We start from the raw sequence: 56,288 nt of genomic DNA, 5'->3' as shown, positions 1-56,288 counted from the left end.
TCAGTCACTGGATGAACACCTGGAAGCACGCTGCCAATTGCACCGCCGACCGTGCTAATACCGGTGTTGATAATATCGGTTTTCAGGCTTTCAACGCCTTGCAGTACATCAATACCAGACTGGATTACGCCTGTAACAGGATTGTTGCCTAGGTCACCGCCCGTAATGCCACCGATGATGCCTGTGATTGCACCTAAAGGACCGCCATCACCGCCACCGATACCACCCGTGATGCCACCAAGCAGGCCACCGACATCAGTCAGGTCACCAACTGCATGTTGAACCAGACCAGAAGCGGTTGAACCATTCGTAATCAGTGTGCCCACCACACCTGTAAGCGAATCAGCAGCGCCACCAATATCAGCACCTGCCAGATCAGAAATAGCTTCAAGTGTGCCTTTACGGTATCGCGAGAAGTTTCAAAGGTGAGGGTACCAGATTGGTCAGGTCAGTCACTGGATGAACACCGGAAGTACGCTCCAATTGCACCGCCGACCGTGCTAATACCGGTGTTGATAATATCTGTTTTCAGGCTTTCGACACCTTGTAGTACATCAATACCAGTTTGAATTACGCCTGTAACAGGATTGTTGCCTAGGTCACCGCCCGTAATGCCACCGATGATGCCTGTAATTGCGCCCAGAGGTCCGCCTTCACCACCACCGATACCACCGGTAATGCCACCGATGATGCCTGTGATAGAACCTAACGGATCGCCTTCACCGCCGCCAATGCCACCTGTAATACCACCAATGATGCCTGTGATTGAGCCTAAAGGACCGCCTTCACCACCGCCAATGATTCCACCGGCATTGGTCAAATCACCCGCAATATGTTGAACCAGCCCAGAAGCAGTAGAACCGTTGTTGATCAGTGTACCCACTACACCTGTAAGCGAACCGGCGGCTCCACCAATATCAGCACCGGCTAAATCAGAAATGGCTTCAAGCGTACCGTTTACAGTATCGCGAGAGGTTTCAAAAGTAAGTGTTCCTAAATCTGCAAGATCGCCAATCGGATGCTCGGATTGATGAACTGCCCCAATAATCGTACCTGCAACTGTATCAATACCGGTATTGATCACTTCTGTTTTTAAGCTCTCAAGGCCTTGTAGTACATCAATACCAGACTGAATCACACCTGTGACCGGATTATGACCAAGGTCACCGCCAGTAATGCCACCAATGATATTCGTGACCGCGCCAAGCGGGCCGCCTTCTGTACCCCCCGTAATACCACCGATAATGCCTGTTACAGCGCCTAATGGATTGCCACCAGCGCCCCCTGTGATACCGCCAACAATATTTGTAACGGCGCCTAATGGACCACCATCGGTTCCACCTGTAATGCCACCGATGATATTTGTTACCGCGCCTAGCGGATTGCCAGTAGCACCGCCTGTAACTCCTCCAATAATATGTGTGACCGAATCAAGTGGACTACCGCTTGTTCCGCCTGTCACACCACCAAGAATATTTGTCACTGCCCCGAGAGGATTGTTGGCTGCTCCGCCCGTAATACTGCTAACCGTATTGGTGAGTGTATTGGTTGAAACGATATTGGTAATGGTAGAGAGAGACAGGGGAGCGAGGAGTGAACCGCCAACATGTGATGTTGAGTTATTACTATCGACGAGACTCGAAGTAATGCTTTTAATGGGTGATAGAAGACTTTTAAAAAGCATAATGATACCTATATTCTTAAAGTTGTGTTGTTCTAAGTAATTATTAGCGTGCTATGATTATTTTGTGATTAAAGTCACATTAATCGCTTTTAGTGTTATATGTGGCAATTCTTTTGTCAATCTGTAACGTGATTGAACCGGATTGTTAAATTTGAGTTTAAGTTGCTGAATTATATTTATTTTATTCAGAAAAACATTCTATTAAATCTACATGTGTATTTTATTTAAAAATAGCTTGCTAATGTTTTTTTAGTTTATTTAATCTGTTTTATCAGGTAATTAAAGCCCTGTTTGAGCTTAAAAATGGTATCCAAATAAGTAATTTTTAAAATTTGTTACTGCTTTGCAAAAAAATATTTCTAATTTTTTTTAGTTAATAAATATCAATATGTTAAATTTTTTCTTAATTCATTTTTTTTAAATTAGCATAAATCTGAAATCATAGTATTCAGTATATTTTGGGAGTGTTATTAAATAAAACTTATTAATCACAGATGTGTCAGATGGGGATAGGTTAAGTGATTTAATGAAATTAGGGAGAGAATCGGAAAGTATTAAGGTGATTGTGGGTGTATTTTGTTCAAAAGACATTAGTATGCTGAATCTATAGCCAGTTGATCACTCATGCTTGAAAAAGGCCTTATCTTTTACCAAAAAGTGCGTATAATGCCCTCCATCAAATATGCGCTCATAGCTCAGCTGGATAGAGCACTTGGCTACGAACTAAGGGGTCGGGAGTTCGAATCTCTCTGAGCGCACCAATTTGAAAAAAGAAACCGCTTAAATGCGGTTTTTTTGTGTCTTAAGTTTTTGCCTTGAGTTTCTGTACAAATACCGCATTCCCACCAACCGCAGGTAGCACGTCATGATAAGGCAGGCTTCGCATTGCCCTGAGTAAAAAAGGTGCCTTTTCATCGATTTTCATACTTGTTGTCATTTTAAATAAGGTCCCTTGATCTTGAGCAGCAAGGCGCATTTCCCCTTTGATAAAGCGTAAGTCTCCGCCATTGGCATAAAAATGATTCTCAGTCGTGTTGGGATAGTTAAAATGCAGTTTAAAAGCAAAGGGAATATTGATCACGCCCAAACCCACATTGACCTGTAGATCTGCATCCTGGGCCTGATTCTGAACAGGTGGCGTGACCACTTTTTTGATCTGGCGGGGGAACAGTTCCTGATAGGCATTAGGACTCAACCATTTTTGTAAGGGTTGAGGGGATTGCGTATAAAAACGATAGGTTGTGGTAAAGCGCATGGCTTCACGTCCATGGGTATAGAGTACACTGGTGGGCGCATGTAAAAAGCTCACCGGCTGCTGGGCATTCTGGCTCAGTTGCGCGATTTTTAGCAATTGTGCGCGATTCAGTTGCGGGCTGGGAATTTGTCCGGCATTCAGGGCGATTATATTTTGCTGATTAAAACGGTTTCTGAGCGCCTCCATTACAAAGGCATTGGTACCGCTGGGAATGCCCAGCTTGACTTCAGGAATGGCATTCAGAATTTTCTTAAAAATAAATCCCTTGGGTTGGTTCAGATCTCCCCATTGGGTTAAGGTGATTAAGGTGTGGTGTTCATCTAGGGCAAACCATTCAAATTTACCTACGCCATAAGGAATAGGTGCATCAATCACCAGACTGGAAATACTATTGGGTTGAATCTGATGCTGTAAGGTGACATCTTCATTGAAGTTCAGCACGGGAATAGGTGTCGGGATCGAGACCCGATATTTCATCTGTACAATATTGCCTGAGTGTTCCAGGGCTTTGGCGGATTTCAAGGTCGGGAATAAACCGACATATTGATTAAAATCAGTTAAGGTTTTGGCCACCTGCTGGGCGTTGACGGGTACAATCATCGCAGCCGAACTGAAACTCACGCTGGGTTGAGGATTGGTTTTTAAGGTGGGGAGTGCCGTTTTTGTGACAGGATGTCCATAGATAAAAATCGTGTTTTGGGTATAACCTGCCAGTATTTTGGGGTTGTTTTGAAATGGCTGTAAGGCACTGGGGATATTGTCATTCCAAGACAACAGTTGAGCAAAACAACTTTGTGTTGTGCCTAGAAAAATACAAGAGATAAGTAGTCCATTCAAATAACGCATCACATTCCTTTGGTTTTTATTCGTGATTTGGCGGGCAGGAATGAACACCCTGTGATTGAGTGTATTCATGCCCATTATTAATAAGATTTTTTAGCGTTAAAAAATAGTCGTATTGTGTAAAACTTCGCCAGAAACTTGATTGGATTGGTTGAGCATATAAATATATATGCAGGCGATTTAACAACAAAAGTCGATATTTTGCAGTACTTTAAAATCAAAGCGTCGGGATAAATTGATATAAAAAAAGAATCATCAAGTCAGCTTAAATCGCAGATTGAAATTTTGTATCAAAACGCCAGAAAGGTGATTTACCTGTGAAGCATTTATGTTCTAATAGGTCAGTTTTTTTCAAATGTTAGAAATCAAAATGTCTGAACAACGTCCAACGGTCTCTGTGCGCTATTATCTGAATCTGGAAGAATCACAAGATGGTTTTGCTCTGGTCACTTTTGGTAAAAAGACCTTTAGCCGTTTTCTAACACCCGTGATTAGTATCGCGATTATCCTGTGGGGGATTTATTTAGGCTTCTCTGGAGTCGGACGCTATTATGTGGCGTTGGGTGCGTTCTTTCTGCTGATGCAGGGCGTAATGCGCTACTGGTTATTGCCGATGTTATTCAAGCGCCAGTTTGTCCGTTACCAGTTCGGTAAAAGTGAACAGGGGGTTGATTTATATCAGGATCATTTTGAACTGTACGCAACAGGCAAAATCCAGAGAACTCAGTATACCGAGGTGCAATCTTTTGCAATTGGCAAACTGACCTATATGCTGGAACTGAAAAATCATACCGTGATTATTGTACCGAAACGTGCATTTGCAAATACTTCAGATCAAACCAAATTTGAAAATAGCTTTAAAAAGTAAATTTATCAGCGGTTCAAAGAACAAGGAACATTCATGAGTACACGTCCTTCAAAAATTGTGTGTGTCGGCCGAAATTATGCAGAACATGCCAAAGAGTTAGGCAACCCTATTCCTGATCGTGCGATCTTATTCATCAAGCCACCAAGCAGTCTGAGTCCTTTATCACAGGGAATCAGCTGGAATCAGGCTTTAGGGGAGTGTCATTATGAATGTGAAATCTGTTTAAAAATCACCCATCCTCTATCTCAAGAAACGGATCCGGCCAAAGCTTTGGAAGCCGTTGGTGCATTGACCTTGGGGCTGGACTTAACCTTGCGTGATTTGCAAGGGGATTTAAAAGCCAAAGGCGAGCCATGGGAACGAGCCAAAGCCTTTGACGGTGCCTGTCTTCTGGCAGACTGGATCGAAGCGGATGAAATTGGCGACTTGCAGGAGCTGGAACTCATTTTCACTATTAATGGGGTGGAGCGTCAGCATGGATTTAGCAAAGACATGATTCGGGACATTGGCGCGCTACTGGTTGAGATCAATCAATGTTTTAGCCTGGAAGCAGGAGATGTCATTATGACCGGTACACCAGCAGGTGTCGGCGCTTTACGTGCCAATGATCAGTTGACCATGAAACTGATTACCCAGTCTGGTGAATATGACTGGGATAGCTTTGTAAAAGCAGAATAAAAACAGCAAGATAAAAAAAGCGCTGCTCGATAAATAGCAGCGCTTTTTTATTGAAAGACCTGATTATTTATGCACTATCCAAGCAAGGCTTAACTGCCTTGATAGAGCTTGCGGAACTGGTCAGGGGTGAAATGCATCCAGCGTTTAAACATATAAATAAAAGCGGATGAGCTGGCATAACCCAAATCCAGCGCAATACTTTCAATGGTCTTGCCCTGATTGAGCATCGACATGGCTTTCATGACTTTTAATCGCTGCCGCCATTCATGCAATGACATGCCCAATTCTTTCTGGCTATAGCGGGCCAGCGTGCGTTCGGTCATGTTGATCATGTGTGCGAGCTGTTCAAGGGTGCTGTTGTCGGCAGGAAATTCATGTAAATGGCTCAGAACCTTAGCCAGTGCCGGATGTTGCGTGGTGGGCAAATAGCTGCCGACCAGTTCAGCATGGGTCAGTGCGTCCAGTAAAACCTGAAGTAGGCGGATATATTCGGGATCGTGTTCTGAAAATGTCGTGTGACGAAGATGTTCCAGCAGCGCGGAAACCAGCGGTGCGGATAGTAAAATCCCGGCCTGTTGTGGCATTCGTTGACATAATGATTCATGAATATAAAGCGTACAATAGGTCACATCATTCCGGTTAATCCCGCTATGTTGCAGATGCGGCGGCAACCAGATGCCATAAGGCGGCGGGGTAAGGTAATTGATCTGCTCAATATTGACTTCAAGCACCCCGTCAAAGGCATAAATAAACTCTCCCCAAGCATGCGCATGTTTAGGATAAAAAGTCTCTGCAGGCGCATCCCGAACCCGTAACCATAAAGGTGCCGGAATATCATTGTAGGTTGGAATGGCCTGAAAATCCTGAATCCGTTGTGCTGACTTTTTCATAAGATGAGAATTGCCCGAAAACACGCATATCTTGTCAGATTTTCACTATATCATGAAAATCTGACAGCCTTATATTGGTGCTCAAATAATAGAATCGGGAGCGTGCGATGGATGAGCGCAAAGCATTAGATGCAACTGCATCGGGCCTGATGGTCGTACTGTGTATGATCTGGGGCTTACAACAAGTCATTTTAAAAATGGCAGCTCCCGATATTTCGCCCTTAATGCAGATTGCATTGCGGTCAGGTTTGGCTGCAATTTTGTTATTACCGTTGCTGTATCTGGATAAAGCCAGTCAGTTATTCAATCGCCAGAATCTCAAGGCAGGGGCACTGGTCGCTTTTTTATTTTCTTTGGAGTTCTTTTTGCTGGCGCAGGCATTGCAATGGACATCAGCATCTCATGCGGTGGTGCTGTTGTATACCGCTCCCATTTTTGTGGCTTTGGGGCTGCACTGGAAGCTGCCTTCCGAGCGTTTAAGTGTGTTGCAGTGGAGCGGTATCGCCCTTGCATTTTTAGGGATTGTGGTCACTTTTATGAGAGCAAATCAGGGTGCTACCCAGCTAGAGCAGCAAATGTTATGGGGTGACTTACTGGCTTTGGCAGGGGGGATTGCCTGGGCGGCAACCACGATTACCGTACGTTTATCTTCGCTGGCACAGGCCGCCGTTACCCAAACCCTGTTTTATCAACTGGCAGGCAGTTTTGTATTGCTGTTCGGCTTGGCGTTTTTTCTCGGACAAGCCACCATTCATTTTACCCCGCTGGTGATCGGCAGCCTGGCCTTTCATACCCTGATTGTATCCTTTGCCAGTTTTCTGGCCTGGTTCTGGTTATTACGCAATTATCTGGCCTCGCGACTGGGCGTATTTTCCTTCCTTACGCCGTTATTTGGTATGGTCTTTGGTATCTGCTTACTGGGCGAAAAAATTGAACTGAATTTTGTGATGGGCTCAGCCTTGGTATTACTTGGCATTGTGGTGGTCAGTCTGCAAGGCTGGATCAGAAAATAAAAAAGGCCTCAATTGAGGCCTTTTGACTATTTCTGTTCAAAGATGGTGGACAGCGGAATGGATAGCTTGGCAGCTAAATAATCATTACTTTCAATCAGGGACGGGCCGAGTCGCTCCATCCATTCATCGTCCTGATGAATATTTTCAACATCGGGACGTAACGGTAATGGATAAGGCAGGGCGGTAAAGAAACTCCAGAAATCGACCTGCGCTAAATTACGCACCAGTACATATTCGTCTTTATCGGTACGCATAATCAGGTTCTGCTGTTCCAGTTGCAGGATATAAGCCGGTAGTCGACCTAATTCGCCACGACCGATAATATTTAACAGCTCTTTCTCACTGACACTTTGTCCAATCTGTTGCTTCTTATAAAACAGTTCCAGAATGTCGAGTAACATCAGGATCGGATGGCGTTTCTGTTCTTTGCCAGAGTGGAAGGCGGTGAGGGCATAGCTGATTTCAACCCCCAATAAAATGATATTCCAAGATAGATAAATCCAGAGCAGGAAGATCGGCACTGCGGCAAATGCGCCATAAACGATTTCATAGCTGGTGAAGTTGCTCATCACCCAGCCGAAAAAACGTTTTAGAATTTCAAATACGGTTGCACTAAAACAGGCGGCAATAAAGGCTGAAAAGACCGGGACAATACGGTTCGGGATGGTCCAGTATAAAATAAAGAAGCCAACAACGGTCAGTAAAAACGAGATCAGCCAGAGCAGGAAGGCACCATCCAGCTGATAGCCTGCAAAATTATTGCTGAGAATACTCATCGAAGCGACAGTTGAAGACAATACAAAAGCACTGCCTAACACAATTGGGCCCAGTGAAATAATGGTCCAGTAACGCATAAAACCGACCAGACCCGTGCGAGTTTCCTTAACGCGCCAAATGCGGTTAAACACATTCTCAATCGAAGTCAGCATCAGCACGGTGGTCACAAACAGGAACAGCACACCAATCACGGTAAGATTGCTGGACTTCTCGGTAAAGGCATTTAAGGCCTTGTCAAAGGCAATGGTACTTTTGGGTAAAAAGTTACTATAGATCAGCTGTTGCAGCTGTTGCCGGGCAGGTTCTAAAGCTTTAATCGAGGAGATAATCACCAGAAAAACAGTCAACATGGGAACGACTGCAAACAGGGTGGTATAGGTCAGTCCTCCTGCCTGTTCCCGACAGCGATCCGCTTCAAAACGTCGTAACACAAACACAATAAATTGAAACCATGTTTTTTCTAAAAAAGGCAGTTTTTTTAGATAACGGTCTAAGATCATGGGTTCTATCCTAATTATTTTTAATAAGATCCTGCAAAAGCACAGGACTTGTAACAGCCTAAAATGTATAAAATGTCGTATAGTGTCCTTTTTAACAAAATTCTTGAAAGTGATGCAACCTTACGTTCTTGTTCTTTATTACAGTAAATATGGTTCCACTAAGCAAATGGCACATCTGATTGCCGATGGCATTGAAGCTGCAGGTGTGACAGCGCGCATTCGAACCGTGCCGAATTTAGCCACCGTCGTCACTGAAGCGGCGCCTAGTATTCCAGCAGATGGCGACCTTTATTGCACTTTAGAAGATCTCAGCCATTGCTCCGGTTTGGCCTTGGGTTCGCCAACGCGTTTTGGCAATATGGCCAGTGAGATGAAGTACTTTTGGGATCAAACCACCAGTTTATGGCTGAATGGCGCTTTGCATGATAAACCCGCCTGTGTCTTCACCTCTTCAGGTTCCATGCATGGCGGGCAGGAAAGTACGTTATTGACCATGCTGCCGCCATTATTTCATCACGGCATGATGATCTTGGGCTTGCCCAACTCAATTCCAGCCCTGTCGAATACCAAAACTGGTGGAACACCGTATGGCGCCAGCCATGTCAGCGGGCCTCGCCATGATCAAAGCCTGAGCCAGGATGAAAAAGTTCTGTGTGAAGCACAAGGCAAGCGTTTGGGCGAAGTCGTTAAGACGTTGGCTGGAAAATTTTAAGTCTGGGACAGTCGGTATTGTTGTCCGACCCGAACCACTTGCCAGAAGTGTAGAGGATCGGTTGGATAGGCGATCAAGTTCTGATTTTCACTGAGCAGCGATATTTTATCGAGATTAACTTGTGCTGAGAGCAACATGGCATAGACATAATCAAGCAGATCGATAGCACTGAAAACCTGTTTATAGGCATCTTGCAGTTCAGCATTTTGATTGGCAAAACACACCCGATGTGGCTCATCTTCATTAAGGAAGGAAAGGCCAAGTGTTTTTTCTATTGCTGTCACAAGCTCCCGATTTAATTGTAGAGGGGAGAGCGATAGAACGAGTTGGTGGCTTTCAAAGCCTGTACGGTAATCTGGCATCGCTTTGACCTGTTGTGATTGGGATAGTTTCTAAAATCACTATACGCTTTTTATTGATGATAAATACAGCGCAAAAAAATGGGAGCTTTTGCTCCCATCATTTTATTTCTTTAACTGCCAGTCATAGATGTTTCGACGATAGGCGTACCAGATCATCCACAGACCAATAATAATCATTGGGAAACTGAGGATCTGGCCTTTGGTCATCCAGCCAAACAGGATAAAGCCCTGATCTGCATCGGGTTGACGGAAGAATTCCATAAAGAAGCGGGCAACACCATATCCGGTCAGGAATAGCGCAGAAACCGCCATACGTGGACGTGGCTTGGAACTAAACCACCACAGTACGATAAACAGGATCAAACCTTCACATAGCGCTTGGTAGATTTGTGAAGGATGACGGACCAGACCTAATGGATCAGTTGGAAAAATCATCCCGAACGGATAGTTCGGATCTTGCACTTGACGGCCGTAGAGTTCTCCGCCAATAAAGTTACCGAAACGTCCGAACATAAGGCCTGTCGGTACACATGGTGCAATAAAATCCAGGGTTTGAAACCAGGTTTTCTGATACTTTTTGCACCAGAACAACATGGCAATCATAACACCCAGAAAGCCACCGTGGAAGCTCATGCCGCCGGTCCAGACCTGAAATAACCACAGTGGATTTTCCAGAAACTTACCGAATTCGTAAAACAGCACATAGCCGACACGTCCACCCAGCACAACACCCAGCGCACCGTAAAACACCAGATCTGAAACCATATCGGCAGTCCAGCCATCACGTTGTTTAGCGCGGTACGATGCTAAACCCCAGGCACATAGAAAAGCCAACAGATACATGAGTCCATACCAGTGCACCTTGACTGGTCCTAAGCTCAGCGCAACTGGATCAATATTTGGATAGGTCAGCATTGCTGTTCCTCAATGTAGAATTTGAAATTAAGTTTTGATCAGATTGTAGCGGAATGATGTGAAAAATGTTGTACATTCAATGTGTAAAGATGTGAGAACCAAATCAATGTGTATTGTCGCTTTCGCATGGTATGTACTGGATGAGATGCCATTATGTCTACTTTCAAATCGTGATGAATTCTATCATCGTCCTAGTGCCGCTTTACATCAGTGGCCCGCGAGTCCGATTGTGGCCGGACAGGACTTGCAGTCAGGCGGGACCTGGATGGGCGTGACTGCATCGGGACGATGGGCCATCCTCACCAATTTCCGTAATGGCCGGGATCAGCAACCCTACACCACTTCACGTGGCCATCTGATCCAGTCTTTTCTGGAAAGTGAGCTGGCACCGATTCGTTTTGCCCAGCAACTAGAACAGCGACAGCAGGATTATGCAGGCTTTAATCTGTTTGTTGGCGATCGGGAGCAGGCCGTTTATATGAGTAACCGGGGTGAAGCGCCTCAGGTACTGGCAAATGGGGTATATGTGGTATCGAATGGCTTAATGTCCGAAGATTGGCAAAAGACCCGACATTTACGCAAGCGCTTTACCCAGGAATTTTTACCGATGCTGCAACAAGCACAAATATCTGAGGCCGAGCTCAGACATGCGGCCTGGGATATTCTGGAGGATGAGCGTAAGGTCATTCCGGACCTGTTACCTGACACCGGCATCAGCACTGAAATGGAAGCCTTATTGTCTTCAACCTTTATCCAGAGTCCGGTCTACGGCACACGCTGCTCAAACTTTTTAAGACTCAACTCAACACAATGGCAATGGCTGGAAAAATCCCAGCAAGGGCAACAGCAGGGACAGATTGTTGCGTTGGAACTCGAGTTGCACCCATAAAAAATGCCGACATGAAGTCGGCATTTTCTTTTTGCAATGAAAGCTTGGATTTAAGCTTTTTTCTCAATTGATGGCGCAACTGGGTCAGCAGTGATGTAGCCGACGCTGGCACTATAACCACCATTATAGTTGGCTAAAACGGTTGCTTTCAAGTCAGCAGGCAGTTTTGAGCTATCACCAGCATGCTGGAAATTGCTCATGATATAGGTCCAGCCATTGACTGAATCAACCGCATGTAAACCGGTTGATTCAGCACCCGCAGGTGTCGACAGAATTCGGTCTAAAGACTTGGTATCCACGTTATATGCCCACAGGAAGTTATTGGTATGGTTACCGCTATCTTCACCGATGAACAGGGTACGTAAGGTTTCAGAGAATTTTAGGTTATCTGGACTGGCAATATTGTCTGGATCAGCCGTATTGCCCAGACCGTCCACTGGTATATCCTTGCCCATCAAGACCATATGACTTTGGTAAGGGGTCCATTCACTATTGATGACACCATTTAAGTGATCGATCTGGCTGCCTTTAAGGTCATGTGCAAGTACACCGCCCGCTTTCAGGGTGTTTTTGAATTTCACATTATGTTCAGCCACCCAGCCTGATTTACCTTCAATCATGGAGTCCTGAATATTGGCCAACGCAGAATAAGCCACTTTATCCTTGATATTGACCGTGGTGCCTTCCATCTTGGTGAAAGCCATACTGCCGCCTTTGAGCGCCGCATAACGGTGAGTTTCAAGGAACGCTGCCGCCAGTTCGATTTCGGCTTTGCTGAAACCGTTATTGGCTTCTTTTAACTTGACCCACAGGGTTTTCTTATCCAGTACAATCTGGGTATAACCGGTCAAATCTGCTGGAGCAGTGCTTAAGCTCTCCATAATGTTTTCAGCTTTAATGCCACGAACATTGACCAGATCTTCAATGGTTTTACTGTTGGTATGACCCAGTTTGATCCATTTAATCGGTGCAGTAGAGGTTTCATTCAATTCAGCAGTATATTTCGCAACGTATAGGCTGCCTGCAGAAAGATCTTTCTCTTTATCTGCAACAAACATAAAGAAACCACCGTTGGTATAGTCATCGCCCATGATCACGGTGCGGTTGTCTGGCATCACCTGAATCAGCTCGTGTGAAATGCGGCCTAGGCAATAATGTTTAACTGCAGTACCACGACCTTTACCATCCAGAATGATTTCCGGTAAATGGCCATAGTTATAGACATTCGCCGTATTTTCATTGCCATACAGATTTTTACTATAGGCTTTCAAGGTTGCGAGGCTGCTACCGATCTGATCAAAAGCATCCGGTTCATATTCTTCACTGGAAAGATGGGTATTCCAAGGTGAGAGGCTCGCACCACAGGTAATCCATAGCCCGTGCACTTTGGACATATCGACATTGAAGTATTTTTTCAATGCCAGATGACCTGTTTTCTGATCCTGATCTAGAGTCAGTACCGCAATTGGAGAAGGTAATTGCCCATACATACTTTGTTGAGCCAGGTTTTGTGTGGTGTATTCGAACTGCACCACATGGAAGACTGGATTATTGACGCCCGGTACTTGTGCACCTTGCAGATGAATCATTGACGAACCATCTGGACAGTCAGAGAAGAATTGACGTTCCTGACCTGCCACCGAGGTATCCCGGATCGGTTTATTGTTGATGTCGTAATAGCTACCGGCAATAATTTTTCCACCATCGATATTGTCGACTTGCATACCTGTGCGGAAAAATTCCTGATAACCCAGTTTATATTCGGTCGTGGTATTGTCTTCCCAAGTCACGGTCAGGCTAGACTTGACTGAAGTGGTGGCCATTTCTGCTGTGGTTGAGGGTGCTGCCATGGGTGTAAATTTGGCATTTTTAAATTTAACCAGTTTTGCCGGTGGTGTAACAACATTGTTATCGTTGTCATCATTACAACCCGTTAAAGCTGCTGCTGTCCCCATTGCCCCCAATGGTAAAAATGGAACGCCAGCGAACCATTTTAAAATATCACGACGACTTGGCTGAGTGGTATTGGCTGTCATAATAATTCCGTATCTATAATATAGGGTAAATAAATCCTGATTGATTCTATGAAGTGGAGATGACAGTTTTTTGACAGTTTGAAGGCAGTTTCAAGACAATTTAATTTTTATAAATAGCTAAAAAATATAAATTAAAAACAAAAAATCCCTGAAGCATGCTCAGGGATCTGATTCGGTTCACTTAAGCGGATGCTTTACGTTTTTCGAGTATTTTTCCAAACAATAAACCCAGTTCGAATAACATCCACATCGGTACCGCCAGCATAATCATCGACAAGGCGTCAGGCGGCGTTACAAACATGGCAACAAAGAAACAGCCGACCACAATGAAACGGCGTTTTTCAATCAGGCTTTGGGTACTCACCACACCAATTAAAATCAGAACCAGCGTAATGATGGGAATTTCGAAGGTAAAACCAAACACCAGAAACAGTTTTAAACAGAAACTTAGATAACTGTTGATATCGGTCATTGGGGCAACGGTTTCAGGTGAAACACTGATAAAGAAATGTAAAATTGCCGGCAAGGTAATAAAATAGGCAAAGGCCACACCCAGATAAAACAGCACGATACTGCCCAGTAGCAGCGGAATAGCCAGATGGCGTTCCTTTTCATACAGGGCCGGTTTGATAAATGACCAGATCTGGTAAATGATATACGGCATGGCCAGCATGAATGCTACAAACAGATTCAGCTTGAATGGCGCCATGAATGTGGCCGTGACATCAGTCGCAATCATGGTTGAACTGGCTGGTAGCTGTTGTCTTAACGGTTCTGAAAGCCATTGATAGGTCGTGTTTCTAAACGGCAATAAACAGAAGAACAGCAGAATCGTCACCCCGACAATCTTGAACAGATATTGACGGAGTACAATCAAATGCTGCATCACTGGCATTTGTTGCAGGGTTTCTTCAGGATTTACTGAGGTCGAAGGTAACTGGCTCATACGGCAATCTTTAATTCTGTATCAAACGATTGAGTCGATAGACTCGGCTCAGGTTTGAAAGGTAATTGCTTGTGATATTCAAGACTGAACGGCAGGATCGCTTGCTGCGGACTCAACCTATAGATGATAGACGCTTTAGTCTCGGCTTTGACTTGTTCAGTCTCGGAAGGCGTTTGTGTATTTTTAAGCGCATCTAGCTGTTGTTGCATCCTGCGTTCAAGTTCTGTGATTTTATCAATTTCTTTTTGCATTTCTTCGCGGAACTCGGAAAGGCGAAGTTCGCGGTCAATTTCATTCTGAATATTGTTGATAAACTTTTTAATTTTTCCATACCATTTCGCTACGAACCGGGCAGCTTCTGGTAATTTATCAGGACCGAGCACCAGCAATGCAATCACTGCAAAGCAAAAGATCTCGGTCATTCCCAAATTCAGCATAGTCGTGCTCGCTTAACTTTTTACCGAGCTTTCAGTATTTTTAACTTGAGCATCAATAGTGCGAGGTTCATTTAAAGAGGCCGCGATTTCGTCTTCTTTCATGGATTTTTTGAAGTCTTTCACTGCGCCACCGACATCTTTACCCAGATTTTTAAGCTTTGATGTACCGAAAAGTAAAATCACCACGATTGCAAAAATCAGTACATGCCAAATTGATAAACCCGCCATCATTCTATTCCTATAAAACTTTGGATATATCTCAACAGTTTGGCATGACAAAGATGTGACATTTATATTGCAGTTTTAAGACAGTGCATTTATCCCATGCTAAATAGTGCTAGCATAAGCAGCCTATCAAGACATGATAAAAAAATAGATCGACATGACCTTCATTCTTCCAGTAAGTGCCTTTATATTCGGGCTATTGCTTGCTCAGTTCAGAGTCGCAGAACAGGCGAAGAAAGTCCTATCTTCCTTATTGGCACGGCTTTTTATCCCGGCGGTGATCATCTACAACATGGTGTTTTATCAGGCAGGCAGCTTGGCCTTGATGGGATTTAGTTTTATTACTTCGATTATTTTATTTTATAGTTTTTTCCTTCTTTCAAAGGATCGCTTACAAGCGCTCTGTGTGAGTTATAGCAACATCGGCTGGTTGGGTTTTCCATTTGCTATCGCCTTATTTGGAGAGCAGGTCAGCGCAGCCATGATTGCGTTATATATTGGTGGTTCACTGTTTGGCAATATCTGGGCGGTGGCTGCGGTTTCAGACGGGCCGACGGATTACCTTGCAACATTGCAAAAAGTACTGAAATCACCCCCTGTATTGGCCTTGCTGGCAGCCTTGGTTTTATGGCTGTTGAGAGGGCATGATTTGCAGGGCAATGCGCTGGTAGAAGGAGTGTATGAGATTGCCAAGTTTGGGATGAGCTTTGCCGGCATGTGCATTCTGGGAATGTGGCTGAGATATACCCGTGTACATGTAGCTGATTTGCTGTTGAGTACTCGAACCTTAATGTTCAAGCTACTCTGTGGCGTCATCATATGTACCATGACTTATTATTTTGTCGCCATGCCGCAGATTGAATTTATGATTCCAGTTCTGTTTTTCTTATTCTGTCTACCGCCTGCCGCCAATATTGTGGCATTGGAGACGCATTATCAAGGGACAGGTGTTTCAGCCCGCTATATTGCTGCAGGAACTATTGTCAGTTGTATTGTGATTGTGATCTATGGTCTATTGCTACATATAAAAAGTGCCCTCATATAGGAGAGCACTTTGGGGTTTTAAACCAGACTGGCTTTAAATAGCTGCATGGCTTGACCACGATGGCTGATCTTGTTTTTCTCAGCTTTGCTGAGTTCAGCACTCGACACATTGAGTTCAGGTAGCCAAAATAAAGGGTCATAACCAAAGCCATTTTCACCACGTGCTGCTGTTAAAATCTCACCTTTCCAGATACCTTGGAAAATTTGTGGCAGCGGGTCTTCTGCATGCGTGACCAGTGCGAGTACACACACAAACATCCCTTCAATCACTTCGCCGTCTTTACGCAAAGGTGCAAGATCGGTCAGCAATTTTTGATTGTTGGCAGCATCATTCCCATGTTCGCCCACATAGCGTGCAGAGTAAATCCCCGGTGCACCGCCTAAAACCGGAACACATAGACCAGAGTCATCTGCAAGTGCAGGTTTACCTGAAAGCTTAGACGCATGACGTGCCTTGATAATGGCATTTTCGACAAAGCTGAGACCGTCTTCGATGGCATCTTCAATATCGAGTTTGCCTTGGGGAATAATCTCGACAGGAAGATTCAGTTGTTGAAAGAGGTGTTCAAATTCGACAACTTTGCCTTTGTTATTACTTGCAAGCACAAGGCTGCCTTGGTTGAGCCAAGATTGGGTAGACATATGAATTTTTAGATTAGCCTAGATTAAGTGGAATTTTAGGGTGTTTTTATGCAATAGGATAGTGCTGAATTATCACATTCTGAAAGCTAAGAGTAATTGCTCTTTTTCCCTCATATCTTTAACTTTGTGTAGATAAGAAATCTTTTAAATCGGTTGTGAACTCTTTAAATACAGCATCTGGTTCAGAAGGCGTATATCCTTCAAAACTTAAGTAGAACTGGTCATCATAATAATTTAATAACTCAAAAAGATCCTCATTCTCTACAGCCTTAGATAAAGCCAAAAGCTTCTGAAGAAAAGGAAATAGAAGCTCTTGGCTTTTGACTAGCTCTAAATGTTTTTCAATATAATCTTTTAAGAGTTTATTGACTGATTCCTTTGTTAAATCTGTATTAAATAGACTTCGGGATAATTGATTAAAATAGGTTGTAACTTGTTCTGGTGTTGATAGAAAGCATATTTCTAAAGCTAAATCATTCGATGAATCTTTTTCTAATGTCTCAATTGCCCACCTTTGGATTTCTTCTGCAGTGATTATTTCCAATTCTAGTTTTGCTTTGAATATTGCCTTTTCTATCTCGCTCATTTAATAAACTTAATTAAGGATGATGTTACCAATATAATAAAAAACCGACTCTTACAAGTCGGTTTTTATATCACTCAATCGATCTAAACAAAATTATTGCGCTTGAATCCATTTATCAGCACGGTCACGTGCAGTACGAATCTGGTCTTGGGTCAAGTTTGCAGCCAACGCCGTTTTCTTACCTTCAGAAAGTTTGATCACTTTGGTATCGAGCATGCCATCACGGGTTGAAAGCTCATACCACTGATAAGCACCCATATAATTTTTCTTTTGCTCTTCCATCATGGCAAGATTAAAGCTGGCACGGTTATCGCCATTGCTGGCTGCTTTCTCGAAATATTTACGAGCCAAAGCTTCGTCTTTCTTGGTGCCGATACCATCGGCATACATACGGCCCACATTCAATTGTGCTGCAGATAAACCTTGATCCGCAGCAGCCTTGAATAAGGTAAATGCCTGTTTCTCATCTTTAGCCACGTCTTTACCATACTGGTAACGGGTCGCTAAATAAAATTGTGCCCCCGCCTGACCAGATTTGGCTGCGCTTTGTAATCCACCGATGTCCATCACTGAATAACGCGCTGCCTGTGTTGCGACCGATTGTGGTTGGGCAACATAGTCAGCGTGCGCTTGTATACTGATCAGACCAAATAAAAATGTGCTGATTAATGTCTTTTTCATAGAGCGCTCACTCGATAAATTGCGACTTCACCAAATAGGTTCGGCATATGCTTGCTGAGCATACTACCTTGTTGGTCACCATTAACGGCAAGTCGATTAATAATTTTAATCCGGTTCTCGGCACATAAGGCTTCAAAGTCACGGAAAGTACATAAATGAATATTCGGGGTGTTATACCACATATAAGGTAAAGCTTCCGAAACAGGCATTTTCCCTTTTAATGCAAGAAAAGAACGCGTCTTCCAATGCGCAAAGTTTGGAAAAGTAATAATTGCCTGTTTGCCGACACGCACCATATCACGGAGTAATACATCGGGTGCATCTACAGCTTGCAAAGCTTGTGCCATCACCACAGAGTCAAAAGACTGGTCGGCAAAGCGGCTTAAACCGAGGTTCAAGTCCTGTTGGATAATATTTAACCCCCGACTGATGGCAATTGCAATCTTTTCTTGATCGATTTCTAACCCATAGGCACGAATATTGTGCTGTTTGCTCATGTGAGCCAGCAATTCACCATCACCACAGCCTAAGTCTAACACGCTAGAGTTCGGGTTAATCCATTTTTCGGCGAGTTGTTGATCTATACGCATCAGTGCTGCTCCTGTCGTGTCGATTGCAACTGTTGTTCTCCACCTAAAAATGCCCGTAGTGTTTTTACATAGAGGGGAATAGGGAACAAGAATGAATCGTGACCTTGCTCGGCATCAATATCCAGGTAGCTGACAGGCTTATGATTATCAATCAAGGCATCCACCAGTTCCTGTGAACGACTCGGACTAAAACGCCAGTCCGTGGTAAATGAAATCACCAGAAACTGGCATTTCGGCTTACTCATGGCCTTTGTTAAAGAGTGCTCATATTCACGGGAAGGGTCAAAATAATCTAGTGCCTTGGTCATAATCAAGTAAGTATTTGCATCGAAATTGCGACTAAATTGTTCACCTTGGTAACGCAAATAGCTTTCAACCTGAAATTCGACATCGAAACCATACATAAATTTGCCTGACTTGAGGTCACGGCCAAATTTCTGCTTCATGGCTTCTTCAGATAAGTAGGTGATATGCCCGACCATACGTGCCAGAATCAGGCCGCGTTTCGGATAGCTGTCATTTTCCAGATAGCGGCCATGATGGAAGTCTGGATCAGAGAGAATTGATTGGCGTGCCACCTCGTTAAAGGCAATATTTTGAGCCGAGAGTTTAGGTGCGCTGGCAATCACGGCACATTTTTTCAAACGATCAGGGTAATCCAGTGACCATTGCAAGGCTTGCATGCCCCCTAAAGAGCCACCAATAATGGAATACCAAACCTCAACACCGAGTCGGTCGGACAGCATGGCTTGGGTTTTGACCCAGTCCCGCACGGTGACCAGTGGAAAGTCTGGACCATAAGGGCGATTTTCATTTTCTGGATTCGGTGAGGTTGGGCCGGTTGAGCCGCTACAACCCCCGATATTATTTAATGAAACAACAAAGAAATGATCGGTATCAATTGCTTTTCCTGGTCCAATACAGCTATCCCACCAGCCTGCTTTTTTATCATCTTCATGATGATAGCCGGCAGCGTGATGATGTCCTGAGAGTGCATGACAAATCAGAATGGCATTGGATTTATCTGCATTGAGTGTTCCATAGGTTTCAACCATTAAATCAAAACGTGGTAATACTCGACCACATTCAAGCTCTAGCGGTTGTTCAAATTGAAACTTTTGTGGTGTGACTAAACCCACTGAATCCGATGGAAAAGACACTGGAATGATTCGCCCTATAATAAATCATTAATAATAAAAGGATACCAATTCAGGTATCCTTTCAAAAGTCATTTTTTCTGATATTACAACTCAGCTTTACTGACGATTATGTGATATTTCACTCATCTAAACGGCTGCGGCAGCCACTTGATCGGTGGTCAAGACACCTTGCTCAATCAAACGGTTGGTACATGCAATAATGGCTTCAATTGATGAGGTCACGATGTTGTCATGTACGCCAGCACCGAATGCACTTTTACCTGTACCTTTCACCTGAAGTTCAATCAAGGCAAGAGCTTTGGCATTGGCACCTGAACTGATGCTGCGCTCTTCGTAGTTCACCACGTCAATCGGTAACTGTAAAGCATTTAACATGGCTGAAATCGGGCCATTACCTTCACCCCGTAGACGTTGAATTTCGCCGTCGATTTCAACGTCTAATTCAATGATTTGTGTACCATTAATATCTGATAATTGATAATGCTTGGTGTGATAATGGCTGTTTTTTACGTCCACATAAGTCTTTTCAAACAAAGACCAGATTTCATGGGCGCTGATTTCAGTGCCATTTTCATCGGTATGTTGCTGTACGATCTGGCTAAATTCGATTTGTACACGACGTGGCAAGGCAACGTTGTAATTCGATTCTAACAAGTAAGCAATACCACCTTTACCTGACTGGCTATTGACACGAATCACCGCATCGTAGTCACGACCCAAGTCTTTCGGATCGATTGGTAAATACGGCATATCCCAGATTTCTTCGTTTTTCTGGAACTCGAAACCTTTCTTAATCGCATCCTGATGTGAACCAGAGAACGCCGTAAAGACTAAGTCACCTGCATATGGATGACGAGGGTGTACTGGTAAACCCGTACATTCTTCAACCGTTGCAATCACTTCATTGATATTTGAGAAGTCCAAGTTAGGTGCAACACCCTGGGTATACATGTTCAAGGCAATTGCCGCAACGTCAACGTTACCGGTACGTTCACCATTTCCAAATACACAGCCTTCAACCCGGTCAGCACCTGCCATAATTGCCAATTCAGAGGCTGCGATACCGCAACCACGGTCATTGTGACAGTGAACCGAGATAATCACGCCATCACGACGTGCCAAGTTGCGGTGCATCCATTCGATTTGATCGGCATAGACATTCGGCGTCGACACTTCCACGGTTGCAGGCAAGTTCAAGATGACTTTGTTGGTTGGTGAAGCTTCCCAGATTTCAGTCACCGCATCGCAAACTTCTTTGGCGACTTCTAATTCGGTTGCGGTGAAACATTCGGGACTGTACTGGAAAATCCATTCTGTTGCAGGATACTGTGCCGCATATTCCTTGACTTTGCTTGCCGCATTCATAGCAAGCTGTTTTGAACCGTTGGCATCGACATTCAAGACTTTCTTGCGGAAAGTCGGCGAGTTTGAATTATAGATATGGACAATCGCGCGTTTTGCATCAACTAAAGCTTCGAAGGTACGTTCAATCAAGTGATCACGTGCTTGCACCAATACTTCGATATAGACATCATCTGGAATCAAATTTTCTTCAATCAACTTGCGAGTAAAGTCGAAGTCGATTTGTGACGCAGAAGGGAAGCCGATTTCAATATGTTTAAAGCCAATCTTGACCAACATATGGAACATTTTTAATTTTTGTTCCATGTTCATCGGTTCAAAAATTGCCTGATTACCGTCACGAAGGTCGGTACTCATCCAGATCGGTGCCTGATTGATTTCATTATTTGGCCACTGGCGATCGGGTAAATCGACGCGCTGGTACATACGGCGGTATTTTTTGCTTGGGTCAGCCAACATCATGAGATAACTCCTTGTCGTAGCATGGTTGCTGAGTCAAATAAAAGGCAACGTGCTACAAATACATATGGTGTCTATAAGAATTAATTTAAAGCGAATTTGGGGATCGAGTGCCTAAAAATGTAGGCTAAAAATTTATACGCGCGCGAGGCGCAGCATCAGGAGAAGAGCAGCAAGATGTGTTGTATGAGACGGGTGGGTAAAGCCGCGATTTGTTTTCATCATCTACCATTCGTATGGGTTATTTAATTTTGCAGTTATATTAATCATCTAACTGGGTTCAGTCTAGGCGAAAATACAGACGGCTGCAAAGGTCTATAAAACATTTTAAAGACAATGAATGGAAAATATTTCCCTGTTTTTTGCACTATTTTAATTTTAATGGGGAAAATTTCCCGTAATTTTATGAATTAGAGATAAAAAAAATTAATTTTATCTCTAAGCTTTGAAAAGTGTACGAATTATAACTCAGCCCATTTGCGCATCAGGTTGTGGTACAGGTTAGTGAGTTTAATCACTTCTGGATGTGTATCGCCTAACTGCATACGCAGGTTTTGAATGGTCTGATCCAGGGTAAATAGCATATTCCGGTCAGAGTCATCACGCACCATGCTTTGCACCCAAAAGAATGAAGCTGTTCTGCACCCGCTGCTGATCGCAGTCACCTCATGCAGACTGGATGATGGGTAGAGCACCATATCACCCGCGGGTAATTTTGCTTCGTGATAGCCGTAAGTATCTTCAATGACCAGTTCACCACCTTCATATTCATCAGGTTCTGATAAAAACAAAGTGCAAGATAAATCGGTGCGTAATCGCTCTTTCGTGCCACGAATACGACGAATTGAATTATCGACGTGGAAACCGAAAGCTTCCTGATTTTCATAGCGATTGAATAGTGGCGGAATAATATCCAAGGGCAAAGCTGCTGAAAGGAACAGCGGGTGCTTGCCCAGTTCTTCTAAAATGATGTTACTGAGATGATGAGTTAAAGGATGATCTTCTGGTAATTGCTGATTATTCTTGACCGTTGCCGAAAGTGTCCCTGCGGTGACTTTGCCATTGGTCCATTCGATTTTGTCCATTTCTTCACGAAAGTACTGAACCTGTTCTTTGCTTAATACATGAGGAATATGATGGATCACAGTAAATACCTTGTGAGAATAATAACTGATAAAAAATAGCCTCATTATGAGGCTATTCTTACGCTAAAAGCCATAATTAAATTATGGCTTTTATTCGGCTTAGTATTTGAAGTTTACCGATAATACTGCACTACGGCCTTCTGCTTCAGTTGCATAATGCGATGCATAGGCTTTGGTGAAGTAGCGTTTATCCGATAAATTGTTAATGTTTAACTGCAGGTCAACATTTTTATTAACGTTATAACGAGCCATTGCATCGTAGCGGACATAGCCTGGAACCCATTTGGTATTCGCCGCATCGCCATAGACTTTATCCATCGCTACTGCACCAGCACCTAAAGTCAGCTGTGGCAATACTTTATATGTTGTCCAAAGTGTGGCTGAGTTTTTTGCAACGTTTTGAACTTGGTTACCATTGTTTGGACTTGCGACATAGTTACCGTTACTGTCTTTGGCAAAGCCTGCATCAACGATTTCACTATCTAAATAGGTATAACCCGCTGATACCGCCCATTTATCGGTGATGTAACCATTCGCACCAAGCTCGATACCATCTACGCGTGTTTCACCAATATTACGTGTAAAACCATCGGTATCTAAGGCACGTGTATTCTCTTTTTCAGTACGGAAAATGGCAGCAGTTAAATTCAATTTATCATTTAATAAATCCCATTTAGTGCCAATTTCGTATGTTTTAACTTCTTCAGGCTTTAGGTTGTTAATCGCACGGGATTGTTCATCTGTCGTATTGCGTCCCGGTACGCTAATCCCTTCTGATCCGTCACCCGCATCCACACCTACAGGGTTGGCAGAAGTTGCATAGCTGATATAAATCGCACCATTTTCAGCTGGTTTGAAAGTAAGGCCAGCTTGATAGTTGAAGAAATCATGACTTGAGCTGTATTTTGTTCCAGCTTTGACTGATCCTGAGTCTTTATTGTACTTCATATCAGTTTCAAATTTGTCCCAACGCACACCCAGGTCAAGTAACCATTGTGGAGTGAGGGTAATGTTGTCTAGAACATAAACTGATTGAGTTTTTGAGGTGATATTTGTCACCTTAGGATTTTTTTGTATGTTTCCTAACCATGCATCACCAGCGTTAGGATTGTTTAGATCGGTACACCAGCCATTAGAATTAGATAATGAACAAGCATTGTTTGCATTATTGTTATTTGAACTGCCTCCAATTTTTGTAGTGTTTGGGTCGGTAACAATGTTGGTACCGCGATCTGAATCTTGCTTGGAGTATTCAGCACCGGTATTAAAGCTATGCTTTAGCGCACCTGTATTAAACTTACCGGTTAATGCCAGTTGATCTGTAAAGGTATCTGTATTGGTTAAATTGGTATTGACGCGACGCCAAACTTTACCATTTACGACATTGCCTTGGCTGTCATCTGGTTGAGTCCACAAGTAGTCGTTTTTAGATTTGCTGTAGACAGCGGTATTGCTGAGGGTCAAATTATCAGCTAAATCATGTTCTAGCTTGAGGGTACCGATCTGATTTTCTTGTTTCTGGAAATCACGATCTTTCCATCCATAATAAGTACCCTGTTTAACATCTACAGGCTTACCAGCAGTTGCTTTCTTGGTAGTATCATATTGATAAGGAATACCCGAATCCGGTTCATCATCAGTTTTCAAGTAGTAGTAGCTCAAGGTTCCACGAGTGGCAGAATCTAATCCGAAACTAATACTTGGTGCGATACCAGCACGCTTATATTCAGCACCATCATGCTGCCCAGCTTTTTCATTTTGATGACCCATCACCACGACACGAGCTGCTACGCCATTACCAAAATCTTTATTTCCATCTAAGGTAAGGCGGGCATAGTTGTCTGTACCACCAGAAATCGAACCTTCTAAAGCATCGCCTTTTTTAGCGACTTTAGAGATCATGTTGATGCTACCGCCGGAGGTACCCGCACCACCTAAGGCAGAGGCAGAACCTTTGGTTACTTCGACTTGTTCAACTGCGAACATTTCGCGGTTTTGGGAGGTTGCACTACGAACGCCGTCAACATACATTGAGCTTTCAGAGTTATAACCGCGAATAAATGGACGATCACCATTCGGGTTACCACCTTCACCGGCACCAAGGGTAATACCCGGGATTGTACGTAACGCATCGCTTAAGGTTGTAACTTGCGTATCTTCAATCAGTTGTTTTGAAATCACAGAAACCGACTTTGGTGTATCCAAAAGCGGGGCAACAAATTTATGGTTTGCAGAGTTATCAACCTTGAGGCTCTGTTCTTGTTCTGCATGCGCATGAATGGTTGGGAGTTGAACGGGTTGTTCTTGTGCAATCGCAGGTACTGCAATGACCGAAAGTGATGATGCAATTGCAGAAGAAACGAGTTTCTTCCGTGATTTGATAAACGACATGAGACACGCCTAAACAGTATAAAAATTCATGCAAAGAATAATCATTCTTATTTCTATATTCATTTGTTTGGAATTGATTTTTCCAATTCCTTAAGCTTTTAATTATGGAAATACGAATAAAGTTTTGTTCTGAAATGTAGTTAATTTGTTGATTTTTTTCTTTAATCTAAAAAAACGATTGTTATTGTATAGATTATTTTTAATTTAGATTTTTCTATTTTGGCTATTTTAATCTGGATTAAAACGGTCTTGCTGAAAATATTGTGGCAAAGTGATTGAATATCAATTTGTTAATTTTAATGAATCAGAATTTAAGCAGTTTTATACGGTTAAAGCAAAGAGAAAAGGACAATTTTTAGCTTCCGATTTTGTATATCCAGAAAGTTGTCATATAATGTGGCACTTTAAAAATTGTTATTACTAACTAATATCGAGGAAGCCATGCAAGTAACGACTGAAGCGGTTTCGGGCGTTGCCCGTCGTTTAAATGTTTCTGTACCGACGAGCCGTGTTAACGAGCAGTTTGAAGCTCGCTTAAAACGCACTGCCAAAACTGTGAAGATCAACGGCTTCCGTCCAGGTAAAGTGCCTTTAAATGTTGTTCGCCGTGAATATGGTGCGGGCATTTATCAAGAAGTTGTGAATGACGTCATTCGTGACAGCGTATTCGAAGCAATTCAACAAGAAAAAATCAATGCAGTGGGTATGCCAAACATTGAAAAAGTTGAAAACAAAGATGATGCTTTAGTTTTTGAAGCAACTGTTGAAGTTTATCCAGAAGTAGAAGTGAAAACTTTTGCTGACTTGGAAGTTGAACGTAAATCATCGGAAATCAACGATAAAGACGTTGACGTGATGATCGAAAACTTGCAAAAACAACGTCAAACTTGGGCTGTAACCAAAGGTATGGCGAAGAAAGACATGCAAGTGACTTTCGACTTCGAAGGTACTGTTGATGGTGAGAAGTTTGAAGGCGGCGCTGCTGAAGACTTTAAACTTGTACTTGGTTCAGGTCGTATGATCCCAGGTTTTGAAGACGGTATCGTTGGTATGAAAGCTGGCGAAGAAAAAGTTATCGATGTAACTTTCCCAGAAGATTACCAAGCTGAAAACTTAGCGGGTAAAGCGGCTCAATTCAAAATCACTGTGAAGCAAGTTGAAAAACCTAAACTTCCAGAAATCGATGCTGAATTCTTAAAAATCTTTGGTTTAACTGAAGAAGAAGGCTTAGACAAGTTAAAAGCTGACGTTCGTAAGAATATGGAACGTGAAGTTCGCAACGGTCTTCGTAATCAAGTTAAACAGGCTGCATTTGATGCGCTTGTTGCTGCGAACGAAATCGAAGTTCCAGCGTCTATGGTTGCTCAAGAAATTGACCGTCAACGTCAACAAATGATCCAGCAATTCACGCAACAGTTTGGTGCTCAAGGTGCAGGCGCATTTGACAGCAGCATGCTTCCAGATGAATTGTTCAAAGAGCAAGCTGAAAAATCAGTGAAGCTTGGCGTATTGGTAAGCAAGGTATTGGCTGATGCTAAACTTGAAGTTGACCAATCACGTGTTGATGCTTACATCGATGACATGGCTTCTTCTTATGAAGATCCAACTGAAGTGGTTGAATACTTCAAAAATGACAAACAACAACGCGCTCAAATCGAAGCTGTTGTGTTAGAAGATCAAGTGGTTGATCACATCTTGGCTGCTGCTAAAGTAAAAGATGTTGCGATTAGCTACGAAGACTTATTGAAAGAACAACAAGCTCGTCGTGGCTAATCTTTCAAAAGTTGATTAAAGAAAAAAGGCGCTTAATGCGCCTTTTTTCTTTAATATTAAGTTATATATTCGGTAAATCTTTAAACAAATGAATTGGGCAGTTAAGGCTCTAATTTTGCTCTATTCTCTCGTATGCGAAATACTGGAGGGCAGGGCCGGCAGAATTCGAAAATTTCTATCCTCGAAAGTATTGCTGCAAGTGCTTAAAACCCTATGTTATGAAAGTGTTAATTTCTCGAAAAATTACCAGATTTTAGTCTAAATAATCGAATATTTCAGATTGAACCTTTTGCAATTTCATCGATTATCCCTCATATTGTTGGCATAGATCGGGTCACAATAATTTAGGAATAAGTAAACATATGTATGTTCCAACAATTGAAAATGCTTTAGTTCCTGTTGTCGTTGAACAATCCTCTCGTGGTGAGCGTTCATTCGATATTTTTTCACGTCTATTACGTGAGCGTGTTATTTTCTTAACGGGTGAAGTTGAAGATAACATGGCGAACTTAATCGTTGCGCAGATGTTATTTCTTGAAGCAGAAAATCCAGAAAAAGACATCCACCTTTATATCAATTCACCAGGTGGCTCAGTCACTGCGGGTATGGCGATTTATGACACCATGCAGTTTATTAAACCTGATGTTGTCACTTACTGCATGGGCCAAGCCGCATCAATGGGTGCATTCTTGTTAAATGCGGGTGCCAAAGGCAAACGTTACTGTCTGGAAAATGCACGTGTCATGATTCACCAGCCACTCGGTGGTTTCCGTGGTCAGGCTTCAGATATTGAAATTCACGCGCGTGAAATTCTGTTTATCAAAGAACGTTTAAACCGCTTGATGGCCGAACATAGCGGTCAGGATTATGAAACGGTTGCGCGTGACACAGATCGTGACAATTTCATGACTGCACAAGCAGCCAAAGAATATGGTTTAGTAGATGAAGTGCTAAGCAAACGTCCCTGATTTAGGACCTAAGTTTAAGATTTAAGTTGTGGAGTAAATATGTCCGAACATCCTCAAGGACAAAAACATTGTTCATTTTGTGGTAAGACGCAATCTGAAGTTGGAAAATTGATTGCTGGTGAGGACGCATATATTTGTAATGAGTGTGTGGATGTCTGCTTGGACCTGGTGCAAACCAGTCAACAAGTTGAAGCAGGTGATTGGGCAACCAAGCCATTGCCAAAACCACACGAAATACGTGCTGCCTTGGATCAATATGTAATCGGGCAAGATGTTGCCAAGAAGACCTTGTCTGTTGCGGTCTATAACCACTATAAGCGTTTGAAAGTGGGCCAGTCGAATCATGGGCATCAGGATATTGAAATTGCGAAAAGTAATATTCTGCTGATCGGCCCGACCGGTTCAGGTAAAACCTTACTGGCGCAAACGCTGGCACGTTTACTTGATGTACCATTTGCGATGGCAGATGCAACCACCTTAACCGAAGCCGGTTATGTGGGTGAAGATGTTGAAAACATTGTGCAGAAGTTATTGCAAAAAGCCGATTACGATGTAGAGAAAGCGCAGAAAGGCATTATCTATATTGATGAGATTGATAAGATTACCCGTAAATCTGAAAATCCTTCAATTACCCGTGATGTGTCTGGCGAAGGCGTACAACAAGCATTATTAAAAATGATTGAAGGTACGGTTGCTTCTATTCCGCCACAAGGTGGTCGTAAGCATCCACAGCAGGAATTCATCCAGATTGATACCGCCAATATCCTGTTTATTTGTGGTGGTGCATTCTCTGGTCTGGAAAAAATCGTACAGCAACGCCAAGAGAAGGGCGGAATCGGTTTTACCGCGGATGTGAAGAATAAAGATGACAGTAAAAAAGTCTCTGAATTGTTCCGTCAGGTTGAAGCAACGGATCTGGTTAAATTCGGTCTGATTCCTGAATTTATTGGTCGTTTGCCCGTCATTGCAACTTTGGAAGAGCTGGATGAAGAAGCATTGATGCAGATTCTGACAGAGCCTAAAAATGCATTGACGCGTCAATACCAGTACCTGTTCACGATGGAAGATGTCGATCTGGTCTTTGATGAGTCTGCATTACGTGCTGTTGCGAAGAAGGCGCTGGATCGTAACACCGGTGCACGTGGTCTGCGTTCAATTCTGGAAAATGTCTTGCTTGAAACCATGTATGACTTACCAAGTCGTACTGATGTCGGTACCGTGATTGTGGATGAAGCGGTGATTAATGGTACGGCGAAGCCAACCTTTAAGCCGGAACGTCTACCACAGACAGGTACACCCGAACTGATTGAAAAGAAGGATTTGAAGGTGGTCGATTCTAAATCGGCTTAATTCTCGTCCATCTGAAAAAGCATGAAAGGCTTGGCTTTTCATGCTTTTTTTATTTGCAATTGGGCAGCGAGGTGTTAATCTTAAAATTGAAAAAAATCCGCATAGTTTTGCGTTGTTAAAAATAAATTCAAGAAAACGCCTTGAGGGATGTCATGCGTTATTTAATAGTGTCATTATGTTGTGCAGGGGTGCTCGCTGGCTGTCAAAGCCATAAAGCTGTTGAAGAAAAACCAACCGCACTGACTGCAACATTACCCCCTGTGGATACAGAAAAAGAACCGGGTTTATTTGATCAATATCATGTCGGCGGCTTTAGTGTGGGCGGCTGGGTCAATCAAAAATTAGGACAGTATTTCGCGCCGGTTAAACCGCAAAATGAACAAGCGGCGGTGGTCTACTTATACCGTCCAGATACGCGCTGGAACCGTCAGGAAATTGCAGCAGCCAATTTATTCATTAACGGACACCGTATTCCAAGTCTATTGCATAATCACTATTACTGGCTTGAGCTACCCGCAGGCACCTATCGCCTGAGTGTGAGTCGACCATTGGCTGGATTGCATTTCCAAAAGCCGAAATATCTGGACCTTACGGTTGATGCTGCTCAGACTTATTTCATCAAGTATGACGAAGAAAATAAAATTTCCCGTAGTGAACATACGGGACCATTTATGATCATGCCCGATAAAGTGGCACATCAGGAAATCGCCTTTACCCGGCTAAAATCATCCAGCTATAACTTTGTGGCACAGGATGCTTCAGGCAAGGTGCGTTCTAAGCCACAAGAGTTAAAACCAGCCAAGTATGACGCAAAGTCGGAAGTGCATCTGGTCAAACCATTTAAGCTGTGGAACCCGTTGACCTGGTAATCATGACAATGACAACAGCCGTTTATTCTTCCTGAATTAACGGTTTGATAATCGTCAGGAACTGCGCTTTAAGCTGTGAACTTTGTTGGGGATCACTCAAGGTCTTTTGACTGATATTATTCATGTATTGAAAAACATGAGTGGTGATTTGTAGGGTTTTCTGGTTAATTGACTGGCCTTCCGGTGTCTTTAAAAATTTTAAATAGGCTTGGACTTCTTCTTCACTAAGTGCATCGGCGTAGATTTTTTCAATCGCCTGAATGGTTTCAGGTCGGGCAAACATTTTTGCACTGGTTTCTTTGAGCAGTTGACTCAGTTCCAGCACCGCAAGATGCTCTTGGGTAGTGGTGAGTTTATCTTTGCCCAGCACTCGTAACAGGATATTTTCAGCTTCAAGATCCAGTGTGGGCTGCATTTCATCCAGTGAGGTATTTAGGGCATGTTCAAGGTCGCTGAGTTTGATCAGCTCTTTGATCGATTTGCTTTGTGCAGGAGATGCAAAGCTATGCTGGATATTGCCAAGTAAACTCAGACCAAGCAGCATGCTGAGTAAATATTTATTCATTTGCATTTCCTTATTCTTCTCATCTTTATAATCTAGCAGAAGCTTCAGGCAAAAAAATAGCCGAATACGATGATTCGGCTATGATTATTGTATGAGTATTATTTATGACGCAGCAGCATCAACCACTGGAATCTTGCCAATTTTAGCTTGCCAGATTTTTGGCGCGGTGGCATGAATCGAGGTACCATTTACATCAACCGCAACAGAGACAGGCATATCTTCAACTACGAACTTGTAGATTGCTTCCATACCTAAATCAGCAAAGGCCACCACTTCAGCTTCACGTACCGCTTTAGACACGAGATACGCAGCACCACCAACAGCCATCAAATAAGTTGCCTGATTGTCTTTGATTGCTTCAATTGCAGCAGGACCACGATCCGCTTTACCGATCATACCGAACAAGCCAGTTGCTTCTAGCACTTGACGGGTAAACTTGTCCATACGGGTAGCCGTTGTAGGGCCAGCAGGACCAACCACTTCATCACCGACTGGATCAACTGGACCCACGTAGTAAATGAATTTACCTTTGAGATCGACTGGAAGCTCTTCGCCATTGTTGAGCATGTCGACCATGCGCTTATGAGCAGCATCACGACCGGTATAAATCGTACCGTTCAACAATAATGTATCACCTGGTTTCCAGGCATTCATTTCTTCTTGCGTAATGGTATCAAGGTTGACGCGCTTCGATTGAGACGAATCCCAAGTCACAGCAGGGTAGTCTTCAAGTTTTGGTGCCTGAATATGTGCAACGCCTGAACCGTCTAACTGGAAATGTGCATGACGAGTTGCAGCGCAGTTCGGAATCATACCGACTGGCTTACCTGCTGCGTGGCATGGGTAATCCTTGATTTTAATATCAAGTACTGTGGTTAAACCACCAAGACCTTGTGCACCAATACCCAATGCATTTACTTTCTCGAAGATCTCGATACGGAGTTCTTCCATCTTGTTTTGTGGACCACGACGAAGTAATTCGTCCATGTTGATTTCTTCCATAAGTGCTTCTTTCGCAAGCATCATGGCTTTTTCGGCAGTACCACCGATACCGATACCGAGCATACCTGGTGGACACCAGCCTGCACCCATGGTTGGAACAGTTTTAAGTACCCAGTCCACGATTGAATCAGACGGATTCAACATCGCGAGTTTAGATTTGTTTTCTGAACCGCCACCTTTTGCAGCCACGGTAATATCGACTTTATTCCCCGGTACGAGTTTATAGTGAATGACGGCAGGGGTATTGTCTTTGGTATTCTTACGACCAAAAGCCGGATCTGCTAAAACTGAAGCACGTAGTACGTTTGAGTTCTCTAGGTAACCTTGGCGTACGCCTTCGTTGACTGCATCATCCAGACTCATGGTTAAATCAAATTTAACGTCCAGGCCAACTTCAAGGAAAACGTTAACAATCCCTGTATCCTGACAGATTGGTCGGTGACCTTCAGCGCACATACGTGAGTTGATGAGGATCTGTGCAATAGCATCTTTTGCAGCTTTGTTTTCTTCACGATCATAGGCACGGCTCATCGCTTGGATAAAGTCTTGCGGGTGATAGTAAGAAATAAACTGCAGGGCATCCTTGATTGATGTAATCAAGTCATCTTGTTTGATGATCGTTGTCATATCAAATTTCTCTTGAGCGGGCGATTAGCTGGCGGGCTAAATTATATGACAAAAAGGAATGATTGTGGGAGTTTTAGCTTAGATTTGGCGAAAGGTCTAACAATGAAAACCGAACGTAAGAATATATCAGGAGAAATTTCTGTTTTAGTTTTTTCGGATTTGCGAAGGCGAATAACCAAACTGCTTTTTAAAACGATTGCTAAAATGACTGCTGGAGCTAAAGCCATATTGGGTGGCAATTTCAGTCAAATTCAGACTGCTGCTGTGTAATGCCTGATGTGCCAGTTCAAGACGACGTTGCATCACATACTGATGCGGAGGCATCTGCATTGACTGTTTAAACATATGGGCAAAATGATACTCGCTGAGTTGTGCTTGCTGAGCCAGATCCGATAAGATCAGACTTAAATGGAGATGTTGATCAATCCACTCTAGCAGCTGTTTGAGGATATAAGGTGAGAGTCCCCCTTTAACTTCAGGCGCTTGCCATTGGGCATGACTGTAATTTTTGATCAGATGATTCAGTAATAGCGTGGTTGCGGTACTCATCTGCAAATGGTTTTCACGTTCTTGCCAGGCACCATTGAGTAAAAAATGCCGATAGAGCATGGAAATTTGCGGGTCCGCTACAAAAATCTGCGGATTAAGGGTGATCTGGCTGGGTTCGCGATCCCAGACTTGTTCAGCCACGCGTTGTAAGTGCTGTTCGGTATAGTACAAATGTACAAATGTCAGTGGATCACGTAGATCCCAGGTCGATTCAAAATCCTGTGGCATCAGGCACATCCGATCAGGTCCACCCCCATTGTGCCAACCTTGCGCTGTCTTTTGATAGCTTTCATATCCCCCTTGAACATACATGCTTAAGGTATGGTGATTACTACAGACACTGACACGATCCTGATTGTTTTGCCACATGGCCAACTGCATCCCCGAACCCAGTTCTACCGAGTTGAGCAATTGCGCTTTATATTGCTGTAATTGATCTAGAATCTGATATTTCATCTTCTATACGCAGTGCCAAATATGATCCAGTTAAGTGTAGAACGTTCAGCCAGTTTTGTCATCTGGTCAAAAAAATCCGAGAAAAACGCAAATCCATGATAAGCACCGCAAGATTGTGCAAGAACTCGGGCCATCAAATCTCGCAAAATAATCGTCCTGGTGATTAAGTTGGGTTTAAAAGAGATGAATGCGCTGTTATATGCTTTGGTTGTGGTGATTTGGGGAACCACATGGATTGCCATTACCTTGCAACAACAAAGTGGAATTTCAGCCAATGTTGCGGTGTTCTGGCGTTTCTTTATCTCAGCACTGGTGTTATTTGGTTTTATTGCGATCAGCCGGAAATTGCAAAAGCTGGCAGCTAAAGATCACTTATTCTGTATGTTGCAGGCCTGCTGTATTTTCGGCTTTAACTTTGTCTGTTTCTACTATGCGGTGCAATATATCAGCAGTGGTTTAGAAGCGGTCATTTTCTCGATGGCGGTGATTTTCAATACCCTTAATGCCCGATTATTTTTCTCTCAGCAGGTTTCTTCACGCTTTTATCCTGCCGCCTTACTTGGTGTGCTGGGAATTATTGCCTTGTTCTGGCATGACGTGGTAGGCACCACTCTAAATCGCAATACCTTGATCGGTATCGGGCTATGTATCCTAGGCACCTATGGTTTCTCTTTGGGGAATATGATTAGTACCCGGCATCAGAAATATGGACTGGATATTTTTACTACCAATGCCTATGCCATGTTGTATGGTTCATTATTGATGGCTTTGATCTCATGGTTTAAACAGGACAATTTTTTCCCGAGCATGTCCTTCAGTGCAGTCAGTGCCTTGCTGTATTTAGCAATCTTTGGCTCGGTGATCGGCTTCACTGCCTATTTCTTTCTGGTGGGGCGTATTGGTGCAGACAAGGCGGCGTATAGTACTTTGCTGTTTCCTTTGGTGGCTTTGGTCATCTCGACGGTATGGGAAGGTTATCACTGGCAAATGAATGCTGTCATCGGGGTGATTTTGATTCTATGCGGTAATGCAATTTTCTTTGTGAAGGGGCCGCAGTTCAAAAGAATTGGGGTTTCAAAACGTGCGTAATTAAAACATCTACAATAAAAAAAGCCATCTACTCTTTATGGGTGTAGATGGCTTTTTTATGACTCTATAATCAATTTAATCTTGCTGTTTGGCCTGAATCGCGGTCAAGGCAATAGTAAACACAATATCATCCACCAATGCCCCACGGGACAAGTCATTCACGGGTTTGTTCAGACCTTGTAACATCGGACCGACACTGACCACATTCGCTGCACGTTGCACCGCTTTATAGGTGGTATTGCCTGTATTCAGGTCCGGGAAGATAAACACATTGGCACGGCCCGCCACTTGAGAATCAGGCGCTTTCTGGCGACCGACGCTTTCAACTGAAGCGGCATCGTATTGCAATGGTCCATCGATCAATAAATCCGGGCGACGCTGTTGTGCAATTTTGGTGGCTTCAGCCACTTTTTCGACATCAGCCCCTGTGCCCGAAGTTCCTGTCGAATAGCTGATCATGGCTATACGCGGATCAAGACCGAAAGCTTTAGCAGAATCTGCTGACTGAATGGCAATTTCAGCCAGCTGTTCGGCATCTGGATCCGGGTTAATGGCACAGTCACCATACACATAGACTTCATCTGGCAACAGCATAAAGAAGATCGAGGACACCAGTGAATAGTTTGGTGCTGTCTTGATCAACTGAAATGCAGGACGCACGGTATTGGCGGTGGTATGAATCGCGCCAGAAACCAGACCATCAACTTGATCCAGCGCCAGCATCATGGTGCCAAGCACTACGGTATCTTGTAACTGTGCTTTGGCTTGTAAGGCATCCAGCTTGCCTTTACGCAGTTCCACCATCGGTTCAATATATTGGTCGCGGATGCGATCCGGATCAATAATTTCCAAGTCCTCGGGCAGTTGAATACCTCGTGCTTTTGCCACTTCTGCCACTGACTCCGGTTTTGCCAATAACACACATTGCGCAATACCACGAGTCTGGCAAATTACTGCGGCCTGTACGGTACGAGGTTCATCACCCTCAGGTAATACAATCCGTTTCTTGGCCGAAATCGATTTCTGTACCAGTTCATAACGGAAAGCAGACGGTGACAGGCGAGGGTGTAAATTGTTCTGGGTATGTTGATCAAGCCAGTGATTATCAATATGGCTGGACACAAAACGCGTCACTTGTTCGGCACGTTCGGTATCATCAATTGGAATTTCATTGCCAAAACGATGTAACAGTTGCGCCGTTTCCAAAGTGTCTAAAGGCGTGTGCAAAATAGGCAGGCCTTGTTTAATCGCACTTTGGCAAAACTCAAGCACATTGCTTGCTGGGGCTGCTTGCTCAGTTAAAACCAGACCCGCGAGCGGTGTCCCATTACTACTGGCAAGACTCGCTGCCAAGAGCGCATCGGTGCGTTGTGAGGCGCTAATAATTAGTTCACCCGCAACAAACTTATGTAACTCAGATTCGATATTGGATGCAATTAAACTGGTATGCAGAATGCGACGTTGTTTGGCTTCACCTTGATGCAACCAGGTTCCTTTAATCACGGGGGCAATATCCAGACTACGCGGTACACTGAGAATATTACTGAAGGGCACCAGTCCAATAATCGGCAGGTCATTGCTGCCCATATAACGATTATAACGTTGCAGTTCCAGGGCAAAGGCTTCGATATGCTGGTCCAGTCGCAAGTTTGGATCCAGCGTCACTGGAATTTCTGCGGTGCCTTCTGGAAGTCCTTTGGTGCGCATAAACAGCACGCCAGTGGTCCGCGCCGATGCGGCGCCGCCAAACTGGCGTAAATGGGCATCGACTTTTTCCGCTGTTTTACGAGGATCGGCCAGATCGGCAGTACTGACCAGAACCACTTGGGCATCGAGTGCTTGCGCGAGTGCTGCATTGATTTCGCCGGCAAAATGATCTTGCCCATTCGGCACTAGCCCTTCAACAATAATCACATCATGATTGGCGGTAATCTGGCGATGCAGTGCTACGGCTTCTTCCAGCAATTCATCGGTTTCGCCCAAGGCAATCAGCTGGGTCAGTTTTTCATAGCTAATCGGTTCAACCGAAGGGTGTTGAAATAAATGATGGTAGAGCGTGGTGGTGCGATCTACAGGCGCATCGGCAATCTGTGAAAATGGCTTGAGGAAACCCGCATTGATCCCTTTACAGTCCAGCGCATAAATCATGCCGAGACAGGCAGAGGTTAAACCAACACCTTCCCCGGTAGGGATGAGTAAAATCGTATTCATACTGACTTTGTCACTCTTTTATATTTCTGAATAAATTAAGCGTTTGGCTCAATCACTTGACGGGTTTCTTTGGCAATACGGCCTTCTTCATCGGTTGGAATGACCCAGATTTGTGGGCCCGCGCCATTATCAATACGGCCTTCGCTACCGCGTGCCAAAGCATCATTTTTCTCTTTGCTAAACTGCAAACCAAAGTGAGATAAATAGCCCAAGGTTTTTTCACGGACATAGGCTGAGTTTTCGCCAATACCGCCTGTGAAGACTAAACCATCCAGACGTGGCAGACCACAACTTAAAGCAGATAAGGATTTGGCCAGACGATAGCAGAACACTTCAATCGCGAGCGTTGCATCTTCATGTCCATTTTCAGAGGCTTCTACCAAGGTGCGCATGTCATTGGATAAGCCCGACAAGCCGAGTAAACCGCTTTCTTTATTGAGCATGCTGTCAATTTTCTGGATATCCCAGCCCAGATTGCTGGCCAGGAACAGATGCAGACTTGGATCGACATCACCGCTACGGGTACCCATGACCACGCCTTCAAGCGGGGTCATGCCCATAGAGGTATCGACACTATGTCCATTCCATACGGCACAGGCTGAGCTACCGTTACCTAAGTGGGCACTGAGCCAGCCACCCTGATTCTTGTTGCCCGCCAGTTCGCTGGCACGTTCAGTGACATAGGCATGGCTGGTGCCGTGGAAGCCATAACGGCGCACTTGATGTTCGGTATATAAATATTTTGGCAGTGCATAACGATAAGCGTGTTCAGGCATGGTTTGATGGAACGCGGTATCAAAGACAGCCACCTGTGGCAGTTGCGGGAATAAGCGCATGGTGGCTTCAATCCCGATGAGGTGTGCCGGATTGTGTAAAGGGGCAAGCGGTGTCGCGGCTTCAATACGTTCAACTAGTTCAGGTGTAAGCAGTTCTGCTTTGGTGATATTGCCGCCGTGCACCACACGGTGTCCAATCGCTTGCGGATTATAGTTGGCTAAACGTGCCAACAATGTTTCCAATGCTTTGGCGTGATCTGCATAAGGAATTGAAAGTTCTAACGGTTCGCCACCCAGGGTGACGCCTTTAATACGGGCATCTGCTGCGCCCAGATTTTCTGCCAAACCATAAATACGATCTTCACGGCGTTCCGAGATCAGTGCGTATTTGATTGATGATGAACCACAGTTAATTACTAATACAGATATAGCCACGTTTGAACACCTAACAGATTTTAAATTTTATGATGAACACTCTGATCTTGCTGCAATGCATGAGCAGTGGAATCAAGCGCAATGTTTTAACATGGGATGTCATCTTGGCGAAGATAGACTTTAGCCTATACAACCCGTTTATAAATCAACCTCATCAGTATAGGCGGGAAATCATATCTTCTTTTAATTGGTCTGTAGGTTTTATCATTATTTTTGTATGCAAGTATATAAAAACACGATAAAGATCAATTAAGTGGCCTTTATCGTGTTGCTGTGTTGCAATAGGTGTTTCTATTATTGGCGGATTTGACCGTCGCCAAACACAATCCATTTTTGAGAAGTTAAACCTTCTAGGCCAACTGGGCCGCGGGCATGGATTTTATCGGTTGAAATCCCGATTTCTGCACCTAAGCCATATTCAAAACCATCGGCAAAGCGTGTAGACGCATTGATCATGACTGAGCTTGAATCAACACGTGCCAAGAACTCACGGGCTAGACTAAAGTTTTCGGTGATAATGGCATCGGTATGGTGTGAACCATACTTATTGATATGCTCAATCGCTTCATCCATACCCGTGACTACTTTGACTGCAAGAATCGGTCCGAGATATTCGGTATACCAGTCTTCCTCTGTCGCTGTTTTTACAGATACACCTAGGATACGTTGGGTTTCTGCACAGCCGCGTAGTTCAACCTGCTTTTCAGCATACAGCTCGGCAATTAGAGGGAGGAATTCTTCTGCAATCGCTTCATCAACCAGTAAGGTTTCCATGGCATTACACACGCCATAGCGATGGGTTTTGGCATTCAGGGCAATCGGTAAGGCTTTTTGCAGGTCGGCTTGGGCTTCAACAAATACATGACAGTTGCCATCTAAATGTTTAATCACAGGAATACGGGCTTCATTGCTGATACGTTCAATCAGGCTTTTACCACCACGCGGTACGATCACATCGACAAACTCGGTCATGGTAATCAGATGGCCAACCGCGGCACGATCTGGGGTGTCAATCACCTGTACCGCATGCTCAGGCAAGCCTGAAACCTGTAAGCCATGCTGGATCGCAGTTGCAATGGCCTTGTTAGACTCGAGCGCTTCCGAACCGCCACGTAAAATAATCGCGTTGCCAGATTTTAACGCCAGGGATGCCGCTTCAAGCGTTACATTCGGTCTTGATTCGTAAATCATTCCGATCACGCCTAAAGGCACACGCATTTTACCCAACTGGATACCCGATGGACGGTAAGCCAGGTCAGTAATTTCCCCAATCGGGTCCACCAGACTAATGACATCTTTTAAACCTTGCAGCATGCCTTTAAAGCGTGCCGGAGTAAGCTCTAGACGATCCAGCAGGGCGCTGTCCAGTTGACGCTGGCGACCATTGTCCATATCAATTTGATTGGCCGCTAAAATCTGGGCCTGATTATTTTCCAAAGCGGTATAGATCGCAGACAAGGCATGATTTTTCAAATGCGTTGAGGCACTGGTTAACATACGAGATGCCTGACGTGCCTGGGCACCGACCTGTTGCATATAATTTTGAATAGAGTCTTGCATAGCAGTTTGATATTTGCATGTATTTATAAAGATAGTAACAGTCAAATGCTGAACAATGAATAGGCGAAACTGACAATTCAACAAATTATAAAACGTTAATTGGCGCAAAATTTTTTATTTTAGTGCGATGAAGATATTGAATCTAAAGCCAAGACTACATATTTTGCAAAAGATTATTCATTTAAACAAGATGAGTGGTTAAGGAAATGATTGCGTATAAAACGTGCATACGTATAGAATGAAAAAGTATAGGATAAATGTAATACAAATTTTATAAATTTGTTAACTTGCAAGAGCAAATCGCTGAAAATGAGATGCTTGCAACAGAAAAATAAACAAGGATGGAGGAAGGACATGAATTCCATTATCCAAATGGACTCGGATATAAATCATACCTACACAGGCTTTGGTTTTTTCGACATTTACAATAAAAACAGTTTTAAGCAGCCAGCACGTACCACGTGGATTGATGGCTGGAAAATTGAATATATGGCTATTGCAGATCCTAAAACGATCTATAACACGCCAATTGTAATTGTCGGGGGCGCATTTCAAAATTTTAACTCTTATAAGTATTGTGTTGAGCAACTCTTTGAGAGTGGTCCTGTGATTTTAATCGATTTACCTTCAATGGGCGCGAACCAGCAGATTCGTAATGTTGATACTGGTGAATCTGCTGGAATTCTGGAACTGCCTGATTTATCAAAAATGCTCGGTCAATGGCTGGATATTGTTGGAATTGATAAGGTTTCGATGATGGGAATGTCATTGGGGTCGGTGGTCGCTTCTTCATTTGCCGATCAACGTCCAGAACTGATTGACCGCATGGTGTTGATGGGAGTGATGCAAAAGACCCGTAAAAGCTGGCGTATGCTGCTGGAAGAGTCTTTGCATTTAATGCGTGAAGATCGTATGGAAGAGTTTGGTCAGGCGGTGATTCTCTATCTTGTCAATCATGCCAAATTGGACAAGACGCGCATGTCACCAACGGCCAAGCGTCTGTTCTTCAAACAGATGGCAGAGTTTAGTGCCACAGAGCGCGAGCGTTATGAAATTAACTGCAACCGTTTATTGCGTTTAAGCGATGTGCCGGTTCCACAATGTAAGACCTTGGTTGCAGCCGGACAATATGACAGCTTTACCTTGCCGCATGAAAATGCCGATTTTGCCTTGCAATGTCAGGATATGCAGTTTGCCTTGATTGCCAATGCAGATCATGTACCGCAATTGCAACGCCGTAAAGAAACCATGAATCTGTTTACCACCTTTTTAAAAGGGGAGTCCATCGACAATCTGGATGGTATCATTCCGATGAACCGTGAACAGATGCAGCAGATGGAACGCCGTGGTGAAGAACGGATCGCAGTATTACAACCTGAAAGTAAACTGACCCATCGTCATTTGAATACTGAAGCAGCGGTGAGCATTGTGGATATCACCTTCTTTGGCGTGTACTTAAAACTTCACCAGCTAGAGCAGCTTGACTATATCCGTCAGCATCCACGTGACTTAGCCCTGCATTTAACAGATGAAGAAGGCGAGTTTAAAATTGAATGTTTAATCTTTGATGCAACTGAGCAAGGACTGCGCATCTTGTTTAAACATGGTAGTTTTGATATTGCAGAGCGTTTGACCCGTTTTATTCAACGCCAGAAGCCAACTGAATAACACGTATTGTGGCATTAAAAAAGTGGCAATTTGCCACTTTCTTTTTGGCTGATGTTATTGATTGCTCGCCTGAATCATCCAGACCAGGTCTCCTAAATGTTGCTCTTTGTTTTCTAACGCGGTGTGCTCAAAAAATTGCTTGGGTTGTAGGACCTCAACCTGATGAAAACCGGCTTCCTGAAAAAAGTGTTCGACTTCAGCAGGGGTTTTAAAATGAAAACTAAAGGCACTGCGAGACATCCATTTCAGCAAGCGGCTGCTGTTCCAGATAATCGTCGCCAGTTTATTTTGGGTTGGTTCCGGATAGATATCGGTTAAATAGTGCAATGTTTTAAAGTCTTGACCATAGTGGGCAATCGCTTGAATGAGTTGTTGTAACAATGGTTTTTCAAAGTAGTTGATCAACCCTTCACTAATGACCACCAATGGGCGTTTGGGATCAAAGATTTCAAATGCTGAGGCAAATGCTTCCGTAAACAGGTCTAGCGATAATACAGCATCGCTATGACTTTCAATTTGCTGCAATGCCGCCTGTTTGGTGACCGCCATATCCGGTAAGTCCAGTTCACGATATGTGATTTCTGGATAATGTTGTCTAAACCACCAGCCACGTGGTGATAGGCCACAGGCAATTTCTAGCACTTGTAGATCAGGATGTTGTTCAATCAATTTTTTTAAATGGCTATCCAGCATGCTGTGACGTTGTTTGAGTGTAGTACGCATGCTGCCACCGACATATTTTTCCGCCCAGCTTTCGATGGGATGGACTAAGGCGGCGAGTGTTTTGCCTTTTTTTGTTGCCAGCGCCGGATGTGAGATCCCCATTTGATACCAGATATAGCCTGTGTAGTGTGCAGTAAATGAAATATGGCGATGTTTTGAAAGTTGTTGTGTCATTTGTCCTAGACTCTATTTTTTCCTAATTTAGATATAAAATTCATCTCTTTAAAATACAGAGTGCTTTGACTACATCTTGATTTAGGCTTGTTATTTACTATTGTGGGGCGGCATGGATGCCGCCGTTGGGCTGGGGTTACAAGGATGTACCCTCAGCCTAACAAAGGATTTTTGCTTACTTTTCATCCCTGAAAAGTAAGTCGAGCCGAAGGCCAAATCCTTTAATCAGATGAGCACTCGGCAAGATTCCATCGTGTGAATAGAACAATTAAAAATCTAATCAAAGTTAGAACGAATTCTTAAATTCTTCAATGACTTTTCTGACGTTATGCCAGTTTTCATCGTCTAAGGTTAAGGTAGTACCGATTTGGATATTTGGAATCTTACCGCGCATACGTTCTAGGCGTTGCTGGTTTGGTAAAGCCAATGTTTGAATGCCCTCCAATGCGCTACACGCGGCAGCACGGTCATTACACACCAGTCCCATATCACAGCCTGCATTTAACGCGGCTTGAATACGTGCATCTGCACCACCAGCGACACAGGCAGCTTGCATACTCAAGTCATCTGAGAAAAGTACGCCGTCAAATTTAAGTTGTTGACGTAAGATTTGTTGTAACCAGAATGGTGAGAAACCTGCCGGATTTGGATCAACCTGATCATATATCACATGCGCAGGCATCAAGGCATCCAGTTGTGGCATCAGCTTGATAAAGCTTTGCATATCTTTGTCATAGATTTCCTGATAAGAGCGGCTGTCGATTGCTGCGGCAACGTGCGAGTCAGCCTTCACTGAACCATGACCAGGGAAGTGTTTACCTGTTGTCGCCATGCCTGCTTTTTTCATACCGCGCATAAAGGCATCGGCAAGTGGAACGATGTCCTGCATATTTTTGGCAAAGCCGCGATCACCAATCACATCACTGACATCATTCAGGTCTAGAACGGGCGCAAAGCTGAAATCAATACCGACCGCCAATACTTCCGTTGCCATGAGCCAGCCGCATTGTTCAGCCAGCTCAACTGCCTGTTCAGGATGAGTGAGATAACGCTCACCTAAGCGCCCCATAGCGGGTAACAAGGTAAAGCCCTGTCTTAAACGCTGTACACGGCCACCTTCCTGATCGACAGCAATCAGAATTTCTGGACGGACCTGACGCATATGATCGGTTAAAGCACGGACCTGTTGAGGGGATTCAATGTTGCGCGCAAATAAAATCATGCCGCCGACTTGCGGAGCTTGTAATAGTTCAATATCTTCTTGGGTGAGTTCTGTGCCAGCAATATCTAGCATCAATGCGCCGATCATAAGGATTCCGTTTGAATTTTGATGAAAAAAACGATAGCTAAATTGTGCAATGATTTGCTACATTTTGTCAGTACAGAATATGATAAAACTACATGATATTGATGATAAGTGCTTATTGGTCATTTATTTATGACGACTAATCAGTACTGCAAGTTGGTAAAGTATCGAATGAAATGTGTTCATATTGACAGTATCAGCGTGTAATAATTGCCATATCCAAGGAAGTACCAAAATTTTATGAAACTTCAAATGATAGCGTGTGCAGTTGCAATTGCGACTGGTGGTTTATTTTTCTCTCACACCATGAATGAGGCGTTTGCGGCGACAGAAACACCAGTGGTTTCGACCGTTATCAAGCCAACACAAGAACAAGCGCTCGTATCACGTCAGCTCGCAACCTTGGTTGATCGCCAGCATTATTTGAATATGCGTTTAGATGCAACCACGTCAAACCGTATTCTGGATATGTATCTCGACAGTCTTGATCCAGATCATTCATTATTTTTAAGCGGTGAAGTTGCAGACTATAAGAATAAGTATGGTTCCACTTTTGGTAGCTCATTAAAAGCCGGTAACTTAACCGGGCCTTTTGCTATTCATGCGCAATATCGTGACCGTTTGAAACAATTCTATGAGTTTATGTTGGCCGAATTGAAGAAGCCGCAGAACCTGAATCAGAAAGATGTCTATCTGGAAACCGATCGTGAAAAAGCGCCTTATTTCCAGACGGCTGCTGAACAACAGGCACATTGGCAGAAAATGCTGGTGTCACAGCTGATCAATTTGACCATTAGCAAAGAAGAAGAACAGGCCAAGCAGAAAGCATTAAAGGCAGATCCATCGCTTGCCAATGGTCAGGACTTGACCGGTCCGGAAGATTTAACCCCGGTTCAGACTTTAACCAAGCGCTATACCCGTCAGTTAGAACGTATTGGTCGGGTCAAGAGTGACGATGTCCTCGACAAAACCCTGAATGCGATGATGGCGACCTATGATCCACATAGTAACTATTATCCGCCCATTGATGCGATGGAATTGAATCGTCAAACCACCTTGCAACTTGAGGGCATTGGGGTTTCGATCCGTCCAGAACGCGGCAATGAAGATTACACCAAGATCGAGACCATCGTTGAGGGCGGTCCGGCAAGTAAATCAGGTCAGGTGAAATCAGGCGACCGCATCATTGGTGTCGCTCAAGACGGCGATAAAATGGTGGATGTGATTGGCTGGCCGAGCTCGGAAATTGTGGGCTTGATTCGTGGTAAACGTGGCACCAAGGTGGTAGTGCGTCTACTAGGTGCAGGGGCACCGATGAGTCAGGCACGTAATGTCACCTTAACGCGCGACATTATTCAGGAAGAAGATGCCGGTGTTCGTTCGCGTACGGTTGAAATCACTCGTGATGGTAAAAAACACCTATTTGGCGTACTTGAAATTCCTTCGTTCTACTTTGATTATCGCTCACGTCGTGCGGGAACCGAGTACCGTTCAGTCTCAGAAGATACGGCTAAAGCGCTGGAATCACTGAAAGCACAGAAAGTAGAAGGGGTACTGGTGGACTTGCGTAATGACCCGGGTGGTTCTTTGGAAGAAGTTGCGCGTATGCTGGGTCAGGTAATCAAGTCAGGGCCAGTGGTTCAGATCCGTGATGGCAATGGTAATGTCAATGTCTTTGAAGATACCGATGGTGGCGAGCAGCTTTATGCAGGCCCGATGGCAGTATTGGTCAACTTGGCATCGGCTTCTGCCAGTGAAATCTATTCTGCTGCGATTCAGGACTATGAGCGTGGCATCATTATCGGTAGCACGACTACAGGTAAAGGTACGGCTCAGGTGCAACTGGATTCTCTTGCTTATGGTCAGGCAACCCTGACACAGCGTAAGTTCTACCGTATTACTGGTGGAAGTACGCAAAATAAAGGTGTAATCCCAGATATCAAACTGGTGGATATCTACAATGAGGAGTTTGGTGAGCGTAAAGCCAAAAATGCCTTGAAGTGGGACACCATTCCAACCGCACCATTTAAGCGGGAAGGTTCAGTTCAACCGTATATTGCCAAGTTAACGGAAACATCTCAGCAACGTGTTGCAGCAGATTCACAGTTCAAGTATCTAGAAGCGCGCAAAGCGATTGCCAAGAAAACCTCTGATCAGAAGAAAGTGGTACTGGATATCAACCAGCGCCGTGCTGAACTGATTGATCTGGAAAAACAAACCTTGAATGCTGAAAACCAGCGTCGTGCGGCAACAGGGCAGGCACCTTATGCCAACTGGGAAAGTTATCAGGCTTCGATTGACGCCTTGGTTGAATCTCGGGCCAAGATGAAAGCACATTTACGTCCGCCATTGCCTGAAGAAGAAACCTTTATTACAGAAGCGGCAAATGTCCTTTTAGATTATGCCAAGCTGCAAAATCGTTAAGTTGATATGGTTTTAAATAAAAAGCCCTGTTTGATACAGGGCTTTTTATTGCTGTTTTAATAGTGATTTTAATCTGGACCTATAGATGTCAGCATCATCAGATGCTGGCGTAATTTGATGGTTCTAAATTTTAAATAAGCATCCCTATCCATTGTTCAGTATAAAGACGCTTTGGGCTTAAATGACCAGAGCAGTGCTGCTGCATGATCCGAGTAATCTTTTCTACCTGTTTTAGCAACAAGCGCTATTCAGTGCGTATCCAGATTTGAGTACGACCCAGCGCAGAAATCCCCAGATAACCCCGTAAATGCAGACGTTTGCCATTGGCGCTTAATTTGGCTTTCATGCTGTAAATCTTGCCTGTATTCGGGTCCAGAATACGTCCACTGGTATAGTTAAGACCTTCACTATGTTTCAAGCCTGTCACCACATCCAGTCCAATAATCGGTTTATTGGTATAAGGTGCAGGGCAGTCCACACAGATTTCCTTGGGTACATAACCTGTCCGTGGGGTAATTTTCACAACTTTACCTGTATAGGTGCCATTGGCCTCTTGGCGAATTTCAACGATCCCTTTAGGTGCGCCTGTTTTATCATCGATACTTTGCCAGAGACCGGTGATGTCTTGGGCAAAGCTAAAGCTGCTGATCATGGTTAAAAATAAAATACTGGTTAAGCTTTTACTCATTATTAAAAATCCGTTTAACACTCATTTTTATTATGTAGGATATCTAATAAGCGATTCAATCATTATTTTACATTTGTATATTAATATTTGAAAATTCAATAATTTTTAATTTTTTGATTAAAAAAGCCTCTCCATTTTTAAAGAATGAAGAGGCTTTTTAAATTTATTTAAATATACGTCGGGCCGTTTGATGCTCCCTACAAATATTTACTCTGCCCGAATCCAGATCTGATTCCGGCCTAATGCAGAAACACCCAAATAACCGCGTAAATGCAGACGTTTACCGTTGGCACTGAGTTTGGCTTTCATACTGTAAATTTTACCTGTATTCGGATCGAGAATCCGGCCATGGGTATAATTCGAACCATCACTGTATTTTAAACCGGTGACCACATCCAGACCGACAATCGGTTTGTTGGTGTAGGGTGCAGGGCAATCTACACAGGTTTCTTTAGGTGTATAGCCAGTACGTGGTGTTATTTTTACAACTTTTCCGGCATAGGTACCATTCGATTCTTTACGAATTTCCACCAGTGCCTTCGGTGCTCCGGTTTTGTCATCAATACTTTGCCAGAGCCCCGTAATATCTTCTGCAAAAGTAAAACTGCTGATTGCAGTCAAGCATAACGCCCCGATTAATTTTTTCCCCATTATTAAAAATCCTTTTAATATTCAAGCATTCATTATGAAGGATTTTTGACAACCAGTTCAACCTTTAACTGATATTTGTGGCAAATTTTAAGATAAAGATAAAATAAAAGTCGGCAGCCAGATTGCGGTAAATACGCCATTCACAGCCATACCGAATGCAGCATATCGGCCCGCAACAGGTCCACGTTGCCATGCCTGTGCAGTACCAATGGCATGTGCTGCCAGACCTAGGGCCAGGCCCGAAGCACGTTCATCATGGATATGTTTTAAGATGAATGGTGAGAATGCAGCCCCAATCACACCGGATAGAATCACAATCAGGGTTACCATCATTAAAGGGGCATGTAGCAGGGTTGCAATATTCAGTGCGATGGGTGTGGTTACAGCACGGGTAGCAAATGCCAGAATGGTCGGTTCGGACATATGCAGCAAATACGCTAGTCCCATCGGTAAAGCCACTGCACTGATACTTGCGAAACACAAGATACCGATCATGGATTTAAGCGGTAAGTCATCATAGCGCATCGCAGCCAGAGGAATCGCCAAAGCCACCGTGACATAGCCGAGCAGGTGATTAAAAACATTATTCACATGATCCATGTACTGCTGATAGGGAATCCCGAAAATGGCTAAGAACGCGATGACAATAAACATGCCGAAAACGATTAAGGGAATCTGTGGAAATTTCTGATTCAGCGGTTTGGCCAGAAGATAACTGATCAAGGTAATGATAAAGCCATAGATAACCATAGACATCAATCAGCTCCTTATAACCAACGCTTCGCCATTTTGGCATAGATCCATAATGGCAATAATGTACTGAATGTTAAAACAAATAGAAAGGCAGGAATTTCCTTGCCCATATGCACCAGCATGATTAACGAACCGGCACAGATGGGTAAAAAGGCAAACGCACTTTCTTTCAAGATTTTATTGTTGGTATCAATCAGACGATTGGAGATTTTTTTAAAGCGTCTCCAGATCAATAAGGTGATTAACAGACTAATCAGTCCGACCAGATTGCCCAGTTCGGGATGACCAAAAGCCGTTGTGATCGCGACAGCTCCTTCACGATAGCCAATAATTAATAAAATCGTGCCAAACCAAGCTGTCCAATCAATATTCTTCATTTTATTTGTTACTCTCGTTAATCTAAACGATGGCTGATCGCAATTAGGATGAGTGAGGGCCGATCTCAAATTCTTCCAAAGGTCGCTGGAATAGGGAAGCTTTTTTTCCCAGTATTTCGTCTAATGGCAAATGAGCCTGTTTAATGAGTTGTTCCAGCTTATGTGGCGCAATACGGACCGACAGGTGTAAATTGCCATGATCATCATAATGTTCAGACTGAATGACATTCAGGGTATATAACTGGGTACGTAATTTCCCATAAGCAGGTTTTAACACTAAATCAAAATCTTGTAACTGGCCCAGCAGACATTGTTGTACCGCTTGCGCAAGCAACTCCAAGCCTTGTCCTGAATGCGCTGAAACATAGACCCGATCAGGCTGGTCTGCTGATTTATAAATAATTTTGGGCGCATCACCGCTCAGGTCAATTTTATTGTAAACATGCAAGATGGGTGCATCGGCACCAATTTCTTTGAGAACAGATTCAACCGCTTCAATTTGCTCTGGCATATTCGGACTGCTGCTATCAATCACATGCAGCAGTAAGGTGGCCTCTAAGGTTTCTTCCAAGGTTGCTTTAAATGATTCAACCAGATCATGCTGCAGATTTCTGACAAAGCCGACGGTATCTGCCAGTACTACCGTGCCAATACCATCCCAGTCTAAACGGCGTAAGGTTGGATCGAGGGTCGCAAACAGTTGATCTGCGGCATAGACATCACTTTTTGCCAGCAGATTAAATAAGGTTGATTTGCCCGCATTGGTATAACCCACCAGTGAAATGGTCGGGATCGCGGCTTTTTGTCTTGCAGCACGACCTTGTAGGCGGGTTTGTTGTACTTTGACCAGTTTATCCTTGAGCTGGGTAATCCGCACCCGAATTAAACGACGGTCGGTTTCAAGTTGTGATTCACCGGGTCCACGCAGGCCGATTCCGCCTTTTTGCTGTTCCAGATTACCGGTAAAGCCACGAATCAGGCGAGTGGATAAATGTTTGAGCTGGGCCAGTTCGACCTGTAATTTACCTTCATGGGTCCGCGCGCGTAAGGCGAAAATGTCCAGAATTAACCCCGTGCGGTCAATCACACGACATTTCAAGATTCGTTCCAGGTTACGTTCCTGGGCGGGTGACAGGGAATGGTCAAAAATAACCAGCTCAGCTTCGAGACTTTGTACCAGTTCGGCGATTTCATCGACTTTACCTGAACCAATAAAAAATTTCGGGTCAGGTTTATTGCGTTGTACCACAAGATGTTCAAGGATTTCAGCGCCAGCGGATTGAGCAAGCAATCGAAACTCTTCAGCATCAAGATCATCGAGGAGCTGAACAGACACACTGACTAAAATTGCCCGTTCACCGCTTTGACGCTGCTCAAAATTTTCCACGCGACTATGTAATCCTTATTTTTAAAGTCTTATTCTAGAATAAACTTCAAGCAAAGGGCAAAGCCTTACACGATTTATATGACATTACGACGTAAAAGCTCAATGAAACCGACCAGTGTGCCCATATATAGAATTGACCAGCCGAGAAACATTCTCAGTGCATAGCCATAGGGAACTGTGGTTTGGTTTGCTGATGTTGTGCTTTGCGGATTCATCACATCACCTTTTAATCAATAAATTCGATTTATTTATAGTAATTGATCAGATAAACCTTTTAAAATTGAAAAAAATTATGCTCGCATTCGTTTTTTATGATGCAGATAACTTCTATAAGTCGATATCGGCATGATATAACTGGATGAATTCAATGCACATGTGCATCTATGCGTACGGTTTTAATGATTTATGACTCAAGAAGTAACAGCGGTAAATAAAACCCCATTAAATTTAATCTCTAAATTGAGTTTGTATAGTAAAAAATTAGCCTCAGGCCTGGAAACAATAGGTGAAGGCTTTTATCTGATTTACCGTCATGGTCTATATAAAGATCCCAATAATCCAGTAAATACCCGATATGTACAGTACTTCTGTCGCCGTTTATGCGAAGTGTTCAATATCGAAGTCGAAGTCCACGGGACCATTCCGCGTGAACCTGCGCTTTGGGTCAGCAATCATATTTCATGGCTGGACGTTGCGGTACTGGGATCGGGAGCACGAATTTTCTTCTTGGCCAAAGCTGAAGTTGAAAGATGGCCGATTCTGGGAAAACTGGCAAAAGGCGGTGGAACTTTATTTATCAAACGTGGATCAGGTGATTCGATCCGTATTCGTGAACAGATTACAGAATTCTTAAAACAGGATATTCCGGTTCTGTTCTTCCCGGAAGCGACCACAACAGATGGACGTAAAGTCAAAAAGGTGCATGGACGTTTATTGGGTGCGGCCATTGAGGCACAACGTCCGGTACAGGTCTGTGTGATTTGCTATGTCAACCAGAACGGAGAACTTGATCTGGTGGCGCCGTTTATTGGTGAAATGACCTTTGCAGAACATGTGCAACGTGTCTTGGAAATGCCGAAAGTTACCGCACATCTGATGACTTTACCTGCGATTTCAGTCGAAGGGCATACTGTAGATAGCCTGACCAAAGAAGTGGATCGTCAGATGCGCGCCGGTCTGGCCAAATTACAGCAGAAGGTGTTGACGGTCTTGCCAGAAACAGCCGAGTCTACATAAAGCCTTCGATTGGCAACCATGAAATGATTTTTACGCCTGCTTTTTGCCACCATTTCATCTTGGGTTCTTTGGTATAAATCAACGGACCTCTAGGTGTTTCTCTCTGCCAGGTAATTTTCTTATTGGCATCCAATACTAACCGATAGGCATAGGTTTTCAGGTTCTGATCCATGGTGGCATGCACGGCTTGTGCTAAGGGTGGGCTATTCAGCAATACCCCGATTTCAGTATTTAAATAGGCAGAACGGGGGTCAAAATTAAAGGAACCAATAAATACCTGTTTCTCATCCAGCGCCATCAATTTGGCATGCAGGCTGGAACGACTCAGTCCCTTAAGATTGACCTTGGCTTTTTTCGCTAACTCTTCGGTATGTTTATCTAAATCATTTTTATCCAATGCGGGGAGGAACTCATACAGCTGCACCCCATTTTCCAGCAGTTCCTGGCGATATTTCCCATAAAAGGCATGAACCACCGCCACGTCATTGGCTTTAAAGGAGTTGGTGAGTACTCTGACCTTGACTCCATCTTGCGCCAGTTCACTTAAAATTTTTGCGCCTTTCTTTTCCGGAACAAAATAAGCCGAGATCAGATCAATATTTTTTTCAGGCTGTTCCAGATGATTGATCAGCTGGAAATTCAAGTGCTCTTCTTTTTTGGCTTTGGATTTAATTTTATCAGGGGAGTCCTTCACCACCTCGGCCTTGACCCATTCCAGAGAAATATCCCGATTCATGAGTGAATCAATGGCTTGAGAACGGCTGGTCAGGTCGACATAATTCTGTACCGTAATCCGTTTATAGTGCTCATCCAGTTGCTGCTTTAAACTTTCATAGCTCAGTCGATGCGATTTTGGATTGACAATTTCCCTGACATCGTAGGCATATTCGTGATTCCAGTAATCATCAAACGATTTGGAAATATCATTGACGGCTGTACCGAACAGCATCACGTCCACATCGGAAAACTGGTAATTATCACTGACATTATAATACTGGTTGGTCATGTTGCGACCGCCAATCAAGGCCACCTGATGATCGGCAATAAAACTCTTGTTATGCATCCGGCGGTTAATGCGTTTCAGGTCGAGTACCATATCCAGTGCACGGTATTTACGGAACCGGTACGGGTTAAATAATTTAATTTCTATATTGGGATGCTGGGCCAGCGCCAGAAAAATACCTTCCGTATGTTTGGCATTATTATCATCAATCAGTAATCTGACTTTTACCCCACGATCAGCGGCACGAATTAAAGCGTGTAGTGCTAAAGCCCCAACTTTGTCGTTATCCCAGATATAGTATTGTAAATCCAGTGTTTTTTCGGCTTTATCAATCAAACGAAGACGCGTTGCCAGTGCTTCTAGCGGTTCATATAACACGTGATAGCCAGTCAGGTCGGGATGTTGTTCTTGTAAAGGACGGATCACCTGAGCCAAAGAAGTTTGGGTGGTATCGATCTGGGCGACAGTTTGAATGACTGGTTCCAGCTTATGCTTGGGGAGCGTACTACACCCCGTCACAGTCAACGCAATGGCGCAATAAATCGCAAGCATATTTTTATTGTAAGCGGTTGTACTTATCTTTGTATGTTTGCCATTTAAATGAGAAAATTGCGTCATAATCGTTACTGATTAAAAGTTGGGCTCGAGTATACCATTTCATCGAAAAAGATAAATATAAGATGAGACGTATGTCCCTAAAGTGAAGTTAATGAGGGCTGTAATGTCGGATTCAGATACTGTTATTGTTGGTTTTTATCTTATTTTTGCTGTTCTGGCATTGTGGGCATTGATTCAGGCCTGGGTCCATCAGGCACGTACAGAAACCATTCATCCTTTTAAAGCCTTTGTACATTTGCTTGCGTTTTATCTTTCGTATTTATTGGTCCCGCTGTGGTGCTTTAGTCTGTATGCCGGCTGGGTGGGATATTACAGCCTGCATCAGGCGGGATTTATCTTCTTGTTAAGCAGTGTGCTGATTTATGCACGCTTCATTGAACCGCATCAGATTCATATTAAACGTCATCAATACCGTCTCAATCCAAAGCGTGAGTTTACTCGTCCGGTCAAGGTCGCATTGGTGGCCGATATGCATGTCGGTCTCTTTTCTGGACACGAACGCCAGCTAAAAATCATTGTGAAGAAGCTGAATCAGGAACGACCTGATCTGGTGGTGGTGGCAGGGGACTGGACCTATGAGCCGGAAAACCGTTTGGTGCAAGAGCTGGAAGTGCTCAAACAAATTCAGGCGCCGGTCTATTCTGTGCCTGGTAATCATGACGAACAATATCCTGGCCCACCCATTCAGGCCCTGTTGAGTAAAGCGCTAGAACAGAATAATGTGATGGATATTGAAGGCAAGATTGTCGATTTTGATGAATTCCGTCTTATCGGGATTGGTGATTTGTGGGCGGGTAAGGCGAATATGCGCTTTATGCCTGAGTTGCCGCAAGACAAGCCTTGGCTGATTTTGTCGCATAATCCGGATACCGTGGATATGGTGCCTGAATTACCGACGCGTCCCCTGATGTTATCGGGCCATACCCATGGCGGGCAGATCGAACTGCCTTGGATTACCAACTATATTATGAAGCGGGTGTCGATTCTGGGACATAAAAAAGGTTTTTACACGCATGAACATGCGGATGTATTTGTGACAGTAGGAACCGGTATGGTGGGTGTACCGTTTCGCTTTAGAGTACCGCCAACAGTGGATATTATCGAATTGATTTAAATAAAAAAGCCGACTGAATTGAGTCGGCTTTTTTGTGATGGCAATGTGTTAAGGAATAATAATCACATTCACGCGGCGGTTGCTGGCACGGTTTTCATCCGAAGTATTCGGTACAAACGGTTGATTCGAGCCACGGCCGAGTACCGTTAAATTATTGGGTTTAAAACCCTGTTCGATGAAAATGGAAGAAACGCTTTGAGCACGTTCTTCTGAAAGTTTCTGGTTATATTCAGGATTGCCGATATTATCGGTATGGCCGACAATTTTTAATTTTTGCAGATCATATTTATTCAGCTGTGTGGCTAGACGTACAATCTCTTGCTGATGTTCTGGCTTGATATCGACCTTATTAAAATCAAATAGCAAACGTTCTGGTAAGCCGAGACTCCAGCCTTCATCCGTTAATACGAACCCCTCTTTTTTTAACATCTTGACCTGACGATATTTCAACGGGCCAAAACTCAAACATCCAGCCAATGTTAGGCAGAGTAACGCAATAAATGAAATTTTAATGGTGTGTGCGCGCATAACATGTCCTAAATTTCTGGTTTATAAAGAAACCAATGTGGATTTAAACTTTTAGCTTTATACATGGCTTGATCCGCTTGCATAATCAAATCTTCGGGATTCTCTGCAAACTGAGAAAAGGCAATTCCTAAGCTAAAACCAAAATGAATAATTTCGCCATTGAAATCTAAAGGCTCCTTGCAACTGGCCAGTAGACCTTCAGCAATGGTCTGTAAATGATCCGCATGATGGATAGAATGCAGGATAATAGCAAACTCATCCCCACCCAAACGGGCAATAAAATCCTCATGACGGACAGAAAGTTTTAGACGGTCGCCCATTTCTTTTAGCACCGCATCACCAGCCAGATGCCCATACTGATCATTAATCATCTTGAAATTATTATTATCAATAAAGAGTAAAGCGGAATTGTGACGATATTGCGGATTCTCAAAAATATTAAACAGCTCTTGATAGAAATAATGTCGGTTTGGCAGGCTGGTCAGTTGATCGTGATGAGCCTGAAATGAAAGTTGGCGATTTTCTTTTTGCAGATGCGTATGCCAAATCTGAATTTCTTCTAGCAGTTCATTAAATACCGCATTTAAATTCTGGAACTCTTTAATATGGTTGTTTGGAAAGCGCAGATTATAGGCTTTCTGGTCACTGACCAGCTGGGCGATATGGGTCAGCGGCTTAATCGACTGCATGATTTGGCGATAGGTAATATTCACTGACCATAATAAGGCAATCACAATAAAGAACATTGAAATTGCCAGACCAATAATAATGGTTTTCAGAAAATGTAAAATATTTTCTGAACTTCCATATAACACCAGTTCCCCTACTTTTTTCTTGTGGTGCACAATCATTAACTTCACGGGATCATGTAAAAACCAGCGATCCATCAGATCCTGCATCATGGAAGTATGGGCTATTTTTTTGGTACTTTCGGCAAGAAGCTGATGTTGAGGATCATACACATGAATCGTTCGAATGGCATGTTCACGCGTATAATCATCCAGAATCTGGTCAATCGCGCCTTTATCCCGAAACACTACGGCTGGCTGGATCCGTTCAAGCACGGTCTGGCTCAAAAGCTGCAAGTTCTGTTTGGCATAAGTTTCCATGGTAAACATGGAAATTGTGGCAAAGGTAAAAGAACAAATCACAAAGGTAATCGCAAAAATCGCAAACTGGGATTTACGGAATAATGCATGTAAGGAAGTTGACTGATATAAATTGGAAATCATCTGCACTTACTCCGCATTCTTCGCCAAGAGCAAGACTCTTGGATCGATATGAACTTTGGAATAACTCAATGCTTCCAGATTCACCTTAAAGGTCGAATAGGTTTTCTTATTATATAAGCAGAAAATACTGCCGACTTCACACGCCGGATTATTGGTGCTTAAAGAAAGTAATGAGCGAGATGGGTAAGCCTGAATCAGGTTTTGCTGTTGTTGTGGCGAGGTCGTGGTGAAATAAGCCACATGACATTCTGTTTTAGCAAAATCTCTGGCACTCACAGCCTGCACTTGATAATCGTAAGCAAGCTGACGGATATTTGACTGAAACTGGCTGGCTGCCTCTGTATTGTCAATGACACAGATAGAAGGGCGGGTGGTATTCGACCATTTACTATAACTTAATATTGATAATGCCAGCTCATAGAAGTTATGCGTCGAAATGGCATAGCAAAGCGGGCTCACAGCTACCGAAGCTGCAAGCAAGATAGATCGAGCTTTGATATTTAAAAACCGTATTTTCAATCAGAAGTGCCAAAAAGTGTGAAGCAAGAGACATATTCTACTGGACTTAATTGTTTAAAAAAAGTTCTTAATTACTCGGAAAAGGCAATAAAAGTAACTATTCAGTTCAAAAAGTATGCATTCGATCAAATAAATTAAATAAATTTAAAAAAGGGTGTTGCATCCGATCTGAAATACTGTAGAATGCACATCCATCGGCGGTGATGCAGATAAAAACTTGTTGAGAAACAAGGATTTGGCTAAAATGGTTAGATTCTTGAGTTGGTTGATAAGTTTGCTAAATATCTAAATTACCTGTTGACTTTTAAGAAATTGAGAGTAATATAGCCGACCTAGCTTGATGATGACGAATCATCGAGAAGATCATTAAGAGAATAGAAGAACAACTTGTGTGGATTTTTACTGGTTGATCGATCGAAAATATTTCATTGATTAATTGGTTTAAATTTCTCGAAGTTTATTTGAGCAAATATTAAGTCAGTAATTGATGAGCCAAGATTTGTAGCCATAAGCTACTAATGATTTTAAACTGAAGAGTTTGATCATGGCTCAGATTGAACGCTGGCG

Annotated in this window: 50 protein-coding genes, 1 tRNA gene and 1 pseudogene; 16 read left to right on the top strand and 36 right to left on the bottom strand. The window is 43.5% G+C overall.

Translation table 11 applies throughout. The annotated features are described in order from the left end of the window. Positions 1 to 1,684: pseudogene (locus ACINWC323_RS0118885) on the bottom strand (beta strand repeat-containing protein); the annotation flags it as partial. A gap of 684 nt (positions 1,685 to 2,368) precedes the next feature. Here ACINWC323_RS0118885 and ACINWC323_RS12570 point away from each other — a divergent pair. Next, positions 2,369 to 2,445, top strand: a tRNA-Arg gene (locus ACINWC323_RS12570). 41 nt (positions 2,446 to 2,486) lie between these two features. Here the strand turns inward: ACINWC323_RS12570 and ACINWC323_RS12575 are convergent. Beyond that, positions 2,487 to 3,785, bottom strand: coding sequence for an SRPBCC family protein (locus ACINWC323_RS12575; RefSeq protein ID WP_009510564.1), 1,299 nt, complete (start codon positions 3,783 to 3,785; stop codon positions 2,487 to 2,489). A 367-nt stretch (positions 3,786 to 4,152) separates the two neighbouring features. On the opposite strand from ACINWC323_RS12575, the gene ACINWC323_RS12580 reads away from it, so the two are divergent. Both ACINWC323_RS12580 and ACINWC323_RS12585 read left to right on the top strand, forming a co-directional pair. After that, complete coding sequence (locus tag ACINWC323_RS12580) at positions 4,153 to 4,650, top strand: YcxB family protein (RefSeq protein WP_032881316.1); 498 nt, start codon at positions 4,153 to 4,155, stop codon at positions 4,648 to 4,650. 33 nt (positions 4,651 to 4,683) lie between these two features. Beyond that, on the top strand, positions 4,684 to 5,328 hold the full coding sequence (locus tag ACINWC323_RS12585) for a fumarylacetoacetate hydrolase family protein (protein WP_009510597.1): 645 nt from the start codon (positions 4,684 to 4,686) through the stop codon (positions 5,326 to 5,328). An 89-nt stretch (positions 5,329 to 5,417) separates the two neighbouring features. On the opposite strand, the gene ACINWC323_RS12590 is transcribed toward ACINWC323_RS12585, so the two are convergent. After that, positions 5,418 to 6,218, bottom strand: a complete 801-nt coding sequence (locus ACINWC323_RS12590; protein ID WP_009510585.1) for an AraC family transcriptional regulator — start codon at positions 6,216 to 6,218, stop codon at positions 5,418 to 5,420. Between the two features lie 107 nt (positions 6,219 to 6,325). Between ACINWC323_RS12590 and ACINWC323_RS12595 the strand changes: the two genes are divergently transcribed. After that, positions 6,326 to 7,231, top strand: coding sequence for a DMT family transporter (locus ACINWC323_RS12595; protein WP_009510635.1), 906 nt, complete (start codon positions 6,326 to 6,328; stop codon positions 7,229 to 7,231). 26 nt (positions 7,232 to 7,257) lie between these two features. Here ACINWC323_RS12595 and ACINWC323_RS12600 read toward each other — a convergent pair whose 3' ends face one another. After that, positions 7,258 to 8,508, bottom strand: a complete 1,251-nt coding sequence (locus tag ACINWC323_RS12600; RefSeq protein ID WP_005227359.1) for a YihY family inner membrane protein — start codon at positions 8,506 to 8,508, stop codon at positions 7,258 to 7,260. Positions 8,509 to 8,620: 112 nt separating this feature from the next. Here ACINWC323_RS12600 and wrbA point away from each other — a divergent pair, with 112 nt between their 5' ends. Continuing rightward, positions 8,621 to 9,220, top strand: a complete 600-nt coding sequence (gene wrbA / locus ACINWC323_RS12605) for an NAD(P)H:quinone oxidoreductase (protein WP_009510592.1) — start codon at positions 8,621 to 8,623, stop codon at positions 9,218 to 9,220. Here the strand turns inward: wrbA and ACINWC323_RS0118880 are convergent. Both ACINWC323_RS0118880 and lgt read right to left on the bottom strand, forming a co-directional pair. Then, complete coding sequence (locus ACINWC323_RS0118880; protein WP_032881312.1) at positions 9,217 to 9,582, bottom strand: hypothetical protein; 366 nt, start codon at positions 9,580 to 9,582, stop codon at positions 9,217 to 9,219. The two genes, wrbA and ACINWC323_RS0118880, sit on opposite strands and share 4 nt — an antisense overlap. A gap of 102 nt (positions 9,583 to 9,684) precedes the next feature. Further along, positions 9,685 to 10,497: a prolipoprotein diacylglyceryl transferase gene (gene lgt / locus ACINWC323_RS12610; protein ID WP_005227354.1), complete on the bottom strand. Its 813-nt coding sequence runs from the start codon at positions 10,495 to 10,497 to the stop codon at positions 9,685 to 9,687. A 106-nt stretch (positions 10,498 to 10,603) separates the two neighbouring features. Between lgt and ACINWC323_RS12615 the strand changes: the two genes are divergently transcribed. Beyond that, entirely contained in the window at positions 10,604 to 11,386 is a 783-nt protein-coding gene (locus ACINWC323_RS12615; protein WP_009510586.1) for an NRDE family protein, read from the top strand. A 50-nt stretch (positions 11,387 to 11,436) separates the two neighbouring features. On the opposite strand, the gene ACINWC323_RS12620 is transcribed toward ACINWC323_RS12615, so the two are convergent. The 4 genes from ACINWC323_RS12620 to tatA form a co-directional block, all read right to left on the bottom strand. Next, positions 11,437 to 13,422, bottom strand: a complete 1,986-nt coding sequence (locus ACINWC323_RS12620; protein ID WP_009510620.1) for a PhoX family protein — start codon at positions 13,420 to 13,422, stop codon at positions 11,437 to 11,439. A gap of 181 nt (positions 13,423 to 13,603) precedes the next feature. Further along, on the bottom strand, positions 13,604 to 14,368 hold the full coding sequence (gene tatC / locus ACINWC323_RS12625; protein ID WP_005283090.1) for a twin-arginine translocase subunit TatC: 765 nt from the start codon (positions 14,366 to 14,368) through the stop codon (positions 13,604 to 13,606). Further along, positions 14,365 to 14,805 (bottom strand): Sec-independent protein translocase protein TatB, encoded by a 441-nt coding sequence (tatB, locus tag ACINWC323_RS12630; RefSeq protein ID WP_009510608.1) that lies wholly within the window; start codon positions 14,803 to 14,805, stop codon positions 14,365 to 14,367. The genes tatC and tatB overlap by 4 nt, the downstream gene beginning before the upstream one ends. A gap of 12 nt (positions 14,806 to 14,817) precedes the next feature. Continuing rightward, a complete protein-coding gene (gene tatA / locus ACINWC323_RS12635) occupies positions 14,818 to 15,033 on the bottom strand; it encodes a Sec-independent protein translocase subunit TatA (RefSeq protein WP_009510569.1) in 216 nt (71 codons plus the stop codon). 154 nt (positions 15,034 to 15,187) lie between these two features. Between tatA and ACINWC323_RS12640 the strand changes: the two genes are divergently transcribed. Continuing rightward, positions 15,188 to 16,075: an AEC family transporter gene (locus ACINWC323_RS12640; protein ID WP_009510604.1), complete on the top strand. Its 888-nt coding sequence runs from the start codon at positions 15,188 to 15,190 to the stop codon at positions 16,073 to 16,075. Positions 16,076 to 16,092: 17 nt separating this feature from the next. On the opposite strand, the gene rdgB is transcribed toward ACINWC323_RS12640, so the two are convergent. The 8 genes from rdgB to ACINWC323_RS12680 all read right to left on the bottom strand — a co-directional run bounded on the left by rdgB (position 16,093) and on the right by ACINWC323_RS12680 (position 25,090). Further along, positions 16,093 to 16,716: an RdgB/HAM1 family non-canonical purine NTP pyrophosphatase gene (gene rdgB / locus ACINWC323_RS12645; RefSeq protein ID WP_009510590.1), complete on the bottom strand. Its 624-nt coding sequence runs from the start codon at positions 16,714 to 16,716 to the stop codon at positions 16,093 to 16,095. A 118-nt stretch (positions 16,717 to 16,834) separates the two neighbouring features. After that, positions 16,835 to 17,302 carry a hypothetical protein gene (locus ACINWC323_RS12650; RefSeq protein WP_032881310.1) on the bottom strand — a complete coding sequence of 156 codons (468 nt, stop codon included), beginning with the start codon at positions 17,300 to 17,302 and terminating at the stop codon, positions 16,835 to 16,837. Positions 17,303 to 17,395: 93 nt separating this feature from the next. Further along, positions 17,396 to 17,983, bottom strand: a complete 588-nt coding sequence (locus ACINWC323_RS12655; RefSeq protein WP_005227336.1) for a tetratricopeptide repeat protein — start codon at positions 17,981 to 17,983, stop codon at positions 17,396 to 17,398. Continuing rightward, the gene (metW, locus tag ACINWC323_RS12660) at positions 17,980 to 18,573 is read right to left on the bottom strand and encodes a methionine biosynthesis protein MetW (protein ID WP_004775800.1); all 594 of its coding nucleotides are present in this window, start codon (positions 18,571 to 18,573) and stop codon (positions 17,980 to 17,982) included. The genes ACINWC323_RS12655 and metW overlap by 4 nt, the downstream gene beginning before the upstream one ends. Next, complete coding sequence (metX, locus tag ACINWC323_RS12665) at positions 18,573 to 19,733, bottom strand: homoserine O-succinyltransferase MetX (RefSeq protein WP_032881307.1); 1,161 nt, start codon at positions 19,731 to 19,733, stop codon at positions 18,573 to 18,575. Before metX ends, metW begins: the two co-directional genes overlap by 1 nt. Before the next feature lie 126 nt (positions 19,734 to 19,859). Continuing rightward, positions 19,860 to 21,557 (bottom strand): 2-isopropylmalate synthase, encoded by a 1,698-nt coding sequence (leuA, locus tag ACINWC323_RS12670; RefSeq protein ID WP_032881304.1) that lies wholly within the window; start codon positions 21,555 to 21,557, stop codon positions 19,860 to 19,862. A gap of 458 nt (positions 21,558 to 22,015) precedes the next feature. Next, a complete protein-coding gene (locus tag ACINWC323_RS12675) occupies positions 22,016 to 22,699 on the bottom strand; it encodes a Fe2+-dependent dioxygenase (protein ID WP_009510594.1) in 684 nt (227 codons plus the stop codon). 99 nt (positions 22,700 to 22,798) lie between these two features. Beyond that, complete coding sequence (locus ACINWC323_RS12680; RefSeq protein ID WP_009510552.1) at positions 22,799 to 25,090, bottom strand: TonB-dependent receptor; 2,292 nt, start codon at positions 25,088 to 25,090, stop codon at positions 22,799 to 22,801. Between the two features lie 441 nt (positions 25,091 to 25,531). Between ACINWC323_RS12680 and tig the strand changes: the two genes are divergently transcribed. The 4 genes from tig to ACINWC323_RS12700 all read left to right on the top strand — a co-directional run bounded on the left by tig (position 25,532) and on the right by ACINWC323_RS12700 (position 30,050). Beyond that, the gene (gene tig / locus ACINWC323_RS12685) at positions 25,532 to 26,863 is read left to right on the top strand and encodes a trigger factor (RefSeq protein ID WP_005227325.1); all 1,332 of its coding nucleotides are present in this window, start codon (positions 25,532 to 25,534) and stop codon (positions 26,861 to 26,863) included. A gap of 362 nt (positions 26,864 to 27,225) precedes the next feature. Further along, complete coding sequence (gene clpP, locus ACINWC323_RS12690; protein WP_004775790.1) at positions 27,226 to 27,831, top strand: ATP-dependent Clp endopeptidase proteolytic subunit ClpP; 606 nt, start codon at positions 27,226 to 27,228, stop codon at positions 27,829 to 27,831. 39 nt (positions 27,832 to 27,870) lie between these two features. Next, positions 27,871 to 29,181, top strand: coding sequence for an ATP-dependent Clp protease ATP-binding subunit ClpX (clpX, locus tag ACINWC323_RS12695; protein WP_005227324.1), 1,311 nt, complete (start codon positions 27,871 to 27,873; stop codon positions 29,179 to 29,181). A gap of 152 nt (positions 29,182 to 29,333) precedes the next feature. Then, positions 29,334 to 30,050, top strand: a complete 717-nt coding sequence (locus ACINWC323_RS12700; RefSeq protein WP_009510599.1) for a DUF2846 domain-containing protein — start codon at positions 29,334 to 29,336, stop codon at positions 30,048 to 30,050. 22 nt (positions 30,051 to 30,072) lie between these two features. On the opposite strand, the gene ACINWC323_RS12705 is transcribed toward ACINWC323_RS12700, so the two are convergent. From ACINWC323_RS12705 to ACINWC323_RS12715, 3 genes are all read right to left on the bottom strand, one after another. Beyond that, on the bottom strand, positions 30,073 to 30,615 hold the full coding sequence (locus ACINWC323_RS12705) for a DUF2059 domain-containing protein (protein WP_009510616.1): 543 nt from the start codon (positions 30,613 to 30,615) through the stop codon (positions 30,073 to 30,075). Positions 30,616 to 30,717: 102 nt separating this feature from the next. Beyond that, a complete protein-coding gene (locus ACINWC323_RS12710; RefSeq protein ID WP_005227321.1) occupies positions 30,718 to 32,244 on the bottom strand; it encodes a fumarate hydratase in 1,527 nt (508 codons plus the stop codon). 144 nt (positions 32,245 to 32,388) lie between these two features. After that, complete coding sequence (locus tag ACINWC323_RS12715; RefSeq protein WP_009510636.1) at positions 32,389 to 33,249, bottom strand: helix-turn-helix transcriptional regulator; 861 nt, start codon at positions 33,247 to 33,249, stop codon at positions 32,389 to 32,391. Between the two features lie 183 nt (positions 33,250 to 33,432). On the opposite strand from ACINWC323_RS12715, the gene ACINWC323_RS12720 reads away from it, so the two are divergent. Beyond that, the gene (locus ACINWC323_RS12720; protein ID WP_032881300.1) at positions 33,433 to 34,338 is read left to right on the top strand and encodes a DMT family transporter; all 906 of its coding nucleotides are present in this window, start codon (positions 33,433 to 33,435) and stop codon (positions 34,336 to 34,338) included. Between the two features lie 75 nt (positions 34,339 to 34,413). On the opposite strand, the gene pta is transcribed toward ACINWC323_RS12720, so the two are convergent. The 3 genes from pta to ACINWC323_RS12735 form a co-directional block, all read right to left on the bottom strand. Further along, positions 34,414 to 36,549, bottom strand: a complete 2,136-nt coding sequence (gene pta / locus ACINWC323_RS12725; protein ID WP_009510587.1) for a phosphate acetyltransferase — start codon at positions 36,547 to 36,549, stop codon at positions 34,414 to 34,416. Positions 36,550 to 36,584: 35 nt separating this feature from the next. Then, the gene (locus ACINWC323_RS12730) at positions 36,585 to 37,760 is read right to left on the bottom strand and encodes an acetate/propionate family kinase (protein WP_009510610.1); all 1,176 of its coding nucleotides are present in this window, start codon (positions 37,758 to 37,760) and stop codon (positions 36,585 to 36,587) included. Positions 37,761 to 38,054: 294 nt separating this feature from the next. Then, entirely contained in the window at positions 38,055 to 39,320 is a 1,266-nt protein-coding gene (locus ACINWC323_RS12735) for a glutamate-5-semialdehyde dehydrogenase (RefSeq protein WP_009510575.1), read from the bottom strand. A 354-nt stretch (positions 39,321 to 39,674) separates the two neighbouring features. On the opposite strand from ACINWC323_RS12735, the gene ACINWC323_RS12740 reads away from it, so the two are divergent. Beyond that, complete coding sequence (locus ACINWC323_RS12740) at positions 39,675 to 40,988, top strand: alpha/beta fold hydrolase (RefSeq protein WP_009510618.1); 1,314 nt, start codon at positions 39,675 to 39,677, stop codon at positions 40,986 to 40,988. A gap of 54 nt (positions 40,989 to 41,042) precedes the next feature. On the opposite strand, the gene ACINWC323_RS12745 is transcribed toward ACINWC323_RS12740, so the two are convergent. Together ACINWC323_RS12745 and nagZ are read right to left on the bottom strand one after the other, a co-directional pair. After that, positions 41,043 to 41,885, bottom strand: coding sequence for a class I SAM-dependent methyltransferase (locus ACINWC323_RS12745; RefSeq protein ID WP_009510612.1), 843 nt, complete (start codon positions 41,883 to 41,885; stop codon positions 41,043 to 41,045). A 286-nt stretch (positions 41,886 to 42,171) separates the two neighbouring features. Continuing rightward, positions 42,172 to 43,194 carry a beta-N-acetylhexosaminidase gene (gene nagZ, locus ACINWC323_RS12750; RefSeq protein WP_009510633.1) on the bottom strand — a complete coding sequence of 341 codons (1,023 nt, stop codon included), beginning with the start codon at positions 43,192 to 43,194 and terminating at the stop codon, positions 42,172 to 42,174. Positions 43,195 to 43,431: 237 nt separating this feature from the next. On the opposite strand from nagZ, the gene ACINWC323_RS12755 reads away from it, so the two are divergent. Beyond that, positions 43,432 to 45,615: a carboxy terminal-processing peptidase gene (locus ACINWC323_RS12755; RefSeq protein WP_032868718.1), complete on the top strand. Its 2,184-nt coding sequence runs from the start codon at positions 43,432 to 43,434 to the stop codon at positions 45,613 to 45,615. A 244-nt stretch (positions 45,616 to 45,859) separates the two neighbouring features. Here the strand turns inward: ACINWC323_RS12755 and ACINWC323_RS12760 are convergent, their stop codons facing one another. The 6 genes from ACINWC323_RS12760 to ACINWC323_RS20245 all read right to left on the bottom strand — a co-directional run bounded on the left by ACINWC323_RS12760 (position 45,860) and on the right by ACINWC323_RS20245 (position 49,686). After that, positions 45,860 to 46,303 (bottom strand): DUF2147 domain-containing protein, encoded by a 444-nt coding sequence (locus ACINWC323_RS12760; protein WP_009510559.1) that lies wholly within the window; start codon positions 46,301 to 46,303, stop codon positions 45,860 to 45,862. A gap of 207 nt (positions 46,304 to 46,510) precedes the next feature. Then, positions 46,511 to 46,954 carry a DUF2147 domain-containing protein gene (locus ACINWC323_RS12765; protein WP_005227299.1) on the bottom strand — a complete coding sequence of 148 codons (444 nt, stop codon included), beginning with the start codon at positions 46,952 to 46,954 and terminating at the stop codon, positions 46,511 to 46,513. An 87-nt stretch (positions 46,955 to 47,041) separates the two neighbouring features. Then, positions 47,042 to 47,710 (bottom strand): LrgB family protein, encoded by a 669-nt coding sequence (locus ACINWC323_RS12770; RefSeq protein ID WP_032868720.1) that lies wholly within the window; start codon positions 47,708 to 47,710, stop codon positions 47,042 to 47,044. 11 nt (positions 47,711 to 47,721) lie between these two features. Continuing rightward, positions 47,722 to 48,084, bottom strand: a complete 363-nt coding sequence (locus ACINWC323_RS12775; protein ID WP_009510623.1) for a hypothetical protein — start codon at positions 48,082 to 48,084, stop codon at positions 47,722 to 47,724. Between the two features lie 43 nt (positions 48,085 to 48,127). After that, positions 48,128 to 49,471, bottom strand: coding sequence for a ribosome rescue GTPase HflX (gene hflX / locus ACINWC323_RS12780; protein WP_009510567.1), 1,344 nt, complete (start codon positions 49,469 to 49,471; stop codon positions 48,128 to 48,130). Positions 49,472 to 49,545: 74 nt separating this feature from the next. Then, on the bottom strand, positions 49,546 to 49,686 hold the full coding sequence (locus ACINWC323_RS20245) for a hypothetical protein (RefSeq protein WP_009510551.1): 141 nt from the start codon (positions 49,684 to 49,686) through the stop codon (positions 49,546 to 49,548). Between the two features lie 190 nt (positions 49,687 to 49,876). Here ACINWC323_RS20245 and ACINWC323_RS12785 point away from each other — a divergent pair, with 190 nt between their 5' ends. Next, complete coding sequence (locus ACINWC323_RS12785; RefSeq protein ID WP_009510622.1) at positions 49,877 to 50,707, top strand: lysophospholipid acyltransferase family protein; 831 nt, start codon at positions 49,877 to 49,879, stop codon at positions 50,705 to 50,707. Here ACINWC323_RS12785 and ACINWC323_RS12790 read toward each other — a convergent pair. Beyond that, complete coding sequence (locus tag ACINWC323_RS12790) at positions 50,700 to 52,262, bottom strand: phospholipase D family protein (protein WP_227555710.1); 1,563 nt, start codon at positions 52,260 to 52,262, stop codon at positions 50,700 to 50,702. The two genes, ACINWC323_RS12785 and ACINWC323_RS12790, sit on opposite strands and share 8 nt — an antisense overlap. A 169-nt stretch (positions 52,263 to 52,431) precedes the next feature. Between ACINWC323_RS12790 and ACINWC323_RS12795 the strand changes: the two genes are divergently transcribed. Then, positions 52,432 to 53,442: a metallophosphoesterase gene (locus tag ACINWC323_RS12795; protein WP_009510584.1), complete on the top strand. Its 1,011-nt coding sequence runs from the start codon at positions 52,432 to 52,434 to the stop codon at positions 53,440 to 53,442. Between the two features lie 48 nt (positions 53,443 to 53,490). Here the strand turns inward: ACINWC323_RS12795 and yfiB are convergent, their stop codons facing one another. Genes yfiB through yfiR form a run of 3 tightly spaced genes read right to left on the bottom strand, consistent with a single transcriptional unit; the run spans position 53,491 to position 55,721 of the window. Further along, positions 53,491 to 53,970 carry an outer membrane lipoprotein YfiB gene (yfiB, locus tag ACINWC323_RS12800; RefSeq protein ID WP_005227291.1) on the bottom strand — a complete coding sequence of 160 codons (480 nt, stop codon included), beginning with the start codon at positions 53,968 to 53,970 and terminating at the stop codon, positions 53,491 to 53,493. An 8-nt stretch (positions 53,971 to 53,978) separates the two neighbouring features. Next, positions 53,979 to 55,202, bottom strand: a complete 1,224-nt coding sequence (dgcN, locus tag ACINWC323_RS12805; RefSeq protein ID WP_005227290.1) for a diguanylate cyclase DgcN/YfiN — start codon at positions 55,200 to 55,202, stop codon at positions 53,979 to 53,981. 6 nt (positions 55,203 to 55,208) lie between these two features. Continuing rightward, complete coding sequence (gene yfiR, locus ACINWC323_RS12810; protein WP_476760505.1) at positions 55,209 to 55,721, bottom strand: regulatory sequestration protein YfiR; 513 nt, start codon at positions 55,719 to 55,721, stop codon at positions 55,209 to 55,211. Positions 55,722 to 56,288 lie beyond the last annotated feature (567 nt).

This window comes from Acinetobacter sp. WC-323, assembly GCF_000314615.1.
GTDB lineage: Bacteria > Pseudomonadota > Gammaproteobacteria > Pseudomonadales > Moraxellaceae > Acinetobacter > Acinetobacter courvalinii.
The sequence above is the reverse complement of the archived record's forward strand: the minus strand, read 5'-3'. Positions and strand labels throughout refer to the sequence as shown.

Excerpts from the sequence above, each read along its gene's own strand:
- ACINWC323_RS12575 (WP_009510564.1), bottom strand. The coding sequence starts at position 3,785 with ATGCGTTATTTGAATGGACTACTTATCTCTTGTATTTTTCTAGGCACA.
- ACINWC323_RS12580 (WP_032881316.1), top strand. The coding sequence starts at position 4,153 with ATGTCTGAACAACGTCCAACGGTCTCTGTGCGCTATTATCTGAATCTG.
- ACINWC323_RS12585 (WP_009510597.1), top strand. The coding sequence starts at position 4,684 with ATGAGTACACGTCCTTCAAAAATTGTGTGTGTCGGCCGAAATTATGCA.
- ACINWC323_RS12590 (WP_009510585.1), bottom strand. The coding sequence starts at position 6,218 with ATGAAAAAGTCAGCACAACGGATTCAGGATTTTCAGGCCATTCCAACC.
- ACINWC323_RS12595 (WP_009510635.1), top strand. The coding sequence starts at position 6,326 with ATGGATGAGCGCAAAGCATTAGATGCAACTGCATCGGGCCTGATGGTC.
- ACINWC323_RS12600 (WP_005227359.1), bottom strand. The coding sequence starts at position 8,508 with ATGATCTTAGACCGTTATCTAAAAAAACTGCCTTTTTTAGAAAAAACA.
- wrbA (WP_009510592.1), top strand. The coding sequence starts at position 8,621 with ATGCAACCTTACGTTCTTGTTCTTTATTACAGTAAATATGGTTCCACT.
- ACINWC323_RS0118880 (WP_032881312.1), bottom strand. The coding sequence starts at position 9,582 with ATGCCAGATTACCGTACAGGCTTTGAAAGCCACCAACTCGTTCTATCG.
- lgt (WP_005227354.1), bottom strand. The coding sequence starts at position 10,497 with ATGCTGACCTATCCAAATATTGATCCAGTTGCGCTGAGCTTAGGACCA.
- ACINWC323_RS12615 (WP_009510586.1), top strand. The coding sequence starts at position 10,604 with ATGTGTATTGTCGCTTTCGCATGGTATGTACTGGATGAGATGCCATTA.
- ACINWC323_RS12620 (WP_009510620.1), bottom strand. The coding sequence starts at position 13,422 with ATGACAGCCAATACCACTCAGCCAAGTCGTCGTGATATTTTAAAATGG.
- tatC (WP_005283090.1), bottom strand. The coding sequence starts at position 14,368 with ATGAGCCAGTTACCTTCGACCTCAGTAAATCCTGAAGAAACCCTGCAA.
- tatB (WP_009510608.1), bottom strand. The coding sequence starts at position 14,805 with ATGCTGAATTTGGGAATGACCGAGATCTTTTGCTTTGCAGTGATTGCA.
- tatA (WP_009510569.1), bottom strand. The coding sequence starts at position 15,033 with ATGGCGGGTTTATCAATTTGGCATGTACTGATTTTTGCAATCGTGGTG.
- ACINWC323_RS12640 (WP_009510604.1), top strand. The coding sequence starts at position 15,188 with ATGACCTTCATTCTTCCAGTAAGTGCCTTTATATTCGGGCTATTGCTT.
- rdgB (WP_009510590.1), bottom strand. The coding sequence starts at position 16,716 with ATGTCTACCCAATCTTGGCTCAACCAAGGCAGCCTTGTGCTTGCAAGT.
- ACINWC323_RS12650 (WP_032881310.1), bottom strand. The coding sequence starts at position 17,302 with ATGAGCGAGATAGAAAAGGCAATATTCAAAGCAAAACTAGAATTGGAA.
- ACINWC323_RS12655 (WP_005227336.1), bottom strand. The coding sequence starts at position 17,983 with ATGAAAAAGACATTAATCAGCACATTTTTATTTGGTCTGATCAGTATA.
- metW (WP_004775800.1), bottom strand. The coding sequence starts at position 18,573 with ATGCGTATAGATCAACAACTCGCCGAAAAATGGATTAACCCGAACTCT.
- leuA (WP_032881304.1), bottom strand. The coding sequence starts at position 21,557 with ATGATGTTGGCTGACCCAAGCAAAAAATACCGCCGTATGTACCAGCGC.
- ACINWC323_RS12680 (WP_009510552.1), bottom strand. The coding sequence starts at position 25,090 with ATGTCGTTTATCAAATCACGGAAGAAACTCGTTTCTTCTGCAATTGCA.
- tig (WP_005227325.1), top strand. The coding sequence starts at position 25,532 with ATGCAAGTAACGACTGAAGCGGTTTCGGGCGTTGCCCGTCGTTTAAAT.
- clpP (WP_004775790.1), top strand. The coding sequence starts at position 27,226 with ATGTATGTTCCAACAATTGAAAATGCTTTAGTTCCTGTTGTCGTTGAA.
- clpX (WP_005227324.1), top strand. The coding sequence starts at position 27,871 with ATGTCCGAACATCCTCAAGGACAAAAACATTGTTCATTTTGTGGTAAG.
- ACINWC323_RS12700 (WP_009510599.1), top strand. The coding sequence starts at position 29,334 with ATGCGTTATTTAATAGTGTCATTATGTTGTGCAGGGGTGCTCGCTGGC.
- ACINWC323_RS12705 (WP_009510616.1), bottom strand. The coding sequence starts at position 30,615 with ATGAATAAATATTTACTCAGCATGCTGCTTGGTCTGAGTTTACTTGGC.
- ACINWC323_RS12710 (WP_005227321.1), bottom strand. The coding sequence starts at position 32,244 with ATGACAACGATCATCAAACAAGATGACTTGATTACATCAATCAAGGAT.
- ACINWC323_RS12715 (WP_009510636.1), bottom strand. The coding sequence starts at position 33,249 with ATGAAATATCAGATTCTAGATCAATTACAGCAATATAAAGCGCAATTG.
- ACINWC323_RS12720 (WP_032881300.1), top strand. The coding sequence starts at position 33,433 with ATGAATGCGCTGTTATATGCTTTGGTTGTGGTGATTTGGGGAACCACA.
- pta (WP_009510587.1), bottom strand. The coding sequence starts at position 36,549 with ATGAATACGATTTTACTCATCCCTACCGGGGAAGGTGTTGGTTTAACC.
- ACINWC323_RS12735 (WP_009510575.1), bottom strand. The coding sequence starts at position 39,320 with ATGCAAGACTCTATTCAAAATTATATGCAACAGGTCGGTGCCCAGGCA.
- ACINWC323_RS12740 (WP_009510618.1), top strand. The coding sequence starts at position 39,675 with ATGAATTCCATTATCCAAATGGACTCGGATATAAATCATACCTACACA.
- ACINWC323_RS12745 (WP_009510612.1), bottom strand. The coding sequence starts at position 41,885 with ATGACACAACAACTTTCAAAACATCGCCATATTTCATTTACTGCACAC.
- nagZ (WP_009510633.1), bottom strand. The coding sequence starts at position 43,194 with ATGATCGGCGCATTGATGCTAGATATTGCTGGCACAGAACTCACCCAA.
- ACINWC323_RS12755 (WP_032868718.1), top strand. The coding sequence starts at position 43,432 with ATGAAACTTCAAATGATAGCGTGTGCAGTTGCAATTGCGACTGGTGGT.
- ACINWC323_RS12760 (WP_009510559.1), bottom strand. The coding sequence starts at position 46,303 with ATGAGTAAAAGCTTAACCAGTATTTTATTTTTAACCATGATCAGCAGC.
- ACINWC323_RS12765 (WP_005227299.1), bottom strand. The coding sequence starts at position 46,954 with ATGGGGAAAAAATTAATCGGGGCGTTATGCTTGACTGCAATCAGCAGT.
- ACINWC323_RS12770 (WP_032868720.1), bottom strand. The coding sequence starts at position 47,710 with ATGTCTATGGTTATCTATGGCTTTATCATTACCTTGATCAGTTATCTT.
- ACINWC323_RS12775 (WP_009510623.1), bottom strand. The coding sequence starts at position 48,084 with ATGAAGAATATTGATTGGACAGCTTGGTTTGGCACGATTTTATTAATT.
- ACINWC323_RS20245 (WP_009510551.1), bottom strand. The coding sequence starts at position 49,686 with ATGAATCCGCAAAGCACAACATCAGCAAACCAAACCACAGTTCCCTAT.
- ACINWC323_RS12785 (WP_009510622.1), top strand. The coding sequence starts at position 49,877 with ATGACTCAAGAAGTAACAGCGGTAAATAAAACCCCATTAAATTTAATC.
- ACINWC323_RS12790 (WP_227555710.1), bottom strand. The coding sequence starts at position 52,262 with ATGCTTGCGATTTATTGCGCCATTGCGTTGACTGTGACGGGGTGTAGT.
- ACINWC323_RS12795 (WP_009510584.1), top strand. The coding sequence starts at position 52,432 with ATGTCGGATTCAGATACTGTTATTGTTGGTTTTTATCTTATTTTTGCT.
- yfiB (WP_005227291.1), bottom strand. The coding sequence starts at position 53,970 with ATGCGCGCACACACCATTAAAATTTCATTTATTGCGTTACTCTGCCTA.
- dgcN (WP_005227290.1), bottom strand. The coding sequence starts at position 55,202 with ATGATTTCCAATTTATATCAGTCAACTTCCTTACATGCATTATTCCGT.